This window comes from Aureimonas phyllosphaerae (assembly GCF_900113065.1).
GTDB lineage: Bacteria > Pseudomonadota > Alphaproteobacteria > Rhizobiales > Rhizobiaceae > Aureimonas > Aureimonas phyllosphaerae.
In genome coordinates this window covers 1-52,353 of the sequence record NZ_FOOA01000023.1, presented here as the reverse complement: position 1 = coordinate 52,353, position 52,353 = coordinate 1, and the positions used below count along the sequence as shown (strand labels likewise).

Below are 52,353 nucleotides of genomic sequence, written 5' to 3'. Positions count from 1 at the left end.
GCTCGGCATAGGTGAAGCGCACGCCCCAGCGCTCGCCCGAACCCAGCAGCGCCTCGAAGCGCGGCAGGTCGTGCGGCGTCGAGATGATCAGGATGTCGCGGATGCCCGCCAGCAGGAGCGTCGACAGCGGATAGTAGATCATCGGCTTGTCGTAGACGGGCAGGAGCTGCTTGGAGGCCGTCAGCGTCATCGGGTGCAGCCGCGTGCCGCTGCCCCCTGCCAGGATGATACCCTTCATCGCTCTCCGCCTTCCTCGATACGCCACGCCCCAGGTCGTGCCGTTCTCTATCGCGCGGGGGCAGAACTTGCCAGATCGTTCTTGGCGCCGGGCGGGCCTCCCTTGCGGGCGGCCCGGCGATGACGCAAAAGCGTGGCCATCTCATCGATGCCGCAAGGGTGGCCCATGCTCGACGTCCGAAAGCTGGACATTCCGGAGATCCTGGAGATCGTGCCGCGCCGGTTCGGCGACGACCGGGGCTTCTTCTCCGAGACCTTCAACCGGGCGCGGCTCGGCGAGAACGGCATCGAGATCGACTGGATGCAGGACAACCAGTCCTACTCGGCCGAGGCCTTCACGCTGCGCGGCCTGCACTACCAGGAGCCGCCGTTCGCGCAGGACAAGCTCGTTCGCGTGCTGCGCGGGCGCATCCTCGACGTCGCCGTCGACATTCGCGAGGGGTCGCCGACCTTTGCCCGATGGGTCGCGCTGGAGCTGTCGGCGGACGCCTTCAACCAGATCCTGGTCCCGGCGGGCTTTGCCCACGGCTTCCTGACGCTCGAGCCCGACACCGAGGTCTTCTACAAGGTGTCGGCGCCCTACAGCGGCGCGCACGACCGCTCGATCCGCTTCGACGACCCGGACATCGCGATCAGCTGGCCGCTCAGTGGCCGGCACCCGGTCCTCTCCGCCAAGGACGAGGCCGCACCGCGCCTTGCCGACATCAAGACGCCCTTCCGCTTCGGGGAGAATGCCAAGTGAAGATCCTCGTCACCGGCGGCGCCGGCTTCATCGGCTCGGCGGTCTGCCGCCACCTGATCCGCGACACCGACCACAGCGTCGTCAACCTCGACAAGCTGACCTACGCCGCGAGCCTGTCGTCGCTGGCCGAGATCGAGAACGACCGGCGCTACCGCTTCGTGAAGGGCGACATCGGCGACCGCGCCTTCGTCGCCGATCTCCTTGCTGAGGAGCAGGTCGACGCGATCATGCATCTGGCGGCCGAAAGCCATGTCGACCGCTCGATCGACGGGCCGGGCGACTTCATCCAGACCAACATCGTCGGCACCTACGAGCTTCTGGAAGCCGCGCGCGCTTACTGGATGCAGCTGCCGGCCGACCGGCGGGAAGCCTTCCGCTTTCACCACGTCTCGACCGACGAGGTCTACGGCGACCTGCCGCTCGACGACAGCCTCTTCACCGAGGACACCCCTTACGCGCCGTCCTCGCCCTACTCGGCCTCGAAGGCGGCGTCCGACCACCTGGCGATGGCCTGGTTCCACACCTACCACATGCCCGTGGTGCTCTCGAACTGCTCGAACAACTACGGTCCCTACCACTTCCCCGAGAAGCTGATCCCGCTCGTCATCCTGAACGGGCTGGAGGGCCAGCGCCTGCCGGTCTACGGCCGGGGCGAGAACGTGCGCGACTGGCTCTATGTCGACGACCACGCCCGCGCGCTGGCGCTCGTCGTCACCCGGGGCGAGCCCGGCCGGTCCTACAACATCGGCGGGCGCAACGAGCGCTCCAACCTCGCCGTCGTCGAGACGATCTGCGACACGCTCGACCGCCTGTCGCCACTCCCCAATGGCGAGCCGCGGCGCGAATTGATCGACTTCGTCACCGACCGTCCGGGACACGACCTTCGCTATGCGATCGACGCCAGCCGGATCGAGAACGAACTCGGCTGGCGCGCCGAGGAAACCTTCGAGACCGGCCTCGAGAAGACCATCCGCTGGTATCTCGACCATCCCGACTGGTGGCGCCCGATCCGCCAGAAGCGATACGCCGGCCAGCGCCTCGGGACGGCCAAGGCTTGATCGCGTTTCGTCCCATGACCGGTCGGCCGGCGACGCCGCGATGACCGGCGTTCCGATCGTCTTCGTCCATGTGCATCATCCCGATGTTTGGGAGGAGATGGCACGCGATCTCGCTGCGGCCATCCAGCGCCCCTTCGGGCTGGTGCTGACATGTCGCGACGCGGGAATGACGCTGGCGGCGGTCGACAGCCCGCATGTCCTCTTCACGCGCCAGGTCGTCGTCGAGAATCGCGGGCGCGACGTCCTACCCTTCATGAAGGCGCTGCGGGCCGAGGGCGACGGGTTCGACATCGGTCTGAAGCTTCACACCAAGAAGTCTGTCCATCGCGACGACGGTGACGACTGGCGGCGCTTCCTGACGCGCTCACTGCTGGCGGGCCGCGACGGCGTGCCCGCGCCGCTGGCGGCGATGGAAGCGGTGCCTTCGCTCGGGCTGGTGGTCCCGGAGGCGCACCTTCTCGGCCTTCGCGGCCGGATCGTTCTCAACGGCCGCATCACGCGCCGGATGATCGCGGCCCTCGGCCTCGACCTGACGCTTCGTGAACTCGAAGAGGGGCGCTTTGCCGCGGGATCGATGTTCTGGTTCCGGCGGGAGGCCCTGTCGCCGCTGGCCGATCCGGCGCTCGACAGCCTGTTTGCGACTGAACGCGGACAACTCGACGGCACGGCCGCGCACGCCGCCGAGCGACTGTTCGCGGCGCTGACGCATCGTCGGGATTACCTCGCGGCCGGAACCGAGGCTTTGCCGGGCCTCCTCGATGCGGCCGAAAGGGGGGCGCCGAGAGCGGAGATGGACGAGATCGTGGAGCAGTCCGCACGGGATGCGCAGAACCCGTTCGTCCTGCCGATGTCGAAGTTCTGGCAGCGGCATCCGTGGATGCTGATCGCCGCCCATCACGTCTATACACGCTCGCCGCAACCCATCTGGCGCGTCGCGCGCACCCTGTTCCGCCGTTTCACACTGGATCGGTGACGGCGAAGCGGTCGAGGATGCGCAGGACCTCGATCGATTGCCGCATCGGCATAACCGGACTGTCGATCGCGCCGCTCGCCAGGAGGTCGGCGAAGTGATCCGCCTGATACTGAAGCCCGGAGCCTTCATAGAGCGTCGGTATCGGCCGTTCCCGAAGCGGGCGCAGCATTGCCTTCACGGCCGGCAGCGCGCCCTTCCATCCGCGTCGTGTGGGGCCGAGCGGCTGATCATCCGTGCCTGACGGGCCGGGCGCTGCACCCGTTCGTTTCAGTGACAGGGCTGGGGGACACAAGAAGGGCGCCCCGAGGCGCAGGCGTCCCGACGTGCCCGTCACGGTCGCACCGTTCGTTCCCTCACCGAGGAAGCCGAAGCCGAGCGTCGCCACCGCGCCGGAATAGGCGAGGATGAGTCCCCCGGCCATCGGCACGCCGTTGGGAGCGCGCAAGGCGTTCACCGCGACGTCGGTGGGAAGCCCCAACAGGTGGACCGCCAGCGAAAGAGGATAGACGCCGAGGTCGAGATGCGCCCCGCCGCTGAGCCGCGGGTCGAACAATCGGTGGGCCGGATCGAACGCGTTGCGATATGACAAGGACGCTTCGAGGGCGACAGGCTCGCCGATCCGCCCCTCGTCGACAAGTCGTTTTGCCGTCAGCACACCCGGCGTGAAGCGCATCCACATCGCTTCCATGCACAGGACCCCGGCGAGCCGGGCGGCTTCGGCAATCTCCTCCGCTTCCGACGCCGAGGACGCCAGCGGCTTTTCGACCAGCACAGCCTTGCCGGCCTGGATGGCAGCCAGCGCGTGGGCGCGGTGCTCCGACGTTGGGCTTGCGACATAGACGGCCTGGATCGAAGGGTCGGCGAGGACGGCGTCCAACGTGTCGCCTTTCGCGCCCGGGCCAATCGCCCGAGCCAGCCCGCGAGCCCGTTCGGCCTCCCGCGAGGCGATCGCGACGACGCGTCCGGACTTGGCGTAGCGCATGTCGGCCGAGAAGCGGCGGGCGATCGCACCCGTCCCGACCACGGCCCAGTTGACGATCGAGGTCATCCGCGAGCAACCAGCCCGTGTCAGGTCGGATTGCGGAGGGTGCGGCGCCGGGCACTGCGTTCGGCGCGCCGGTCGCGCCCGAGGTAGCGCCCGCCGATCACCGTGGCGACTGCGGTCACGCCGAGGACGGCGGCGAGGATCAGGAGGCCGTCGGTGGCGGACATGTGGGTCACGCCCTGCGCGCCCTTCATGCCGAGCCAGCCGGGCGCGAACATCGCGGGGGCCCAGACCACGGCCGACAGGACGTTGGCGATCTGGAAGCGCTTCTGATCCATGGCCATCATCCCGGCGACGAGCGGCACGGTGGAGCGGATCGGCCCGAGGAAGCGCCCGAGGAACACTGCCCAGAACCCGTAGCGACGGAAGAACAGGCGCGTCTTGGCCACGGCATGCCGGTAGCGTCGCAGCGGAGGCCGGTGCACCACGCCCGGCCCCAGCCAGCGGCCAAGAAAATAGGAGATGATGTCGCCGACGATGGCGCCGATGGCCGCCGCGATCAAGGTCGCTACCGGATCGATGACGCCGGTTCCCATCAGCCCGCCGATCAAGAGCATCACGGCGGTCGCGGGGATCACGAGACCGACCAGCACGAGCGACTCGCCGAGACAGATGACGGCAACGATCAGGGCCGCCCAGCCTGGGTTCGCCTGGATCAGTCCGCCGAGTTCGGAGAGAAAAGCCTCCATCGCATGCCTGCCATTCGCGAGTGCCGGGTGGGTGCTGCCGGACCATGCGGGCGCGGCGTGTACGGAAGATGACGAGGCGCGACCCTACGACGGATCGCGCCTCGAATTCGTAAATGTTTTACAGGAACCGGCTGGCGGCTCAGATTTCTTCGTCGAAACCGCCGCCGTCGTCAAAGTAGCCGCCCTCGTCGGCCGTCTGTTCGACCTGCGGTTCGTCCACGGGGGCCGCCTCGGCAGCCTGAGCCTCGTTGCCGTCGAACATGCCGGCAATGGCGTTGCCCAGCAGCACGCCGCCGGCCACACCCATCGCGGTCTGCGCTGCGCCGGCAAGGAAGCCGCCACCGCCGCGGCCGCCCATCATGCCCGGCTGCATGCCCGGTTGGCCCATCATGCCCGGCTGGCCCTGCGGCGCGCCGTAGCGGCTCTGGCCGCCCCAGGGGCCGGCGGCCGCGCCCGGCGCACCCATCGGGGCGGCTGCCGGCTGGCGGGACTGGTCGCCGCCGCCGAACATGCGCGACAGAAAGCCGCCGCCGCTGCTGCCGGTGCCCTGCGGGCTGGCGTAGCGCGTGTCCGCCGCCTGCGAGCGCATCGCCTCGAGTTCGCGCTGCTGGTTCTCCAGCGCCATCTGCTGCATCACGATGGTCTGGGCCATGTAGTAGGGCGAGCCCGGATTGCGCCCGACCTGATCGTTGATGAAGCGCTCGGCCTCGGGATCGCGCTGCGGAATGTCGCGCTCGAGCGTGCCGAGCTTCTGGAAGAGGCCTTCGATGGCCTGACGGTCGTTGGTGTCCATGAATTGACCTCGTGTCTGAAGGGGAGGGAAGTCGGCGGCTGTGCCGGACTACTCGCGCTCGCCCGTGAAGTTCAGAAGGAGCTGGAAGATGTTGATGAAGTTCAGGAACAGCGACAGCGCACCGAACACGGCCATCTTCTGGAGCGACTCCGAACCGTGGTTCTCGGCATATTGTTCCTTGATCGTCTGCGTGTCCCAGGCGGTCAGACCGACGAATACGATGATGCCGATCACCGAGATGGCGAACTGAAGCGCCGACGAGCCGACGAAGATGTTGACGATGCTCGCGATCACGACGCCGATGAGGCCCATGATGAGCAGCGAGCCGAACTGGGTCAGGTCACGCTTCGTCGTGTAGCCGTAGAGGCTCGTCGCGCCGAACATGGCGGCGGCGATGAAGAAGGTGTTGGCGATGCTGGCGCCAGTGAAGACCAGGAAGATCGACGACAGCGACAGGCCCATCGTGGCGCAGAAGGCCCAGAACAGCGCCTGCGCCGTGGCCGCCGAGATGGCGTGGATTCGGAACGAGAAGAAGAGGACGAAGGCGAGCGGCGCCAGCATCACCACCCATTTGAGCGGCGACTGGAAGATCGGCACATACAGAGCCGGCGTGTTGCCGACCACGAAGGCCACGAGGCCCGTGACGACGAGGCCGAGGCCCATGTAGTTGAAGACGCGCAGCATGTGCCGGCGCAGGCCTTCGTCGAAGAGAGCCTGGGATTGGTAGGCGCCGGTATCGCGGACGCCGAACCCCCGGAAGGGCGTGTTCATCGGATCGTACTCCTGAGGATGGAAGGGGTCAGTAGAGGGTGCGCGACAGCTCGCCGGCCCACTGGCCGAGGCGATCGCGGTCGACACCCGACGAGACGAGCGCGTAGGCGACCTCGCCGATCTGCCAATAGGCCGTGTCGGCTTCGCCGGCCGGAGCCAGCGAGGCGTCCACGACATCGAAGCCGCCCGGCCGCACGGCATAGAGCGAGACCGTCGCCTGTCCTAGCGTCTTCAGCGCCACCTCGACGCTCGGGCCGTGGGTGGACGGAAACACCTGCACGTCGCTCACCGCCCAGTCGGCCGGCAGCTTCGGCAGGCGGATCGCCGTGGCAGAGAGGATCTCCGCCGGATCGTAACGCCGGGTCTCCGGCTGGGAGGCCATGCCGGCACGCAACTGGCTGGTCCGATGCGCGCGGATCGCGTCCTCGACATAGGCCGGCGGCTGCACCGAGGCGACGCTCTCGCGGACGCCGAGCGCGCCGAACTGCGAATGCGCCGTCCAGCCGATCGCCACGAAGAGGCCGAGTGCCGCGATCCGGCCGACTCGAGGCGCCAGTCGTCGCCGGAGCCGGCTCGCCTGCAGCAGACGAGCCGCATGCGAGACGCGAAGTCCCGCGCCGCCCTCCGGCAGGGGAAGGGCGAGGCGAAGTTCGCTGTTGAGGCGCAGATCCGCCATGACCCGCGCCGCGTCGGCCGGGTGTTCCGACAGGAACGCCTCGACCGCGACCCGGCGCTCGGGCGGCAGCTGGCCGTCGACATAGGCGGCGAGGTCGGTGTCGCGGATCGGATCAGACGGATGCATCGGAGCTTCCTCCCTTCGCCCGGAACCGTACGACATTGTCGCCCTCGTCCGCGTCCAGCGCTCTCAGCTGCGCCCGCGCTCGCGAGACGCGCGACACAAGCGTGCCGACCGGGATGTCGAGCGTCGTCGCGGCGTCCTCGTAGGACAGGCCTTCGATCGCAACCAGGTGGAGCGCGGTGCGCTGTTCCTCCGGCAGGGCCAGAAAGGACCGGCGCACATCCTGTAGCCGGAGCGCGTCGTGCTGCGAGGCCGGCTGGGCGACGTCCACCGACGCGTCGCTTGGCATCTCGACGCCGGCTCGCACCGCCCGGGCCCGGCGACGGTCGATGAAGGTGTTGTGGAGGATCGAGCAGAGCCAGGAGCGGGCGTTGCGTCCCGGCCGGAACTGGCGCTCGCACTCGATCGCCTTGACCAGCGCATCGTGCACGAGGTCTTCCGCTTCGCCCCGGTCGCGCGTGAGCGAATAGGCGTAGCGTTTCAGGGGCCCCAACTGGGCGAAGAGATCGTCGGTCGTCCGCGTGTCGCGCATACCCGGATATACGGATGGGATGACCGATCCATCCGGCGGCGGCGCTCACTTCGCCATCACGAAAGAGCGAGCCGCCGGACGGAGGGGATGCTTATCGGCGCATCGCGCGGACGGCGGCAAAACCCGCTTCGAGATCGGCCTGCAGATCGGCAACGTCCTCCAGTCCGATCTGCAGCCGGATCACCGGTCCTTCGGTCGGAGCGGTCGCATGGATCCGGTCGGTGAGGTCGACTTCCAGCGCGAGGCTCTCGAACCCGCCCCAGGAATAGCCGAGGCCGAAGAGCGAGAGCGCATCGAGAAACGCCGCCGCCTCCTCGCGTCCGCCGCCTCGGAGGACGAAGCTGAAGAGGCCCGTCGAGCCGTCGAACTGGCGTTGCCAGAGATCGTGGCCGGGGAACGAGGGGAGGGCGGGATGGAGGACGCGGGCGACATCCTCGTGGCCGTCCAGCCAGCGCGCCAGCGCCAGTGTCGACTGTTCGTGCGCCCGGATGCGCAGGTCCATCGTCTTCAGGCCGCGGAACACGAGATAGGCGTCCTCGGCCGAAACATTGATGCCGAGCTGCATCTGGGCGTCCCGCAATCGGCCGAAGGTCTCACGCGTCGCCGAGACGCTGCCCATCAGAAGATCGGAATGGCCGCCGGGGTACTTCGTAAGCGCATGGATCGACAGGTCGACGCCATGCTCCAGCGGACGGAAGAGGAGCGGTGTCGCCCAGGTGTTGTCGAGCATGCTGACGGCGCCGCCGTCCCGCGCGATCCCGGCGGCCTGTGCGACGTCCATCATCTCGAACGTGTTCGAGCCCGGCGCTTCGAGGAAGACGACCTTCGTGTTCGGCCGCATGAGATCCGACAGGCCTGCGCCGATGCCGGGCGGAAAATACTCGGTCTCGACGCCCATGCGCTTCAGCATCGTGTCGCAGAAGAGGCGGGTCGGGCCGTAGACGCTGTCGACAACAAGGCAGTGATCGCCTGCCCCGAGGAAGGCGAGGAGCGGGAGCGAGACGGCCGCGAGGCCGGACGGTACAAGGATCGTGCCGTGCGAGCCCTCCAGCTCGTCGATCGCCGCTTCGAGCGCGTCCAGCGTCGGCGTTCCGCGAAGGCCGTAGGTATATTTTTGCGCCCGGCGCCGCATGGTCGAGGTGTCCGGGAAGAGAACGGTCGAACCGCGGACGATTGGCGGATTGACGAATCCCTGCGTCGTCTCGGGATCGTGCCCGACACGCATGCGGCGGGTGGCGGGCCGCAGCGTTGATGAATTTTTGGGGTCTTGAGACGTCAAAAGCCGATCATCCTGTGGAATATGTGCCCACTTCACGAGCATTTGCCACGTGGGCTTTGGAAAAAAACGCCAGTCGCTTGACCTGCCCATTCCGATGGCATGTGATCCGCGCCGAGCCTCCTCGCGTGGGTTCCGGCATCGGACGTTTCGAGAGAAGCGCCGGGTCTCCCTCATTCATATCAGCAACCGGGCGAACTTGAAGGTAATCGGATGAAACTGAAGCTACTGACCGCCGCTCTCTGCCTGTCCGCGTTCGGCGCCGTGACGACCCACGCCTCCGCCGCAACGCTCGACGATACCAAGGCGCGCGGCACGGTGCGCTGCGGCGTCAACACCGGTCTGCCGGGGTTCGGCTTCCAGAACGACCAGGGCCAGTGGGCCGGCCTCGACGTCGACTACTGCAAGGCGATCGCCGCAGCGATCTTCAACGACCCGTCCAAGGTCGTCTATTCGCCGCTTTCGGCCGTCCAGCGCTTCCCGGCGCTGCAGAACAGCGAGGTCGACATCCTCGCCCGCAACACGACCTGGACCATGAGCCGCGATACCTCGCTGGGCCTGAAGTTCGCGGGCGTGAACTACTACGACGGCCAGGGCTTCATGGTCCGCAAGGAGCTCAACGTGAACTCCGCGCTCCAGCTTTCCGGCGCGACCGTCTGCGTGCAGAGCGGCACCACCACCGAGCTGAACCTCGCCGACTACTTCGCCGCCAACAACATGCAGTACAATCCGGTCGTCATCGAGGCGCAGTCGGACGTCAACAGCGCCTATGACAGCGGCCGCTGCGACGTTCTCACCACCGACCAGTCCGGTCTCTACGCCTCGCGCCTCGAGCTCGGCACGCCGGACGACCACGTCGTCCTGCCCGAGATCATCTCGAAGGAGCCGCTCGGCCCTGCCGTCCGCCAGGGCGACGACCAGTGGTTCAACGTCGTGAAGTGGACCCACTTCGCGCTGCTCAACGCCGAGGAGCTCGGCGTGACCCAGGCGAACGTCGAGGAGATGAAGAACTCGGCCAACCCCGAGATCCGTCGCCTGCTCGGCGTCGAAGGCACGTTCGGCGCCGATGCCGGCCTGTCGAACGACTTCGTCGTGAACATCGTCAAGGCGGTGGGCAATTACGGCGAGCTCTTCGAGCGCAACGTCGGCACGGGTTCGCCGCTCGGCATCGCGCGCGGCCAGAACGCGCTCTGGACGAAGGGCGGCCTTCAGTACGCTCCGCCGATCCGCTGATTCCAGCCGACCGCTAGCCTTGAGACCCGCCGCCGCTTCGGCGGCGGGTCCGTATCCCGATCCGAAGAAGGACCTTCATGACGGTAAGCTCGGGCATGGCGCCACAGGAACACACGCGTGATTCCGTCTTCACCAATCCCAAGGTGCGCAGCATCGTCATCCAGGTGACGCTCTTGGCCGCCATTGCGGCCTTCACCTGGTGGATCGTCGGTAACACCGCGGAGAACCTGCAGCGCGCCAACATCGCCTCGGGCTTCGGCTTCCTCGACACGCGCGCGGGCTTCGACATCTCGCAGGTGCCGATCGCCTACACCAACAACGCGCCCTACGGCCGCGCGATCGTCGTAGGCATCGTCAACACGCTGATCGTCGCCGGCACGGGCATCGTCGCGGCCACGATCATCGGCTTCCTCGTCGGCATCGGTCGTCTGTCGCACAACTTCCTCGTGCGCGGGCTCTGCACCGTCTACGTCGAGACGTTCCGCAACATCCCGACGCTCCTCGTCATCCTCTTCTGGTATTTCGGCGTGCTCTCGGTGTTGCCGCTGCCGCGCAACGCGATCGAGCTGCCGTTCGATTCCTTCATCTCGAACCGCGGCCTGCAGACGCCCAAGGCGATCTTCGAGCCCGCCGCCGCCGCCACCTTCTGGGCGTTCGTGGTCGGTATCATCGCCACGATCGTGCTCTCCCGCGTCTTTGCCGCGCGCCAGCGCGCCACGGGACGCCGTCCAGGACTAATGCTGCCGGCTCTCGGCCTGATCGTCGTCCTGCCGCTCGTCGTTTTCGCGGCGACCGGCTTCCCGGCGACGCTCGACATCCCGAAGCTCGGCACGTTCAATCTTTCCGGCGGCTTCCAGATCCGGCCCGAGTTCCTGGCGATCTTTCTGGCCCTTTCGGTCTACACGGCGGCCTTCATCGCCGAGATCGTGCGCGCTGGCATCCTGTCGGTCTCCAAGGGGCAGAACGAGGCCGCTGCCGCACTCGGGCTGCGGCGCGGCCAGGCGCTGCGCCTCGTGATCGTGCCGCAGGCCTTCCGCGTCATCATCCCGCCTCTGACCTCGCAGTATCTGAACCTCATCAAGAACTCCTCGCTCGGCCTGGCGATCGGCTATCCCGATCTCGTTGCCGTCGGGTCGACGGTGCTCAACCAGTCAGGTCAGTCGATCGAGGTGGTCGTGATCTGGATGGCCGTTTACCTCGGTATCAGCGTCACGGTCTCGATCCTGATGAACTGGTTCAACCGCCGCATGAAACTTGTCGAGCGCTGAGGGCCGGACGATGGAAGAACAAGTCGCCCGTTTCGTCGCCCGCGGCCAGATCGAGCCGCTCCCGCCGCCGGCCAGCGAGACCGGAGCCTTCGGCACGGTCCGCAAGCATCTCTTCGCGACCCCGTTCGACGCCGTCCTGACGATCGTCTGCGGTCTCCTCGTCGCCTATGTCATCAACGGGCTCGTCCAGTGGGGGATCGTCAACGCGGTCTTCACGGGATCGGACCGCACGGCCTGCCTGTCGACGGAGACGCGCGAGGTCGGCGCCTGCTGGGCCTTCGTCGGGGCGAAGTTCGACCAGTTTCTCTACGGCACCTATCCGCTCGACGAGCGGTGGAGGGTGCAACTCGTGTTCTTCGCGCTGGTGGCCCTGATCGTGCCGATCGCGATCCCGAAGGTGCCGTTCAAGCGTCTGAACGCGGCGCTCCTCTTCCTCCTGTTCCCGCTTGCGGCGCTCGTTCTCCTGACGGGCGGACGCTTCGCGATGTCGGGCTCGGCGATCGGCGTCGTGTTCGCGCTGGCAGCGGCGGCGACGATCTTCCTGGCCACCGGACGAAGCACCACGGTCATGCGCACCGGCGCCATGAAGGTGGCCTTGTGGCTCGCCGTTCTCGCCTTCGTGGTCTCGTTCGCTTCGTTCTACATCAACAGCGGCCGGATCCTGTTTCTCTCCTACCGCTTCGAGATGCTGAGCCTGGTCGGCTTCGCCGCGGCCGTCGCCTCGATCGTCCTGGCGATCGTCGCGACCACCCGTACCGCCGAGACCGGGTCGAGCCTCCTCGGCCTCTATCTGCCGACGATCGCGGCGCTCGCCTTCGTGCTCATCCTGACATCGAACTTCGGTCTGGAGTTCGTGCCGACCAACCTTTGGGGCGGCCTCCTGATCACGCTGACGGTGGCGCTCACGGGCATCACCGCATCCCTGCCGCTCGGCATCCTCCTCGCGCTGGGACGCATGTCGAAGATGCCGGCGGTGCGTCTCCTGTGCGTCATCTTCATCGAGTTCTGGCGCGGCGTTCCGCTGATCACCGTCCTCTTCATGGCGAACTTCATGCTGCCGCTGCTCCTGCCGGCCGGTGTGAGCTTCAACCAGCTTCTGCGCGTCCTCGTCGGCGTCTCGCTGTTTGCCGCGGCCTACATGGCCGAGGTGATCCGCGGGGGTCTCCAGGCGATCCCCAAGGGGCAGTACGAGGGCGCCGACGCGATGGCGCTGACCTACTGGCAGAAGATGCGGATGATCATCCTGCCGCAGGCGCTGACGCTGGTGATCCCGGGTATCGTCAACACGTTCATCGGGCTCTTCAAGGACACGAGCCTCGTATACATCATCGGTCTTGCCGATCTTCTTGGCACGATCCGGCGCGGCTTCGGCGATCCGATCTGGATCACGCCGTCGACGCCGGCGACGGGCCTCGTGTTCGGCGCCTTCGCCTTCTGGCTGTTCTGTTTCTCGATGTCGCGCTACTCGATCTTCATCGAGCGGCGGCTGGCGCGAGGCCGAAAGCATTGACCGGCTCCCCGATCTTCCGGCCTGCCGAACGGCCGGCGACCCTTTCCTTCCAGCGCGTAGGATCCTGACATGAGCAACCTGTCCGCAAGCCCGACCCCGCAGTCGTCCGGCCCCGCGATCGAACTGGCCGGCGTCAACAAGTGGTACGGCGAGTTCCACGTCCTGCGCGACATCAACCTGCGCGTCCGGCGCGGCGAGAAGATCGTCGTCTGCGGCCCGTCCGGGTCCGGCAAATCGACGATGATCCGCTGCATCAACCGGCTGGAGGAGCACCAGAAGGGCCGGATCGTCGTCGACGGCGTCGAACTGACGAACGACCTGAAGAAGATCGACCTGGTACGCCAGGAGGTCGGCATGGTGTTTCAGCACTTCAACCTGTTCCCGCATCTCACCATCCTCGAGAACTGCACGCTGGCGCCGATCTGGGTGCGCAAGATGCCGAAGAAGAAGGCGGAGGAGGTGGCCATGCACTTCCTCACCCGCGTGCGCATTCCGGAGCAGGCGAACAAATATCCAGGCCAGCTCTCGGGCGGCCAGCAGCAGCGCGTGGCGATCGCCCGCGCGCTCTGCATGCGCCCGAAGGTCATGCTCTTCGACGAGCCCACCTCGGCGCTCGATCCGGAGATGGTGAAGGAGGTGCTCGACACGATGGTGTCGCTCGCCAACGACGGCATGACCATGATCTGCGTGACGCACGAGATGGGCTTCGCCCGCCAAGTGGCCGACCGCGTGATATTCATGGATGCCGGTCAGATCGTCGAGGAGAACGAGCCGAACGCGTTCTTCTCGAACCCGCAGCACGAGCGCACGAAGCTCTTCCTCAGCCAGATCCTGCACTGATCTTCCGGTTTGTCCGGCAGGCGTTTCGAGGGCCGGTCCCGTTGCCGCGGGGCCGGCCCTGACGTTTGGAGCGCGGCGGAACGTCGCGGTACGTCCGGCGTTACAACTCGAAGGCATGCCGGAAGACAGCGATGAGCGAGACGAGCGGAGAGACCCGGGAGCCGGCGATCGTGGCCCCCGCCATCGGCCTCGTGAACCGACAGACCTTTCAGGCAGGACCCCGCTGGGCGATCGTCGGCATCTTCCTGATCATGCTGTTCGGGGCGCTGTACCTCTCGTCGAGCTTCGTGCTCCCGGTGGTCTTCGCGCTTCTCTTCATGCTCGTGCTGGCGCCGGTCGTGCGCTTCGGCCAGCGCAGGCTTCATATCTGGCCGCCGCTGACCGCAGCGGCTCTCGTGTTCGGCACGTTCCTGCTGCTGATCGGCGCCTTCTCGTTCCTGACCGGTCCGCTGACGGACCTCGCCGGCAACATCCCCCGATACGTCTCCGTCGTGAACGAGGAGATCGATACCGTCCGCGAACGTCTCGGCGCGCTGCGCGGCGCTCGAATGGAGGCGTCGGAGGCCGTGGGCGCACAGGACGGAACGCAGCAGCCGCAAAGCGTGATCATCGACGGGCCGCAGCTTCTCAACAGCGCGGCGCTGATGGTCCCGCAGATCGGGGCGAGCATAGCCTTCGCGCTGATCTTCCTGTTCTTCCTCCTGTCGTCCGGCAGCCTGTTCTACCAGAAGCTCATCGAATCCCTGCCAAGGCTCTCCGACAAGAAGCTCGCGCTGACGATCGCCCACGAGATCGAGACCGAGCTGTCCCGCTACCTCTTCACGATCACCGTGATCAACGCCGGGCTCGGCTGCGTGATCGGGTGCCTCATGTGGGTGATCGGTCTGCCGATGGCGCCGGTCTTCGGCGTTCTGGCCTTCGCCCTCAACTTCATTCCCTATCTCGGCGCGATCGGCGGGATGATGTTGGTTGGGCTGGTCGGACTCGCGGAGCACCGCGACGCGACGGGCGCCCTCTTGCCGGTGCTTCTGTATTTCGCGGCGACGACGGTCGAAGGGCAGTTCCTGACGCCGATTCTGGTCGGGCGCCGGCTGGCGATGAATGCGGCCGCCATCTTTCTCGCTGTGGCGTTCTGGGGGTGGATCTGGGGCGTCGTCGGCATGTTCCTCGCCGTGCCGATCATGGTGGGCGTGCGCATCGTCGCCGGATACATCGACAGCCTTCAGCCGCTGGCGAATTTCCTGTCGGCGGAGCGCCAGCCGGTCGCGGAGGTCGAGGACGAGATGACCTGAATTGCAGTCAACGAAAAAGGCCGGAGCTTTGCAGCCCCGGCCCTTGTAGTCGATGATCCGTCAGTTGGCCTGCGACGTTTCCACCGGCTTCACCAGCGGGGTGATCCGGCGCAGCGTCACGCGGCGGTTCTCGCGATTGGCCTCCTGCGTATCGACCTTGAGGTCTTCCTCGCCGTAGCCCTGCGTCACGATGTTCTCCGCCGGGATCTCGAAGTACTCGGTCAACGCCTTCGCGACCGCTTCCGCACGCCGATCCGACAGCGCAAGGTTGGCGACGTTGCTGCCGACGGCGTCCGTATGGCCCTCGAGCAGGAAGACTTCGCCGGGGTTCTGATCCACCACGCGCTTGACCGCATCGGCCAGCGCCTGAAGGTTGTCGACCTCGCTCTGCTCGATCTCGGCCGATCCGAACGCGAAGTTGATCGTGTTCAGATCGATCCGGCGCACCTTGTCACGGATACGCTCGCTGCGGCGAACCTCGTTGATCGAATAGATTCGCTCGACGGTTTCCACCGGCGGAGCGACGAGCGTGTCGTAGTAGAGTTCCTCATTGGGCTGCGCGACATCGACGATGTAGCGGTCCTCGGGGATCTCAAGGCGCAGCGGCGGAAGGTCCGCCCCGGCGTCGTAGTAGTAGTCCGGCCGGTTGTCGTCTTCCGCGTACGGATCGTAGAAGAGAACCGTCTCGCGACCGTCGGCCGCGATGCGCGAGCGCTGGATCACGTCGCCGTATTCGTTCTCGATCGTGACGACCTGAACGCCGTTCGGGCGCGTGATGATCTGGCGCGTCAGTCCCCGCGGCAGCCGCTCGTAGTACACGTCGCGCGAGTCGACCACGAGGCGGTCGGTGTCGTCCGAGCGGATGAAGTAGGCCGCGGCCGCGCCGGCGGCAGCGCCAGCGATCCCCGCACCGACGAGCGAGAGGACGTCACGGTCGCCGACGCGTTCCACCACCTGGACATCGTTCGGGAGGACGACCTGCGGAGGCGCTTCGAGGCGCTGTCCCTGCTCGGCCGTGATCGGACGCACCTGGACCGGTGCCGCCAACTGCTGAACGCGCGCGTCGTTGGTGGCGACACCGCCTGCCGGCACCGGGGCCGTCTGGACGTCGGCAGCGACGGGACGCGGGTTCTCGACCGGCGGCGGCGCGACCGCCTGCTGGCCGGGTGCCGGGGTGCCGGGAGCCGGCAGCGCGCCGTTCGGAAGCGGCGGCGTCGGAGGCGTGCCGGGGGCCGCCGGGGCCGGCTGGCCCGGTACGGTACCTGGCGCCGGAAGAGCCCCGTTCGGAACGGGCGGCGTTGGCGGGGTCCCGGGTGCGACCGGCGCGCCGGGCGCACCACGCAGGGCGGGATCGGTCGGAGCGGTCTGCGGAGCCAGAGGCTCGGCCGGGTTGGCGCCGGCCGCCGGCGGCTGGGCGCCCGGGACCGGCGGCGTTGCAGGCTGAGCACCCGGCGCTGCGGTCGGCGGAGCGGCGGGCGTCTCTCCCGTCCCGGCCGGGCGGTTGCCCGGCGCGGCAGCGGCCGGCGGGCGGGCGGCGGGCTCGGCACCGTTGCGGGTTCCGGCTGCGCCATTCGACAGGTCGTTCTGCGTTCCCGCGTCCGTCGGAAGCTCGGCCGGGTTGCCCTGAGGCGCGTTGCGTGCGGGCCCGCTATCGGGCGCGGCATCCGCAGGGCGGGCGGGACGCTCGCCGGCCGGAGCCTCCGGTTCGCCGGGCGCGCGGGGACGATTCGGATCACGCGGTTCACCGCGGCGCGGCTGCCCCTCGGGCTCGGGCGGACGCTCGGCGTCGGCTGGTGCGCGCGGGCGCTCGGGCTCGGCCTGCCCCTCGGGCGCCGGGGCGCGGTCGCGGCGTGGCGCCGGACGCTCGGCCGGAGCCTCGGGCTCGCGGGCCTGTTCCGGTTCGGCCGCGTTGCCGCGCGCCGGTGCAGCGTCCGGCTCCGGCGCACGCTCGCGACCTCGACGCTGAGCCGGCTCTTCGGCGGGTGCATCAGGCTCGGCCTGTCGCGCACGCTGCGGTGCTTCTTCCGGGGCGGCCTCGCGCTGACGGCGAGGCGCCGGGCGCTCGGTGGGGGCATCGGCTTCCGCCTCGGGCGCGGCCTCGCGCTGGCGACGCGGAGCGGGACGCTCGGCCGGAGCTTCGGCTTCCGGAGCAGCCTCTTGCTGACGGCTTGGGGCCGGGCGTTCCGCCGGTGCCTCGGGCTCGGCGACGCGGCCGCGCGGTGCCTCCGGTGCCCCTTCCTCGATTGCAGGCGGACGCCCTTCCGCTCCCTGGGCAAGGGCGGCGAGCGGACCCGTCATGGCGGTGGAGGCGGCAAGAGCCGTCACCGTCAGCAAGCGTCCGGTGTTCTTCAGTCTGATCATCGATCGGCCTTCTGGTTACGTCCCTTGCAACTGCCGGTTGGTCCGTCGACGGCGTGCGCACGTCGGGGGAAGCCGTTGCCTGGCAAACTAGGCCGGTCGATGCATTAGGGAATGCAGACCGCGAGGCGGCTGATCAGTTCGTGGAATCATCCCCGCCGGCGCTCGCCCGCCAGTCGTAGAGCCAAGCCAGATCGCGGCGCAGGGAGGTTGGAGACCGGACCGCGAGGGCAAGATCGCGCGCGAACGAGAGCGGGCGAGGCAGGTGATAGACGCGTTTGTGGAATGCGACCCGGTCGAGAACGCTCTTAACACGCGGCGTGCGTAGCGCCTCGAAACGACGGAGACCATCCGCCGGAGAGCCGCCGCCGGAAACGCAGGACGCGAGGACGAAGGCGTCCTCGATCGCTATCGCCGCGCCCTGGGCGGCATAAGGCAGCATCGCGTGGGCGGCATCGCCGATCAGCGCGATCGGCCACCCGGTTTCCGCCCGCCAGCGCGGCTCTACCGTCAGAAGCGGCCAGGAGCCAACTGGTTCTGCCGCCGCGAGTATCGCGGCCAACGCTGGGTCCCACGTGACGACCGGTCCGACACTTGGGTCGCCGTCCGGGACGATCACGACGAGATTCTGCGTGCCGGCGGCGTCTATGCGGTAGCGCACCACATGGCGGCGATGACCGAGCCAGGCCTCGATGGCCGCCGGTCCGGAAGGTACGTTCGAACCTGCGATAAAGCGCAGCGCGGTCGCGCCGGACGCGACGGGGGCAGGAAAACCGAGAAGCCGCGCAGCGGCCGAATGCACGCCATCGGCGGCGACGAGAAGGTCGCTTCGATCCTGCGTCGTGCCTTGCCGGGTTTCGAAGGCGGTGCGGACACCCCCCTCGTCAGCGTCCAGATCGACGAGTGTGTCGCCGAGGTAAAGGTCGACCCCCGAGGTGCCCGACACGGTCTCCAGCAGCACGCGCTGGAGATCCGCACGGTGGAGGACGCGGTAGCCGCGGCCGTCCGAACTCGACACAGGAACCGTGGCGATCCGCCGCCCGCTTGGACCATCGCGAAGCACGACGCTGTCGGCCGCGATCCCGACCTGATCGATCGGCACGCCGAGGCGGTGGAGCACGTCGAGCGCGTTGGGCGAGAGCTGGATGCCGGCGCCGACCGGCTCCAGCCGGGCAGCCCGTTCCCGGACACGGACGCGCCAGCCCTTTTGCGCCAGCGCGATCGCTGTGGTCAGCCCCGCGATGCCCGCGCCGGTGACGATGGCATCCGGCATGCGCGCTGGGCTCTAGGCGGCGCGGTGGTGGTAGAAGCAGCCGGGAGGCACGCTCTCGTCGCGCTTCAGCGACGTATTGAGCTTGTAGAGGGTCGAGCAGTAGGGACAGACCTTCTCGCCCTCGTCGCCCATGTCGAGATACACATGCGGGTGATCGTATGGCGGGGTCGCGCCGACGCACATGAATTCGGCGACGCCGATCTCGATCACCCCATGGCCCCCGTCGTTCTGGAAGTGGGGGGTTCCGTAGTCGGCCATGCTGCCGTCTCCATTCGCTCGTCTCGAAGCGGGCGGAACTTATCCATCCCTCGGCGAAAAGAACAGGTGGTTCTCGCGGCCTGCTTCGCGCTATCGGAAGCGCCTTGGTTCGGCGAGAGCGGAGTGACGTGTCCGATGCCCGAGTTTCACAACGACGGTCTGCGTCTGGAATATATCGACGAGGGCGATCGCACGGCGCCCGCCATCGTCCTCGTTCACGGCTTCGCCTCGAACATGCGCGTCAACTGGATCGATCCGGGCTGGGTGGAGACGCTGACGAAGGCCGGCTGGCGCGTCGTCGCCTTCGACCATCGTGGGCACGGCCGGAGCGACAAGCCGCACGATCCGGCGGCCTACACGCCGGAGGCGATGGTCGGCGATCTCGTCGAGCTCGTCGATCACCTCTCGATCCGGCGCGCGGCCCTGTTCGGCTATTCCATGGGCGCGCGCGTCTCGGCCTTCGCGGGGCGGATGCATCCGGATCGCTTCCCGCTTCTCGTCTTCGGCGGGCTCGGCATCGGGCTGGTCGAGGGTGTCGGCGACTGGGACCCGATCGCCGACGCGCTGATGGCGCCCTCGCTTGAGGTCGTCACGCACGAGCGCGGCCGCATGTTCCGCGCCTTCGCCGATCGGACTGGCAGCGACCGTCATGCGCTCGCTGCCTGCATCGCGACGTCCCGCCGGGAACTGACGGAGGCCGAGGTGGGGGCGCTCCATCAGCCGACGCTGATCGGCGTCGGAACGCGCGACGACATCGCCGGATCGCCCGAGCGGCTCGGTGCACTGATGCCGAACGCCGAGGTCTTCGCCATCGTGAACCGCGATCACATGCTGGCGGTCGGCGACCGGACGTTCAAGGCTGCGGTCGTCGATTTCCTCGATCGGAACCGAGGGGAGCTCGACGCCTGAGGGCGGTCGGCATTTTCAAAATCGGTGCGTTCGGCTAGAGCCAGCGAAACGGAATGCCGCGTCGACCCGTTCATGCATGGACTGGTGCATCGTGGCAGCGCGCTTATCTTGTCTGCGACATGCGGAACGCGAGCGAGCGAAAGCAGGATGACGATGACCGTCTTGATGAAGTCTGCCGTCGACCGCGTTCAGGCGATCGATCCGATCTGGAACCGGGCGCGGGACGAAGCCTTGGCTGCGGCCGAGCGTGAGCCGGCGCTCAGCGGTTTCCTCTACGCCTCGATCCTCAATCATCGCTCGCTGGAATCGGCGATCGCCTTCCGGATCGGGCAGCGGCTCGACCATGCGGACCTTCCCGCCTGCCACATCGAGCAGGCCTTCGAGGAGATGGCCGCCGCCCGTCCCGAATGGGGCGGTGTCCTGCGCATAGACCTTCAGGCCGTCTTCGATCGCGATCCCGCCTGCGAGCGGATGATCGAGCCCTTGCTCTACTTCAAGGGCTTCCACGCGATCCAGACGCACCGTCTGGCGCATTGGCTGTGGAACGAAGGCCGCAAGGATTTCGCGCTGTATCTCCAGTCCCGCTCGTCGTCGGTGTTCCAGACCGACATCCACCCGGCCTCGCGCATGGGGCGCGGCATCTTCCTCGATCATGCCACGGGCCTCGTCGTCGGCTTCACGGCGGTGATCGGGGACAACGTCTCGATCCTGCAGGACGTGACGCTCGGCGGCACGGGCAAGGAGTTCGGCGACCGGCATCCGAAGATCGGCAACGGCGTCCTGATTGGGGCGGGCGCGAAGATCCTCGGCAACATCAAGGTCGGCGACTGCTCGAAGATCGCGTCCGGTTCGGTGGTCCTGGCGGAGGTGCCGCCGAATTCCACCGTTGCCGGCGTGCCTGCGCGGATCGTCGGAACGTCCGGCTGCGCCGAGCCTGCGCGAGCCATGGATCAGAATTTCACCCGCGCCGACTGAGCCTGCATCCTCTCGGCCGTTTCGGCCATTGCACGCTCGACGCGCAGAATGCGCCCAAGGAGACCGACCTCGTGAAGCCCGACGAAATCCGCAAGCTCGAAGCCTACCTGAACCGGACGTTCAAGACATCCGGCATTCAGGTCAAGGCGATGCCGCGCAAGAAGGACACTGCTGAGATCTATGTCGGCGAGGACTTCATCGGCACGGTGGGCAAGGACACCGACGAGGGTGAGACCTCCTACCACGTCACGATCACGGTTCTCGATATCGATCTCGACTGAGACGACGTTCCGCCCGCTCGCGAGGCCGAACTGCAGACACCAAAAAGGCCGGCTTCGAGCCGGCCTTTTTGGTGGGACGAGCGGCGGGAAGGGTCAGCGCACCGAGCCGACCAGCATGTCCCGGCCGTCCTCGATCGCCACCCACTTGGCGGAGTTCTGCTCGGACTGGCGCTTCAGGAACTTGTAGGGCGTCAGCGTCCAGTCGAGCGCGCGCTTGTCGAGATTGTCCAGAACGATGTCGCCGCGGTTCGTGCGGATGGTCAGGACCGCGTGACCCTCGCCGTTCGGTTGGCGGACGACCGTGATCAATAGGGCGGAGCGCGGAAAACCTTCGCGCTCCAGCATGTACTGCTTGAGCAGAACGAAGTCCTCGCAGTCACCCTCGATCGACGGATACGACCAGAGCTCGGCGACGCCGTGCATCTCCATGTCGGTCCGCGGGATGATGCCCTCGTTGACCGTGTTGTTCACCTCGATGATCGACTGCCACGAACGGTCGGTAATCTGGATGATGCCGGTCTCGGCGTTGGGTCCGCAGGTCTCCGGGTAGGACTTGCAGAACTCGAAATGTCCGATCGGCTGGGAGGTCGGCCCGCGCAGCGTCATCGCGGCGTCGGCCTTGCCCGTGAACAGGAGGCCGGCGACCAGAAGCATGACGAGCGAGAAGAGGCGGTTCGAGATCTGCACTTTCGGTCTCCAGCGGTGACGCACGCACAGTCGCAGACCGGATTTACTTGAAGTCCAAACGCCCAATATGAATTTTCGTAAACTGATCCTCGATTTGTTCAGATCTCTTGCTTGCCGGGATCTGAAGAATGACGCTTAAGAAGCGGTTCGCACGCAGAATGCTTCGGTAAGCATGAAGCCCCCACCTCCATGAAGATGAAGGCCGAGACGAGTTCGGGACCGGCGATCGGGGGAGGGCGGGATGGAGTGTTAACGCGCAGACGGCTGCCCGGTTAACGGGGCCGGGACGGTTGCAGACCGGAACGCAGAACACGCTTGCCACACTCCTTAAGAAAGGATGAGCAAGACCTTAACGGGCTTGGCCGCGGGGCGCCGAGGGGAGCCGAAAATGCTCCCCGTTATCCACAGCTTCGTTGCAGGAAGAGCTCGGCGGCCGCGTTCAGCCGAGGTGGTCGAGCAGGGATTCGCGCGTCTGAAGCGAGGAGAACTCAACGGCGACACCGTCTTCGAGCTGGCGGACGACGCGTCCGGTCATGGTGCCGAGCGTGATGCGCGAGCCGATCGCCGGACGGACGGCGCAGACGATCGCCGCGCCGGACAGCGACAGGTCGTTGATGCGGACTTCGTAACCGCGGCCGTCGTCCAGCACCATCCGGATGATCGGATTGCGCGGCTGAAGGCGCTCGTGGCGGCGGTCTTCGGGCAGCGACAGTTCGGAGCGGTTGGCGAGCCACATCAGCTGCGCCGCCAGCTTTTCGCGCTTGCGCTCCGTAGCGTTCAGGACCAACGCGAAGCCGCCCCTGAAGCAGCGTGCGACGTTGCCTTCCAAGCGTCCGATCTGATCGGCATAGAGGATGACCCGCTCGCCCTTGGCCGGCTCCACCGGCGTCACGATCGCCACGTCCCCCGGCGACATGTTGTCGATCCGGCAGGGATATTCGCGCTGATCCTCCAGCATGAAGCGGCCGAGAAGATCGATCGACACCCGCTTGAAGTGACGGCGGTCTTCCGAGACGGCGAGGGTCTTCGGCAAGGTGTTCAACATGGTCTCGGCCCGCTTCACTGGTTTCCAAGTGATAAGCCACGAGGCTTAACAAGGGCTTGTCGCGGTGCCGTCGAGATAAGCGATCGGGAACCATCGCGGAGTGCCGTAGGGGCAGCGGCGCGTGTCGCCGATCGTCTCGTGCGGCGTCAGGCGCATTGCCCTCCCGCCACCGGGCGATACAACGAGACAGCCATCTGGAGTCCTCACGTCTTGTCGCTCGATCCCCGCCCGTCGCCGTCCGATTTCTTCGACATCCCGCAGCCGCCGCCTCGGCAGCCTGCCTTCAACGTTCCAAGCATCGTGCTCGGCCTTCTGGGATTCCTGGCCTTCATCCACTGGGTTCGCGTCGACGTCCTCGACGACGTGCAGGGCGGTTGGGCGCTCCTGAACCTGTCGTTCCTGGCGGGCTGCTACGGGTCGAGCGACGAAATCTGTCTCCTGCGCGAGCCGTTCGCCGCCTGGACCTCGCCGATCACCCACGCCTTCCTGCACGGCGACTGGGTGCACTACGGGACCAACGCGGTGTGGATGCTCGCGTTTGGGACGCCGGTGGCGCGGCGGCTCGGCGCCGGACGGTTCCTCGTCTTCAGTGCCTTCGGGGCGGTCGCGGGCGCTGCCTTCTTCTACGTGATGAACCCGGACCTCATCCAGCCGATGATCGGTGCCTCAGGTGTCGTGTCCGCCCTGATGGGTGGTGCGGCGCGTTTCGCGCTCGGCGCCATGGGGCGCGGCGACGTCGCCTATGCGCCGCTGCTCTCGATCCCGCGGAGCCTGTCGGATCGCACCGTCCTCTTCTTCATCATCGTCTTCTTCGTCACCAACATCGCGCTCGGATCCGGCGCCGGGCTGCTCCTCGGGGAGGGCGCGGCCGTTGCCTGGGAAGCGCATGTCGGCGGCTTCCTGTTCGGCTTCCTTTGCTTCTCCGCCTTCGATCCGCGCCGGCAGCATCCGGTGGGCCTCTGACGGACCAGTTGCGGCGGCGGCGGCTTCGTCGCACGATGCGGGCGGACAACGATGGGAGGAGGCCGTCAATGACCGTACGTCGCATTCTGGAGACCAAGGGACGGGAGGTCGTGACGATCGACCTGGCCACGACGCTCGCCGAGGCCGTCAGAACGCTGGCGGAACGCCGCATCGGCGTTCTCGTGGTGATCGGCGCCGGCGGCGACCTCCAGGGCATCCTGTCGGAGCGGGACGTCGTTCGCCTCGTCGCCGGGGGCGGCATGGACGCCTTGTCGGGAACCGTCGGCGAGGTAATGACCCGCGAGGTGACGACCGCCGGCGAGGAGACGACCGTGGACGAGGCGATGGAAATCATGACCCGCCGCCGCTTCCGGCACCTGCCGGTTTGCGAGGGTGGACGTCTCGTCGGCATCGTGTCGATCGGCGACGTCGTGAAGCGCCGGATCGAGGCGGCCGAACAGGAGGCCGAGGAGATGCGAAGCTACATCCACGCCGCGGCCGGCTGATCCGAATTGTCAGAGCGCCGGCATGCACTCCTGCAGCCGGCGGATCTCGTTCATGGAACGCATCGTCTCTTCGTAGCCGAAGGCGATGCACTCCTTGGCTCGGAAAAACTCCGACAGGCCGATGTCGCGCACGCGCGGGTGCACCGACAGATCCGGCGGATCACCGGCCAGGCGCGAACGGGAAATGCGGTCCTGGATGATGTTGAAGGCATCGACGACGGATCGCGCGAAACCGATCCGATCCCGCCTGTTGTCCGCATTCGGACGCTGGCGCAACAGTGGGTCGACCGGGTTCTCGGCGATGGACCCGTCGGGATCGCTGCTTTCGGCGCGCATGCGAAGGACCGCCGCGCGCCCGAAGAGGTCGTAATGTAGATTGACCGCGATCACGAGCGGCTGCTCGTAGGCGCGGCAGACCGAAACGGGGACCGGGTTGACGAGGGCCCCGTCCGACAGGCGTCGCCCGCCGCACTCGACCGGCTGGAAGATGCCGGGAACGGCGTAGGACGCGCGCATGGCAAGGACCAGGGAGCCCTGGTCCATCCAGACCTCATGTCCGTTGCGGCCCTCGGTCGCGACGGCCACGAACGGGCGGTCGAGGTCCTCGATGCGGATGTCCTTCAACGTGTTGACGAGCCGGGCGTTGAGCCGCATGCCGCCGAGCAACCCGTCGCCGCCGAACCGGAAGTCGAGGAGCCCCATCAACCCGCGCCGCGTCAGCGAGCGCGCGAAGGCTTCGAGTTCGTCGAGCCGTCCCGCCAGATAGCAGCCGCCGACGAGGGCTCCGATCGAAGTGCCGGCGATCATCGAGACCGGAATGTCGGCTTCGTCGAGCGCGCGCAGGACACCGATATGTGCCCATCCGCGTGCGGCCCCGCCGCCGAGCGCCAGCGCCACCCCGCGACGTTTCTGTGCCCGGTTGGTGGTTCCGGTGCTGCCCGACCGCTCGATGGGGGCAGTTCGTTCGGCCTGTCTGAAAATGCGATCCAGCATCATGTCGCGTGCCTTGAGGCCGGTCCCTTCCAATAAGGATGGGCCATGATGCTTTCCGCACCATGCACGATCAGCGTAAACGCAGACACAACATGTTGTGCGCTGCGATAAAACGTGTCACCGCGCCGACAATTTTCCGCCATGCGGGCCGAGGGAAACGCTGCGGTAGAAGCAGGTTTCGCGCCCGGTGTGACAGGTGTCCTCAGGCTTCGCGACCGTGACCTTCAGCCACACCGCGTCCTGGTCGCAGTCGACGCGCATCTCCTGCACCGTCTGCAACGCGCCCGACGTCTCGCCCTTCTTCCAGAGCGACTGCCGGGAGCGGCTCCAGTAATGCGCGATGCCAGAGCGGATCGTGAGATCCAGCGCCTCGGCGTTCATGTGGGCGACCATCAGCAGGCCGCCGTCCATGTCGCTCACGACTGCCGTGACGAGGCCCGCCGCGTCGAACCGCGGCGTCAGGACGCTGCCTTCCTCGAGGTCGGCCTTGGCGCCCGGCGGCGGGAAGACGTGAGCCGAAACGCTCAACGTCCGCCGACCATGGCGAGGAACCGCGTCTGCTCCTCGCGGTCGTCACGGAACGAACCGTAGAACGAGGAGGTGACCGTGGTCGAGCCGTGGGTGCGGATGCCGCGCATCGACATGCACATGTGCTCGGCCTCAAGCAGCACCGCGACGCCCTTGGGGGTCAGCGCGCCGTCGATGACTGCTGCGATCTGCTCGGTCAGCTTCTCCTGCGTCTGGAGGCGACGCGCGAAGATTTCGACGACGCGGGGGATCTTCGACAGGCCCAGCACGCGGCCATCCGGCACGTAGGCGACATGCGCCTTGCCGATGATCGGCACCATGTGGTGCTCGCAATGCGAGGTGAAGGGAATGTCGCGCAGCAGGACCATTTCCTGGTAACCGGCGACCTCCTCGAAGGTGCGGCTGAGCACGTCGGCCGGCTGTTGGCCGTAGCCGCCGTAGAGCTCCTCATAGGCCTTGACCACGCGCCGCGGCGTATCGATCAGGCCCTCGCGCGCGGGATCCTCACCGATCCAGCGCAGGAGCGTTTCGACCGCGGCTTCGGCCTCCTCGCGGGTCGGTCGAACGACCGGTTCGGCCGTGGCGGCCGGAGCGAGCTTTCTGATGGTGGCGTCCATGATGAACCCTGAGCCGAGGCGATTGCGCCGGGGAAAGCCCGACGAAACCCGCCGTTCGATCCGTTGGCCCGTTGATGTTATAGTATACCAGTTCCGTCAAGCGGGCGGATCGGGTGCAGCGCCTGAGCGTCTACCGACGCCACGCTGCCCCACCTATATAGTCGGTCCGAGCGGTGCTTCACAGCATCATCGTTTCGCGACGCAGCGTCCACGGAACATGCCATGATCGACGATCTCTACAACGACCGAATTCTCGATCTCGCCGGCAATATTCCCCGGATCGGTCGCCTTGATGCGCCGGATGGCTCGGCTAGGGCGCATTCCAAGCTCTGCGGCTCGACCGTGACGGTCGATCTGAAACTGACCGACGGGGTCGTCTCCGATTTCGCCCACGAGGTCCGCGCCTGTGCACTGGGGCAGGCGTCCTCGTCGGTCATGGCCCGCCACATCGTCGGCGCGACGCCAGCGGAACTGCGCGAGGTGCGCGAGGCGATGCAGAACATGCTGAAGGCCGGCGGCCCTCCGCCGGAGGGGCGCTTCGACGAATTGCGTTATCTCGAGCCCGTCCGCGAGCACAAGGCGCGGCACGCGTCGACCATGCTGACCTTCGATGCGGTCGTCGAAGCGCTCGAAAAGGCCGAGGCGAAAATCGGCGTCGCGGCTTGAGCGGCGAGCGGCATCGCGGCCTTTCTCGTAATTATAAGGGGCCCTGGCGGCGGACGCCCGGCCGCCTTCTCGGCGTTGGCCTCGTTCGCCTTTATCAAGTGACGTTCTCGCCCCTCGTCGGCGGGCATTGCCGGCATATCCCGACCTGTTCCGAATACGCCTACGAGGCTGTCGCGCGCCATGGCCTGTGGCGGGGCGGCTGGCTGGCGGCTCGGCGGGTCGGCCGCTGCGGACCGTTCGGATCGGGCGGGCTCGACCCGGTGCCGGGCGACGACAAGCCTGCGGGACGCTGACCTCGTCGGTTTCCGCGCGCTTGCGCCGGTGGCGGGCGGTGATAGAAGTCGCGACTTCGCGAGGGGCCGGGCGCCCCCATCGATCCAGCTTTCCCGCAATCGTTGGCGGGGGTGAGCATCCGAGGACACTGCCATGATCGACCTGACCTTCCCCGACCAGTCCGTCCGCTCCTATGAGCCCTCCGCCACAGGCGCTGACATCGCCGCCGGCATTTCGAAGTCGCTGGCCAAGAAGGCGATCGCCTACGCGCTGGACGGCGAGGTCCGCGACCTGTCCGACCCGGTCGGACGCGCCGGCAGGCTGGAGATCCTGACGCGCGACGATCCGCGGGCGCTCGAACTCATCCGCCACGACACGGCTCACGTGCTGGCCGAGGCGGTTCAGGAAATCTGGCCGGGCACGCAGGTGACGATCGGCCCGGTGATCGAGAACGGCTTCTACTACGACTTCGCCAAGGACACGCCGTTCACGCCGGACGACCTGCCGGTGATCGAGAAGAAGATGGCGGAGATCATCCGCCGCAACGCGCCCTTCACCAAGGAAGTCTGGTCGCGCGAGGAAGCGCGCCGCGTGTTCGGCGAGAAGGGCGAGACCTACAAGGTCCAGCTGGTCGACGCGATCCCGGAAGGTCAGGACCTCAAGATCTATCGTCAGGGCGAGTGGTTCGACCTCTGCCGCGGCCCGCATATGGCCTCGACCGGCCAGATCGGCGAGGCGTTCAAGCTGATGAAGGTCGCGGGCGCCTACTGGCGCGGCGACAGTAACAACCCGATGCTGACGCGCATCTACGGCACGGCCTGGGCGACGCCCGAGCAGCTGAAATCTTATCTCCACATGCTGGAGGAAGCCGAGAAGCGCGACCATCGACGGCTCGGCCGCGAGATGGACCTCTTCCACTTTCAGGAAGAGGGGCCGGGCGTCGTGTTCTGGCACCCCAAGGGCTGGTCGCTGTTCCAGGACCTCGTCGCCTACATGCGCCGTCGCCTGAAGGGCGACTACGCCGAAGTGAATGCGCCGCAGGTGCTCGACAAGTCGCTGTGGGAGACCTCCGGCCACTGGGGCTGGTACCGCGAGAACATGTTCCAGGTGCAGTCGGCCGGCGACGAGGCGGAGGACAAGCGCGTCTTCGCGCTGAAGCCGATGAACTGCCCCGGCCATGTGATGATCTTCAAGCACGGCCTGAAGTCGTATCGCGAACTGCCGATCCGTTATGCCGAGTTCGGCACGGTGCATCGCTACGAGCCGTCGGGCGCCATGCACGGGCTGATGCGGGTGCGTGGCTTCACGCAGGACGACGCCCACATCTTCTGCACCGACGAGCAAATGGAAGCCGAGTGCCTGAAGATCAACGATCTGATCCTCTCGGTCTATCGCGACTTCGGTTTCGAGGAGATCGTGGTCAAGCTCTCGACGCGGCCGGAGAAGCGTGTCGGCACAGACGAGATGTGGGACCGCGCGGAAAGCGTCATGCGCGATGTCCTGAAGACGATCGAGGCGCAGTCCGGCGGGCGGATCAAGACTGGCATCAACGAGGGCGAGGGCGCCTTCTATGGGCCGAAGTTCGAGTACACGCTGAAGGACGCGATCGGTCGCGAATGGCAGTGCGGCACGACGCAGGTCGACTTCAACCTACCCGAGCGGTTCGGCGCGTTCTACATCGACAGCAACTCCGACAAGGTGCCGCCGGTGATGATCCACCGCGCCATCTGCGGCTCGCTGGAGCGCTTCCTCGGCATACTGATCGAGAACTTCGCGGGCCACTTCCCGCTCTGGCTCGCGCCGACGCAGGTCGTCGTCGCGACGATCACGTCGGAGGCGGACGATTACGCCCGCTCGGTCGCCGAGGAGCTGAAGGCTGCCGGGATGCGTGTCGACATCGACGTGCGCAACGAGAAGATCAACTACAAGGTCCGCGAGCATTCGCTCGCCAAGGTCCCGGTGATCCTCGTCTGCGGCAAGCGCGAGGCCGAGGAGCGCTCGGTGAACCTTCGCCGCCTCGGCTCGCGCGACCAGGAGGCGATGAGCCTTGCCGACGCGCTGACGCTCCTTCGCGACGAAGCCGTCGCGCCGGACCTTCTCCCGCGCGCGGCCGCCTGACGTCAGCCGATTCTGCCGGCGGCTGGGGGCTTCCCTAGTCGCCGGTGCCGACTTCCGGACTGTTGGGATCGACGAGGTCGCTGGTCAGGACCTCGACCTCCTCGTTCTCTCCAGGATGCACGGCGATCTGGCGCTGGAAGATGCGGTCCTTGTTGCGGGCGACGAGCACGTAATCGCCTTCCGTCAGCACCATCGACGCAAAGGCGCCGACGCTCTCGCGGATGATGTCGCCCTGGTCCGAGGTGACCGACCACGCCGTGTCGGCCAAGGCCTCGCCACCCTTCTCGCGCACCAGCTTCATCGTCACTTCGGCCGCGCGGTGATGCAGCGTCGCGTCGGTGATCTTGCCCGCCTCCACGCGGATGTCGGCGCGCGCCACGGCGTTCACCGAACCGTAGCGCGAGATCACGTGGTAATCCCCGGCGTTCAGTCGCAGGACGCTGCCGGGGCCGACGCCCGGCGCGAGGAGCCGGCGCTCGCGGCCGTCGCCCCCGCCCGAATAGACATCGAAGGTCAACTTGTCGTCCGGCAGCTTTCCGCCGTCAAGGATTTCCGCGTGCAGCCGCAGCCCGCCTGCGTCGAGCGCCACCGTTTCGTGCGTTTCCTCGCCCGAGAAATCGACGCGCTTCGTCACGCCTGCGCGCCCGAACCCGACATGCAGGAGATAGTTGCCGGCGGGCACGTCGAACACGGCCTGCGAGCCCTTTGCCATGGCGACGACCGGCAGCTTGCCATCGGGTCCCGGCACCGGGGCGAACAGCCGCCAGACGAGGTCGGACGGGATCTCCGGGCCGTTCTTCCCAAGCGTCGCCTTGAGGCGCAGGCTCTTCTTCGGACGCACGATGTCGAGCTGCGGCGGGGGCTGGGGTGCGAAGGCGGGGAGATTGGGCAGTTCAAGACTGGTGCCGAGGCCGGCATCCGGACGTTCGGGCAGGGCGATCGGCTCGAGCTTGCGCAATCCGACCGACGGCGGGACGCCGATATCGCGGCTGCGCACATCCTGCGGAATGGCGGAGGGAGAGGCATAGGCGCCGGGCTGATCGGGCCCGCCCGGACCCGGAGGGGCGTCCTGCGCGCCGGCCGGTCCCTGTGGGGCGAGGAGAGCGGCGAGGGACAAGGCGATGCCGGATGCGCGCTTGATCAACCTTCAACCTCCATAGGCCTGCCACTTGGATGCCTGTTCAAGGCCATCTCTCCGGTCATTTCAAGGCAGGTTCGCAAGACGGCGGCAAGTGGTCCGGTTGGCCGGCGTCCCGATCTCGGATAGCACCACGTCCAGGCTTCACGAGGATTCGTTCGATGATCGACGCCAAGACACTGCTGGCCACGCGCCGCTCGGTCTCCATTCCAGCGCTCCGGGAACCCGGTCCCTCCGAGGCGGAGCTCAACGAAATTCTGACCGCCGCGTCGCGCGTGCCAGACCATGGAAAGCTGGCGCCCTGGCGCTTCATTCTTTTCAGAGGGGTGGCGGCCCCGGCGCTCGGAAAGGCCTTGGCGGACCTTGCGGAGACGCGCGAAGGACCTCTGAGCGAAGCGCGGCGCGCCTACGAGGAAGCACGTTTCACGCGGGCGCCGCTCGTGATCGGCGTCGTTTCCACCGCCAAGCCTCACTTCAAGATTCCGGAATGGGAGCAGGTCCTCTCGGCCGGCGCCGCGACCATGAACCTCATCCACGCCGCGCACGCCCGCGGCTTCGCCGCGAACTGGATCACCGAATGGGTCGCCTACGACGAGGAGGCCAAACGGCTGATGGGCGTCGCGGCGGAGGAGAAGGTCGTCGGCTTCGTCTATGTCGGCACGCCGTCCGAGGTGCCGAGCGACCGTCCGAGGCCGGACCTGTCGGCTGTGGTGTCCGATGCTCCGATGCCGGTGGTCGCCTGATGTTCTACGAAACCGCCACCAACGACCACGGTCTTCCGCACGACCCGTTCAAGGCGATCGTCGCGCCGCGCCCAATCGGCTGGATCTCGACGCGCGCCCCGGACGGCACGACCAATCTTGCGCCCTACAGCTTCTTCAATGCCCTGTCCGACAAGCCGAAGCTCGTCATGTTCTCGTCGACCGGCATGAAGCATTCGGCGAGCCATGCGATCGCGACCGGCGAGTTCGTCGTCAACCTCGCCACGCGCGATCTCGCCGAACAGGTCAACCGATCGTCCGCGCCGGCCGAAGCGGGCGTCAGCGAGTTCGCCTTGACGGGTTTGACCGAGGCGCCCTGCCGGCTCGTCGCCGCGCCGCGCGTCGCCGAAGCGCCCGCCGCGCTGGAATGCCGACTGACCCAGTGGTTCCGACCGGTCGGGCTCGACGGCAACGACAGCGACGCGGTGATGGTGATCGGTCAGGTCGTCGGGATTCACATCGACGAACGCATCCTGCGGGACGGGCGGATCGCGCTCGATCTCGCCCGGCCTCTGTCGCGCCTCGGCTATCTCGACTTCGCCTCGACCGACGACGCCTTCGAGCTTCGGCGTCCGACGCGAGCGGACGCGGTCCCGCAGGGTTAAGCAACTGCGAGCGAGCGTGGTGAACGCTTTCTTAAAGCTTTGAAGGTCACCATGGCCCGCATCGAATATGATGCGAGTCTTGGGTCCATGCTGGCACAGCAATTCGTCTTCTGGTGCGAAACCGCGACGGCTGCCGAACGCTGCGCAGCCGTGGAAATGCTTGCGGACGCGGTGGTGAACCGGAAGTTCCTGCCAAACGACCTTCGCGAGGCGGAAGCGGCACTGGTGATCGCAGCGGAGGACGCGTCACCGCGTGTGCGCCGTGCCATCGCGGACGGCATCGCGGATGCCTCGACGGTGTCGCGCCAGCTCGTCCGTATGCTTTCGACCGACATCGACGACGTGGCGCTGCCGGTGGTCCTCCTGTCGCCGATGCTGACCGACGACGATCTCTGCGAACTCGTGCGGGCGGGGCGGTTGGGGCTTGGCGTCGCCATCGCGCGGCGCGCGGACGTGTCGGTCGGCGTGGCGGGCGTGATCGTCTCGGTCGGCGAGCCAGTGGCGTGCCTCGAACTTGCAAGGAACCAGGGCGCGACTCTCGACGAGGCGGCGATGACGCGTCTTGTCGACATGGCGGCCGACGTCGGTGAGCTCCGCTACGCGCTCCTCCAGCGAAGCGACCTGCCGGCTGGGCCGCGCCATGCGCTGCTGTCCCAGCTTGGCGACGCGCTCTGCTCGTCGCCGCTCGTCGCCAACGTCGTCGGGCTGTCGCGAGCGTCGCGGCTGCGCGAGGAAGTTCAGGAGCAGGCGACGGCGTCGCTGATCGATACGATCAAGGCCGACGAAATGACGGCCTTCGTCGAGCAGTTGCGCGGAACGAGCCAGCTCAACGCCGCCGTGCTCGTGCGCGCGGTCTGCATGGGGCGGATCGACCTCTTCGCTGCATCCCTCGCCCGACTGACCAATCTGCCGGAGGCGCGCGTCCGGTCGATCATCGCCGAAGCGAGAGAGCCCGCCTTTGCCGCGCTCGCTTCAGCCGCCGGACTGCCGAAGACCGTGGTGCCGCTCCTCCTGTCGGCGGTGCGTGTCTGGAAGGACATGGCGGCCGACGACCGGTTCGATTCCGCCGACGTTGCGTCCACCGTGATGGACCGCGTGACGATCGCCTTCCGCAAGACCGAGCGCGCGGGCGAAGGCGAAGAGCTCGGCCGCCTTCTGCATCGCATGTCCTGCGAGGTGCAGCAGGGCGCGGCGCGGCGTCGGGCCGAGCGCTATCTCGCGGCCTGAGATCAGTAGCGGAACTGTTCGGCGAGGATCCGCTCGTCCCACGAATGCTCGGCATCGAACAGGGTGAGGCTTCGCAGGTTCGCCGATTCGCGGATGCGGATCGACTGGACCGACTTGACCTCGCGATGATCGGCCACCGCGTTGACGGGCCGCTTCTGCGCTTCCAGCACTTCGACATCGACGACCTGATGCCGCGACAGGAGCGCTCCGCGCCACCGCCGCGGCCGAAACGCGCTGACGGGGGTCAGTGCGAGGAGCGGCGCGCTGATCGGCAGGATGGGTCCCTGAGCCGACAGATTGTAGGCGGTCGAGCCCGTGGGCGTCGCGACGAGCACGCCGTCGCAGACGAGCTCTTCGAGGCGCGTCTTGCCGTCGATACTGATCTTCAGCCGCGCCGCCTGATAGGACTGACGGAAGAGGGCCACCTCGTTGATCGCCAGCGCCGAGTGGGGGAGGCCATCACCGTCGACGGCGGTCATCTCCAAGGGATGGATCACCGTCTCGCTGGCGCGATCGAGACGTTCAGAGAGGCCGTCCTCCCGGAACTCGTTCATCAGGAAGCCGACGGTGCCCTTGTTCATCCCGTAGATCGGCTTGCCGGTATCCATGAAGCGGTGGAGCACCTGCAGCATGAAGCCGTCGCCACCGAGCGCGACGATGACCTCTGCGTCCTCCGGCTCGACGGTTCGGTAGAGTGCGGCGAGACGCTCGGCGGCCTCCGTGGCCTCGGGCGAGTCGCTGGCGAGGATCGCGATGGGGCGTGACGTGCTCTGCATGATGGTCCGTTCTGGACGGGCTCGCCGTCGACGCGTGGGAGCGAACCTAGCCGCAATGTCGACCTGCGCAAGCCCTTCGGGCGGAACGAAGGCGCGTCAGAAGGTAGAGCGGGGCCGATACGGCATCGGATAGCCCTTCGTGTCCTGCGCCACGATCGACAGCTCCGTGACGTGAAGCGCGAAGGCGTCGGCCAGCGGTGGGCGCGTGCCGCTTCGGATCGCCTGCGCCATCAGTGCGGGCCCACGCATGAAGTCCATGCGCGACGAGGTTTCCGGCACCACGGCGCCGCTGCGCGGCACGCTGAGCCGGCGCCCGAACCAGTGCTTGATCGGTCGCCCGCGTTCCAGCCGCCGCAGTACCTTGCCGAAGATGCCGGCGCGCGGCCGCCAGTGGCCGGCGGGATCGCGCAGGTAGAGGGACGAGCGCGCGTTCCAGCCGTCCGTCACCGAAAGGACGCCGCCGGTGCCGACGATGTGCATCGACCGGTCGCTTGGGGCGGCCAGGCCGCAGGTGAGCCGCGCGACGACGCCGGAGCGAAATCGAAGACAGGCAACCGAGAAGTCGTTCGCGATCTCGTCCGGCGATTGCTGCGTGCCCTTGTCGGGGAACAGCTTGGCGGAAAACGCCGTCATCTCCTCCACGGGCCCGAAGAACTCGCAAAGCCAGGTGAGATAGTAGCCGGCGTGCTCGAGTGTGCAGCCGACGGCGAACTCGTCCTCGGCCGGCCACGGCGCACCCGACAGGCTTCGCCAGGTCCGGTAGTTCTCGCGGAAGACCATCGAGTCCTCCATCTCGGCGTAGACCAGACGGACGTCGCCGACCGTGCCGTCCTCGATGGTGCGCCGGGCAGTCTGCGCGGCTTCGCCCAGCACCGAGCAGGGCGCGGAGGCGATCTGCAGACTCCTGGCTCTTGCCAGTTCGACGAGTTCCTCGGCCTCGCCGATCTCCATCGCCAAAGGTTTCTCGGAATAGACATGCCGGCCGGCTTCGAGGCAGGCTTTCGAGATCGCGAAATGGCTGGCCGGGTTCGTGAGGTTGACGACCAGCTCGATCGTCGGATCAGCCAGAAGATCTTCCAGCGTCGGGTAGATAGGCGTGCCGTGGAAGGCCGCGAACCGCTTGGCCGCCCACTCGTCGCGATCGTAGGTACCGACGAGCTTCAGGTCCGGATGATTGGGAAGCGTCGTCATGTAGTAGTCGGCGACGAACCCGCAGCCGACGATCGCGATGTTCATGGCGGCCTCCGCGCAGTCCCGTCCGACAAGCTCTGCCACCGGAGGCCATAAGGAATTGCCAACGGCGGATCAGCCGCCGGCCGCCGTCTCCTCGGCGTGCAGCGTCTTTGCGGACGGAGCCGTCTTCGGCGCCTCGTAGCGACGAAGGAGGGAAGGCACGATACCGGCGGCTGCCAGGGCTGCGGCCAGAAGCAGGGCCGACGTCAGCGGATGGCTGGGTACGAGGCCGAACATCACCGCCACCAGGGCCACCCCAAGCGACTGACCCACTAGCCTCGCGGTGGACTGGATGCCGCTCGCCCCACCGCTGCGCTCGCGCGGGGCGCTGGTGATCAGGATCTTGTTGTTGGGTGTCTGGAAGAGACCGAAGCCGAAACCCGCCAACGCCAGCCGCCAGACGAGATCGGCGTCGCCCGGTGTCGATGGAACGAGCACGAGAGCCAGGAGGCCGGCGGAGAACAGCACCAGACCGATGGCGCTCAGGCGGCCGGGATTGAAGCGATCGGCCAGACGCCCGGAGATTGCAGCGGCGATCGCCGTCGCAATGGGCCAAGGGGTCAGCAGCAGCCCGGTCTCGGCGGGAGAGCGGCCGAGCTGGTCATGCAGCAGGAAGGGTAGGGACACGAACGCGATGCCCTGTGCGCCGAAGGAACAGACCGATGTGGCGGCGGACAAGGCGAAGATGGGACGCCGAAGCAGATCCACCGGCAGGATCGGCTCGGCGATCTTCAGCTGCTTGCGCACGAACACGGTTCCGACGATCAGCCCGCCTGCGATCAGCGCGAGCGAAAGCACGAGGCCTTCGGAATGGCCGATCCCGTTCACGCCCGAGATCAGCATGCCGAAAGTCAGGGCGCTCATCACGGCACTCTTGAGATCGAAGGCCTGACCCGACTTCGGCGTGTCGGGCAGGGTTCGCGACCCCGCGAGAAGCGCCAGGAGACCGACCGGAACGTTGATCAGGAACAGGGCCGGCCAGGAGGCGACCGACAGGATCGCGCCCGCCAGCGACGGGCCGGCCGCCGAGGACACGCCGACCACGATCGCGACCCGCCCGACAGCGCGTCCCAGCCGCGAAGCCGGGAAGATGAAGCGGACTAGGGCGATGTTGACGCTCATGATGCCGGCAGCCCCGATGCCCTGGAGCACGCGAGCGGCGATCAGCATGTCCAGCGAGCGGGACAGCGCACAGACGAGCGAGGCGAGGGTGAAGATGCCGAGGCCCGTCAGGTAGACGCGTCTATACCCGAGGATCTCGCCAAGGCGCGCAAGCGGCAGGAGCAGAACGGTGACCGCCAGCTGATAGCCGTTGACCACCCAGATCGCCTCGACTGGCGAAACGCCGAGATCCTGCGTGATGGGTGGTAGCGCGACATTGGCGACCGTGCCGTCGAGCACGGCAACGAAGAGCGCCATGGCGATCGTGCCGAAGGCCAGTCGGCGGCGAAGGGGAGGCAACCCGTCCTGATGCATGGGATCGATCGAACCTGGATGCGGGGCGGCGATGGTCGGGGATGGTCCCATTGCGATCGCCGGCTAGTTTTGGGGCTTGGACCACGCCCTGCCGTTTGTTGGCAAGTCCGCGGCTGGAAGGGGACGACGGATGTGCAACCTGTATTCGATAACGACGACGCAGTCCGCCATGCGGGATTTTGCCCGGGCGACACGGGATCGGCTGGGAAATCTCGCGACGATGCCCGCGGTCTTCCCCGACCACAGCGCACCGATCGTCCGGGTGTCGGACGGTCAGCGCGAACTCGCCATGGCCCGCTGGGGCATGCCCTCGCCGCAGTTCGCATTGAAAGGCCGGTCGACCGATCCCGGCGTCACCAACATCCGCAACGCGGACAGCCCGCACTGGCGTCGCTGGCTGGCGCCTGCCCATCGCTGCCTCGTCCCGTTCAACGCGTTCTGCGAATACGAAACCTTGGACGACGGGTCGAAGGTCCCGACCTGGTTCGCCGCGTCAGAGGACCGACCGACGCTGGCTTTCGCCGGAGTCTGGACGACCTGGACCAGCACTCGCCGCAAGGCAGAGGGCGAGGTGACGGTGGACGCGTTCGGGTTCCTGACGACCACGGCCAATGCGGTCGTCAGTCCGATCCATCCGAAAGCCATGCCTGTCATCCTTACCACGCCATCCGAGATGGAGGCATGGATGGAAGCACCATGGCCCGAAGCCCGTTCGCTGCAGCGGCCCCTGCCGGACGATGCCCTGCGCATCGTCGCCAGAGGCCAGCGCCGCGATGGCTAAGGGTCAGGCCTTGAAGTCGAGTTCCTCGGGGCTTCCCGCAACGCGATCTTCGGCCTGCTGGCGCACGGCTTCGTCCTGGTCGGCGAGGCCATCCTCCGTTTCGTCGTAGCCGGTGCCCGGCATGGGCGCCGTGATCTCGCTGCGCGGCTCGGCGCGAATGTCGGCGTGCGTCGCCTCGTCATCCAGCAACGGATCGGGCGCGCGGTCCTCCGGATCGCGCATCGCTTCCGCCGTGGCGGACTCGAGAAGGGCGCGATCGGCTTCGCTGATGTCTGAGGTCTCGGCAAATTCGCTGCGCTGCCGGTCGTTCGGCATGCGCTGCTCGGGAAAATCTTTGGCCATGAACGTGTGCTCCTTCTTTTGCTTCAGGGGCGCGTGCCCTGCGAGGGCACCGTGTTGTCGGGATCCTTGTCGGCGTCGTTCGCGCCCGTGGTCTCGCGTGCAGCCTGCCAGCTCGGGCCTCGCGCGCCTTCGCCGATGTCGGTCAGTTCGGGAAACTCGCCCTGGTTCTCGAAGGCGACGGCAGGCTCCGGCTCGTCCTCGAGCGTCTCCTCGACAGGCGTCAGGGTGGACCCGAAACTGTCCTTCAGCGCGACGATCTCGCGAGCCTGAAGCCAATGCGACGCTGCGCGTCCCTCTGGCCGACCTTCCGATTCCCAGATTTCGTGCGCCTTCTGGCGAACCCGATCCTCGTCCAGCGTCGTGCTCATCTCTGATATCCCGTTCACGTCATTCGTGATGGGATTACGCGCGACCGACGCACCGGTTGCATCGCGAAGGGCGAGTTCGCCGTGACAGTCCGGGTTTTCCACGGCAACGTGGAAGCGCACGAAGGGAGGAGGCGGAGCGATGGGGAACGAAGAGGATACGGTGATCGCCCACCGCGAGGGTGGCGCGGGCGTGATACGCCTCAACCGGCCGAAGGCGCTCAACGCGCTCGATCTCGGCATGGTGCGTTCCATGCGAAGGGCGCTCGAGATGTTCCTCGACGATCCCGCCGTCGCGCTCGTCATCCTCGAGGGAGAGGGCGAGCGTGCCTTCTGCGCGGGCGGCGATATTCGCGCCGTCGTGGCAAGCGGTCGCGCTCGAGATGGGGTGGCGGAAGCCTTCTGGCGCGAGGAATACGAGTTGCTGGCGCGGCTCGCAGGCGCCAGCAAGCCTGTAGTCGCGCTCACCGATGGCATCGTCATGGGGGGGGGCGCCGGGCTGGCCATGCACCTTCGGCACCGCGTGGCCACGGAACGCGTGCGGTTTGCCATGCCCGAAGTCGGGATCGGTTTCCTCCCCGATGTCGGTGCGACCTTCGTCCTGTCCCGCCTCGAAGGGGCGTTCGGCCGCTATCTCGCCCTGACGGGAGAGCCGATCGGGGCAGGGGATGCGATCGAGGCAGGCCTTTTCGATTGCTGCATCCCGTCCAATCGACTGGCGGACTTAAGAGCCCAGCTGACGAGGCTTCAGCCGGGGATGGACCACGCCACCGTTGCCGCCTTGATCGAAGGCGAAGCCGACCAGATCGGAGCGCCGCTTCTCGATCATCATGGGACCGCGATCGCCGAGGCGTTCGGAAGGGAGGACTTGTCGGAAATCGAAACGGCGCTCGCGGACATGAAGTCCGATCCCGTGCATGGAGACTTCGCCCAACGGACGCTTGCAACGATGCAGGGCCGATCGCCGTGGTCCATGGCATTGACGCACCAGCTCCTGGCGGCCGGCGAAGCCAGCAAAACCTTGGAAGCCTGTCTCATCCGCGAGTTTCGGGCCGCCTGCTTCTGTCTCGAAGTCGACGACTTCTACGAGGGCGTGCGGGCAGCCGTGATAGACAAGGATCGCAACCCGCAATGGCCGTCGAGGCGGGAAGGCTGGCGCCAGCCGGACCTCGGCGTCGTCCTGGCCGAGCGCGACGGGCGGCCTGACCCGTCGTTCGATCGGTGATCAAGGGTTGGCGGCAGCCTTGTCGTCGAGGATGCGGGCGAGTTCGACGGCCGTCCCCGAAAAGGTCTTGCCGCGATCCGGCTCGCGGAAGCACTTCCAGAGGTTCGTCTTCTTGTCGCGCTTCCAGCCGGCTTTCGCGATCCTGGCTTCGGCTGCGGTCTCGTGCGGTGTCTTGAAGGCCATCGGTCCGGATTCCCGTCTTGGTGGACCCTTCATAGTCAAACGCGGAGCGGTCGCGAAGAGCCGTCATCCGATACGAACACGCCGTTGCCAGTCCCTAAAAGATCAATCGTTCAGGGACCGCCAGCGACTGAACCCACCACCACCATGATGAGTTCGTCGAGATCGACCGGCCCGTTCAGGATCACGCCTGTCTCGGTCTCCTCGACCATCAGACGCCCATCACCGACTTCGGCCTGACGCTGTAGCTCGCCGACGATCGCCTGGCGGATGCTTTCCTCGACGCTCATCTCCGGCGCTCCGGTTCGCTGGTGGTAACGCCGGGCGGATATTGGAGCCCGCCTGCGCTGGTTTCGTCGACATCCTCATCGCTAAGGATGGGATCGCGCGGTTCAGGCTTGCCGTCCTGCGCTTCCACTTCAACGAGATCGTTGTCGAGACCTGCGAACTGCGCTTCGATCTGACGCGCCTCCTCGGCCTCTGTATTCGCTGGCTTCGCCTTGTGTTCGTTCGGCTGCATGGAAAACCTCCGCGATCGTATCCGAGAGCAACGCACGATGTGCAAAGGCGCTCCCGATCTCGCTCGAAGCAGCGACATCGAATGCGGGTGCCCCATATGGTTCGACGATGGAAGCAAGCCGAAGGGATCGGTGCTTGGCTCAGTTCGACAAGCCTTCAAACCGCAAGCGCGGCTCGCTGTGGGCCGTGATCACTGCGGTCATCGTGGTATCAGTCCTGTTCTTCATGTTCTTCTCGAGCCGCGATGGCGAGCGTCCGACCTCGACCACTGGCGGTACGGTTTCCACAGGGGCCTCGCCGACGACCGGAAACCGCTGAAAAGGACCCGCGACAGGCGGCCGGCCGGCGTGATACAGGCAGCGCAGAACCGTTCGTAGTCCTTATCGATCAGGGCTCGGACGGCAAGCACGTGGCCACGGACCGGGGTTCGTTCACATGTCGACCATCGCTGCCTCCTCGACGTCGCTGCGCGAGAAGACGACCCTGTCCGTTCTCTTCGCGATGAGCGGATGCCACATGCTGAACGACGTGATGCAGTCGCTGCTCGCATCGTTGTATCCGCTCCTCAAAGAGAACTACGCGCTCGACTTCGTGCAGATCGGGCTGCTGACGATGACGTTCCAGATCACGGCTTCGCTGCTGCAGCCGGGCGTCGGCGTCGTCACCGATCGCTGGCCCATGTCCTACGCGCTGCCGGTCGGCATGGGGTCGACCCTGTGTGGTCTCCTGCTCCTGTCCTCGGCGGGCAGTTTCCCGATGCTGCTTCTGGCCGCCAGCCTCATCGGGTTCGGCTCCGCGGTGTTTCATCCAGAAGCTTCGCGCGTCGCGCGGGCCGCGTCCGGCGGGCGCCACGGGTTTGCGCAGTCGCTGTTCCAGCTCGGCGGCAATGCGGGAACCGCACTCGGGCCGCTGCTCGCGGCGTTCATCGTGCTGCCCTTTGGCCAGCACAGTATCGCATGGTTCGCCGGCATCGCATTCCTCGGCATCGCCATCCTGACCTGGGCGGGGAACTGGTATGCGGGTCATCGCCGCGCGCAGATCGGACGGCCGCCGGTGAGCCGCGCCCTGCCGCTGCCCCGCAACACCGTGCTGTGGGCGGTGGCGATCCTCGTTCTCCTGACGGCGACCAAGAACGTCTATATGGCGAGCTTCTCCAGCTACTACACGTTCTACGTCATCGATCGATTTGCGCTGACGGTGCGCGAGGCGCAGCTGATGCTGTTCCTGTTCCTCGGCGCGGCGGCCGCCGGAACGTTCCTCGGCGGTCCCATCGGCGACCGCTACGGTGCGCGCTTCGTGATCTGGTTCTCGATCCTCGGCGTCATCCCCTTCGCCCTGCTGCTCCCTTACGCAAATCTGCCGCTGACCGCCGTGCTGACGGTCATCATCGGCTTCGTGCTCGCCTCCGCGTTCCCAGCGATCGTCGTCTTCGCACAGGAACTCCTGCCGGGCCGTGTCGGGCTCGTGGCCGGCATGTTCTTCGGGTTCGCCTTCGGGGCCGGAGGGCTCGGCGCGGCCTTCCTCGGCGATTTCGCCGATACGGCGGGCATCGAGTTCGTGTATCGCACGGTCTCCTATCTGCCGCTCCTCGGCCTCGCCACGATTCTTCTGCCCAGGCTCCCGTCCCTGCGCTGATCGTGGCGGGCTCTCGAACAAGGGACCCGTCATGCCGCGCATCCAACTCGTGACCACCGGTGGGACGATCGCCTCGCGGGCCGAGACGGCTGCGGCCGATGCCGACGTCGTGGCGTCCGTACGCGGCGATGCGTTGCGCGCCGGCCTCCATGACAAGCTGGAGGGGATCGAGATCGCGGTCGACGACTTCTGCAGCGTCAATTCGTTCTCGATCGATCTGCCGCTGGCATTCGCCCTCGCGAGGCGGATCGACCAGCATCTCGCCGATCCGGCCTGTGACGGCGTCGTGGTCACGCATGGGACCGACACGATGGAAGAGAGCGCGTTCCTCGCCGACCTCGTCGTCGCCTCGCCCAAGCCGGTCGTCTTCACCGGGGCACAGCGGAGCGCCGACGCGCCGGATACGGACGGGCCGCGCAACATCGCCGATGCCGTGCGCCTGGCCGCATGCCCCGACGCGGTTGGACTCGGATCCATGATCCTGTTCGAGGGCGACTTTCATGCCGCCCGCGATGTCACGAAGACCCATACGGCGCGAACCGACACCTTCCGTTCGGGGGAGCACGGGAAGCTCGGCGAGGTCGACGGGACGATCGTGCGCGTCCACCGACGCCCGACGTTGCGGCGTACGTTCGCGCCGACCGACATCGAAACGCGTGTCGAACTCGTCCGCATGGCGATGGGAAGCTCGGACAGGCTCCTGCGTTTCGTCGCGGGAGACGGCGCCCGGGCCATCGTGCTGGAAGGTTTCGGGCGCGGAAACACGCCGCCGATCGTGACCAGCGCGGCCGCCGAGATCATCGCCTCCGGCATCCCGGTCATCGTGACCTCCCGTTGTCCGGAGGGGCGCGTGAAGCCGGTCTACGGAAACGGCGGCGGTCGCGATCTCCAGCGGGCCGGCGCGATCTTTGCGGGGGACCTCAGCGGTACCAAGGCGCGCATTCTGCTGGCGGTCGCGCTGGGTAGCGGGGAAGCCGACCTCGAAGCCGTGTTCGGCGCTCTCGGCGGCTGATCCGCGAGCCGGTCAGCCCGGGGAGTAGAGGAGGCCCATCCTCTCGGCAGGCGCTTGGATCAAGCGCCTATATTCCTCTTCCGGAATGCCGTAGCAGCCGGCGGCAATCGCTTCGAGACCCATACGATCGAGAATGTGGATGCGGCCGCGCCTCGCCTTGATGAGGCGGGCGCCTTCCAGCACATGAATCTCATTCGTCACGCCCGACCGTCGCACCCCCAGCATGAGCGCCAGGAACTCGTGCGTCAGCGGAAGATCGTCGGTTTCCAAGCGATCCTGGGACATGAGAAGCCAACGCGCCAGCCGCTCGTTGATGTTGTATCGCCCATTGGCAAGCGCCGAATGCGAAAGCTGGACCTCGTAGCAATGGATGTAGCGCAGCAGGAGCTGGCGCAGGGCCTCGTCCTCTGCCACCAGTACGAGCAGCGCATGCGCCGATATGCGCAGAGAGGCGCCGGCCGTCTGCATGAAGGTGCGATGCGGCGTCTGCCCGACGCCGTGAAGGAGGCAGAACCCGGTCATGCCCTCGGGGCCGATATGTCCGACTTCGATCTCTTCCTTGCCGTCCCGGCTGGTCGCGACCATGGACGCCAGACCGGCTTCCAGAAAATGCACCTCGAGAATCTCAGCTTGCGGCTCAACCAGAAGTTCACGCACCGACAGTTCGACAGGCGTCAGGTGCGGAGCGATCCTCGCATAGGTCTCGGCCCCGACGACTGAGAGCAGACGATTGCGGATGCGGGACTGCGGTATGACCGACATCGGCTTGGCGCTTCCTCCAGACAACAGCGCGTTCCGGGCGTCATGGCCGGCTTGAACGTACAGCTTGGGGATCAGGTTATGGGGGAAGGGACAGCAATGCTCCATATGTAGCGGCGTACCGTACGCTTCTGACCTAAAACGCTTTTTCCGCCTCGACAGCACGGAGGGGTGACAACTTGTCCCGTGCGCTCGTCACCTTTCTACCTGTCAACGCGCAGGGCGTGGCGTGGAAGGCTGCCTGTGCTCTTGGCGGAAGAAGAAAGGAAGATCGCACGACCCATCGGTTGCGGCAGCGCGAACGGCCGACGACCCGAACGGTTCGTCGTTGATGGCTGATTGCTGCAACCGATTGGACATTTCTTTCGCAACTCCTAGTTACATCGGGTGGGAGAAGCGTCATGAAGATCGAAGCGGGGATCGCCCCGAAACGCATCGACTACAAGGGTGCTGATCGCGAGCGCCCTCGGAATGAAATGAGACCGGCTCGAGGGCTCCTCGTCGGCTTGGTTCTCTCAGCGATCATTTGGCTGGGGCTTTTGGTTTTCTGGCTGTCGGTTTGATCATTCGTCCATTTGATCCGGTTCCGCGTTCGTTGTCCCGCAGTCGCGCGTGGCCGAGCAGTAGGAGGCGACCGAGAAACAGCCCAACGAGCGCCCCGCAGGCCTTCACGAGCGCATCGTCGAACCTTGCATGCCGTGTCGGCGAGAGTTCCTGAAGCCATTCGATGGCGATCGCACCAACAACGATGGCCAGACCGACCGCGATCGAGTGCCGAGGGTAGGCCATCACGAAGAGCGCGGTCAGGCTGCAGAACGCGAGGGCCCGATCGAAGTCGACCGGCATGACGTCGTGGGGTCTCAACCCAATCGGGGAAACGGTGACGAAGAGGATCGCCGCAAGGGCGATCCAGGCGGCAGCACGCAGGAGGGTGGTTGTCATGCAACCGTCATCTGCGCCGATTGTGGCGGTGTCGTGCGAGGGCCGAAGAGTCGGACGATATGGTTGATGTGCCTAGAGCCAGCGCGCCTGACGGAAGCGGACGTAAAGGAGGGTGCAGGCGGCAACGATCACGCCGAGGACGATGAAGTAGCCGTAGTGCGACTTCAGCTCGGGCATGTATTCGAAATTCATGCCGTAGATGCCCGCAATGGCGGTCGGCACGGCCAGGATGGCGGCCCATGCGGCCAGCTGGCGCGTGATCGCGCCGGTGCGCTGCTGCTCCAGTAGATTGCTGAACTCGAAGACGGAAATGACGATCTGGATGAGGCCGTCGACGAGCGTCTGGACGCGCCGGACGTGATCGAGCACGTCGCTGAAGTAGGGCCGAGTTTCCGGATCGATGCAGGGCAGATCCAGCCGGACGAGTTTTCCAGCGACCTCGGCCATGGGAGCCAGCACCCGCTGGAATTTGGCGAGCTGACGGCGCAGCGTGAAGATGCGGGTGATCTCGTCGCGTCCGAGAAACGTGTCGAGCGAGCGCTGCTCCATCGTCAACACGTTGTCCTCGATCGCTTCCACGATCGGCAGGTATCCGTCGACGATAAAGTCGAGAATGGCGTGCAGGACGTAGTCGACGCCGTGAATGAGAAGGGTCGGCGCGGCCTCGAGGTGCTGGCGCAGGGCCGTGTGCGAACGGGCCGAACCGTGGCGCACGCTGATGATGTGGCTGTGCCCCAGGAAGATCGCCGTTTCCCCGTATTCGATCCGGTCGCCGTCCAGCGCCGCCGTCTTGGCGACGACGAAGAGCTGATTGCCATACACGTCCACCTTTGGCAGCTGCCGCGCGTCGACGGCATCTTCCACCGCAAGGGGATGAAGATTGTACTGCTCCTTGAGGACCTGCATCTCTTCATGCGTCGGATCGCAGATGCCGATCCAGACGAACTCGGACCGATCCGACGGACAGTCCACCTTCTCGTGAATCGAGATCTCGCGGACCCGCTTGCCGTGGCGGTAGAGATAGGCGGCGACCACGGTCATGCGGGGGCCTCGCGTCCCGGAGGGGAGGGCAGGGGCCGAAGGTGCGACCCGTCTTCGCCGCTACATGTCGCACGCTTTCGTGATGAAAAGATTGTGCTGCGCGGTCAGGCGTGTTCGCGGCGAATGCCCGTCTCGTCGTCGAACACATGAAGATGCTCGGCGGGCAGGAGCACGCTCAACCGCTCGCCGGCCGACCAGTCTCCGTAGCCGGGCCGATAGGCCTTGATGGCGACCTCGCCGTAGCGCAGGTGAACGATCGTACCGACCCCGGTCGGCTCGACGAGCTCCACGGCGCAGTCCACGGCATCCACCGCATCGGATGGCGCGAAGGCGACATGCTCCGGCCGGATACCGATCGTGACCGGTCGTCCTTCGGCCAGCCCGAGGGGCGCCAGCGGAATTTGGGCGTGGCCGACGTCGAGATGCGGTCGGAGGCCGTTGCGATAGAGGCCGGACACGAAGTTCATCGCGGGCGAGCCGATGAAGCCGGCGACGAAGCGGTTGGCGGGACGCTGGTAGAGATCGAGCGGGGTGCCGATCTGCTGGATGCGACCGGCGTCGAGCGCGACGATCCGGTCCGCCAGCGTCATCGCCTCGATCTGATCGTGCGTGACGTAGATCGAGGTTGCGCCGAGGCGCTGGTGCAGCTTCTTGATCTCGGCCCGCATCTGCTCGCGCAGGCGCGCATCGAGGTTGGACAGGGGTTCGTCGAACAGGAAGGCCTGCGGCTGGCGGACGATGGCCCGACCCATCGCGACGCGCTGGCGCTGTCCGCCGGAGAGGGCCCGCGGCTTGCGGTCGACGAGCTTCGACAGGCCGAGCGTTTCGGCGGCTCCGCGCACGACCTCCGAGATACGCTCCTTCGCGGTTTTGCGAAGCCGCAGCGAATAGCTCATGTTTCCCGCGACGCTCATGTGCGGGTAGAGCGCGTAGGACTGGAACACCATCGCGATGTTGCGGTCCTTCGGCTCCATGTCGTTGACGCGGCGTCCCCCGATCAGGATGTCGCCGGCCGTCGCCTCCTCCAGACCGGCGATCATGCGCAACAGCGTCGACTTCCCGCAGCCGGACGGGCCGACGAGGACGACGAACTCGCCGCTTCGGATCGACAGGTCGACCGGCTGGAGGACGTGGATCGGACCGAAGGATTTCTCGACGGCGTTGAGGTCGATCGTGGCCATGTGTGTCTGATCCTTCAGCCTTTGACCGCGCCGGCGGTGAGCCCCTGCACCAGGAAGCGCTGGATGAGGAGGAAGAAGAGGAGCGCCGGGATGAGCGCGAGGACGCCGGCGGCCATCATCTGCCCGAAGTTGACGCCGAACTTCGAGACGAAGGACAGGAGGCCGACGGGGAAGGTGCTGGCGTCCGTCTTCGAGATCAGCATCAGCGCGAAAAGAAGCTCGCTCCAGGCGGCGGTGAACACGAAGCCGAGCGTCGCCGCCATGCCGGGAAGGGTCAGCGGTACGATGATCTCGCGGAATGCCTGGAACCGGCTGGCCCCGTCGATCATCGCGGCTTCATCGAGATCCTTCGGGATCGCGTCGAAGAACGACTGCATCAGGAACACCGCAAAGGGCACGTTGAACGCGGAATAGACGATGATGAGGCCGGTGAGGCTGTTGGTGAGGCCGATCGGCGCCAGCATCCGGAAGATCGGCGCGATCAGCATGACGAGCGGGAACATCTGCGTCACCAGCATCAACCCGATCAGCCAGAGCTTGCCGCGAAACGAAAAGCGCGACATCGCGTAACCTGCGCCAGCCGCGATCAGCGTCACCACGACGGCGGTCGTCAGCGAAACGATCAGCGAGTTGCGGAAGAACAGCGGAAAGTCGCTGTTGCGAAGCACGAACACGAAATGCTCGAAGCTCGTGCGCGACGGCCAGAGGCGCACGCCCTCGCTGTAGAGAAGCGCGTTGGGCGTAACCGACACCTTCAGGAGCCAGAACAGCGGAAACAGCGCGACCACGATGTAGAGAAGGATCGCGGTGCGATGGGCGATGGTGCCGGCAAGGCGCCGGCGCGAGACGGCGGCCATGGGTCAGGACCTGTTCAGAAGCATCTGACGCAGACTCACGAGGAGCAGCGAATAGATCATCAGGAGCACCAGGAGCACGAGAGCGATCGCCGAGGCGTATCCGAAGTCGAGGCGGCGGAAGGCGGTCGTGAAGATGTAGCTCGCGACGATCTGCGTCCGGTCCGCCGGTCCGCCGTTGGTCATTACGACGATGAGGTCGGCGAAGTTCGCGATCCAGACGGTGCGCAGGAGGATCGTGATCGCGATCGTCGGCGCGAGGAAGGGAAGGGTGATCGAGCGGAAGCGCTCGATCGCACCGGCGCCGTCGATCGCGGCGGCTTCGTAGATGTCCTTCGGGATGGACTGCAGCGCGGCCAGGAGCGTGATGGCGAAGAACGGAATGCCCCACCAGACATTGGCGATGATCGGTCCCCACATCGCATGGTCGGGATCGGCGAGGATGTTGGTGGGCGTTTCCATCAGCCCGAGCGCCGTCAGCCAGTGCGGGATAGGGCCGACGACTGGGTTGAAGAGCCACGCCCAGTCGAGCCCGGACAGGAAGCTCGGTACCGCCCAAGGGAGAAAAACCAGCGCCTGGGCGAGACCCCGGCCGGCGAACGGGCGGTTGAGGAGAAGCGCCAGGATGAGGCCGAAGACGAACTGCAGCGCCACGGAGGTCCCCGTCCAGAAGACGGTGTTGCTGAGCGCCAGCCGGAAGTTCTGGTCCGAGGCTAGTTTCACGAAGTGGCCGAAGCCGACGAAGCCGCCGCTGAACGGATTGAGCAGGCGAATGTCGCGGAACGCATAGGAGACGCCGACCACGAGCGGCACCAGCATGATCGTGACGATCAGGATCACGGCCGGAGCCGCGTAGAGGTAGGGCTGCAGGCTGTAGGTCCAGCTTCGGCGCAGGACCTGGGGGGCAGGCGGCATGCCTGTCTGGCCGATGGCGGTCATGAACTCCAAGCCGGCTTCGTGGAAGGGGATGGGAAGCGGCCGGGCCGCTCCCCTTCGCGTCGTGATGGGCTCAGTTGCCCATCTGCTTCTTCTTGGCGGCCGTCAGGTACTCGGCCCACTGCTTGGCGAGATCGTCCGGCGTGATCGAGCCGAGAAGAGCCTCCTGGCTGGTCTTGATCACCAGCGAGTCCTTGAAGAAGGCGAACTCCTCGAGGTCCGTCGGCATGACGGTCGGCACGACATTCGGGTCGGACAGTTCCTCGAACCAGCCCTTGAACTTGTCCTGCGCGTAGAAGGGATCCTGCTCGGCCGACTTGTGGACGGGCAGCGCCCCGGTCCGCTTGTTCCAGGCGAGGTTGCCCTCCGGCCCTTCGAGCGCCTCGATCAGCTTCCACGCGAGATCCTTGTTCTCGCTGGCCGCGAACATCGACCAGCCGGCATAGCCGATGGTCGGGAAGGCCTTGCCGGCCGGGCCCTTCGGCATCGGCGCGACGCCGTACTGCTCGGGCTTCAGATGCTCGTCGATCGCGATCAGCGCGTCCGGGTCCTGATCGAGCATCGCGCAGGTGCCGGAATAGAAGCCCGCCACGATCTCGTTGAAGCCCCAGTTGATCGAGTCCTTCGGCGCATAGCCGTTCTTGTACATGTCGACCACGTAGGTCAGTCCCTTGACCCAGCCCGGCTCGAAGAAGGTCGACGTCCCGTCCTCCTTGAAGAACGTATTGTCGCCATTGGCCGTCGCGCCGAACATCACCCAGCCGTTCAGTCCGCCGGGGCCGCCGCGCAGGCAATAGGCCGACTTGCCGGCGGCCTTGATCTTCTCCGCGGCAGCCGTGAACTCGTCCAGCGTCTTCGGTGGCGCCTCGACGCCCGCCGCCTTGAAGACATCCTTGTTGTAGAACATCGCCCGCAGGTAGAAGCCGTAGGGCAGCATGTAGGCGGTGTTGTCGACGGCGCGGCCGAACTGGAGGGCGCGGTCGTTGAGGCCGCCCGTGTACTGCCAGTTCTTCAGGTACGGCTCGAGGTTCTCGAGCGCGCCGTTCTTGGCGTAGAGCGCGAGCCAGGTGTCGGGCATCTCGACGACATCCGGCGTCTCACCGGCCGACACGGTGGTCGCGAACTTCTCGAACGCTTCTCCCCAGGGCAGCGACGTGATCTCGACTGTGACGCCCGGATTGGCGGCCTCGAAGCCCTTGACGATCTCGCGCAGCGTCGCGGTGCGCTCGGGGCTCGTGATCACCTCGGTCAACTTCAGGGTCTGGGCCAGTCCGGGGCTGGCGCAGAGGCCGGCCAGCATGGTGGCGGTGAGAAGCGTCCTGATCATGCCATTCCTCCTTGGTTGTCGTCGGGGTTCAAAGCGTCGCGGCGTCGATGGCCGCCTCGATGTCGTTCCAGAGACGTTCCGTGCCTTCGAGCCCGACATGCAGGCGGACGGAGCGCGGATGAATGCCGAAGGCGACCGCGGAATTCGGCTGCGCGGCCTGAGCCCGAACGATCGCGCCGGGCACGACGAGGCTCTCGTGCCCGCCCCAGCTGACGCCGAGCGAGAAGGTCGAAAGCGCGTCGGCAAAGCGCGCGACGTCGATGCCTTCCCTGAAGACGAAGGAGAAGAGGCCCGACGTACCGCGCAGACCCTGGGGCAGCGCATTGGCGAGGCCGGGATGCGCCACACTCTCGACGGCCTGATGCGCCCGCAGGCGCCTTGCCACTTCGAGCCCCGACGCTTCGTGCGCCTTCATGCGGATCGGAAGAGTCCGCAATCCGCGGATCAGCAGCCATCCCTCGAACGGCGAGAGCTTGCCGCCGAGATAGGGGTGAGTCTCCGATCGGATCCGGTTGATCAATGCGGCAGGGCCGGCCACGACGCCGGCCACGACATCGCTATGTCCGCCGAGATATTTCGAGGCTGAATGGAGGACGAGATCGACGCCGAGCGCGATCGGGTTCTGGAAGACCGGCGACGCCCAGGAGTTGTCGATCACCGTCATGACACCGGCATCGCGCGCGAGCCGGGCGAGAGTACCGACGTCATGCGCCTCCATCGTCCAACTGGTCGGGCTTTCCATGTAAAAGAGCTTCGCCCCCGGCAGCGCCTTCTCGACCGCCACCTCGTCGAGCCCGTCGATATAGTCGACCTGGACCCCCATTCGCTTGGCGAAGGTCTCGAACAGGCGATAGGCGTCGGGATAGACGTTGCGGACCGCAAGAATCCGCTCGCCTAGCGATACGAAGGTCAAGACGGTGGACGAGATCGCGGCCATGCCGCTCGCAAACGAGAGAGCGTCCTCCGTCCCTTCAAGTTCCGCCACCTTCTCCTCGAAGATGCGCGTCGTCGGATTGAGCCCGCGGGAATAAGCTGGGCGTTGCTTCAGGCCGCGATAGACCGCTTCCATCTCGGCATAGGACTCGAAGGTGAAGAGCGAGGTCTGCACGATCGGCGGCACCACCGCCGCGTAGGCGTTGGGCGCATCGTGAGCCACGATGCCGGACGCATGGTCCAGCCAGTCCATCCCGTCGGTCATTGGGACATGTCCTTGATGTCTTCCTCGACGATGGCGAGGATGTTCAGGGTCTTCTCGCGCGCTTTGGCGGGATCGCGCCCGGCGATCGCGTCGAAAAGTTCGCGGTGGTACGGAAAGGATCGGCGCGCGAAGTCCGGTCGGTCGAACGGCTTCTCGAAGAACAGCTCGAACGCCTCCCGCATCTGTTCGAGAAGCTGGCCGAAAAGGGGGTTGTGCGTGGCGTCGTAGATGGAAAGATGAAAGGCCAGGTCTTCGCGGCCTGCCGTGCCCTTCTCCAGATGAACGCGCTCCATCTCCTCCAGCGTTTCCCGCATGCGCTCGATATCGGCGCGCTCCGCCCGGTTTGCTGCCAACATGCTGGCCTCTACCTCCAGCCCGCGCCGAACGTCGAGCGTCCGCAGGAGCCCGTCACGGACCGGGCCGGGATCGAAGGACAAGGGGAGATGAACCGTCGCGGCCGAAATGCTCCGGCGTAGAAATGAGCCGCTGCCTCGCCGCGTCTCGACGACGCCAAGTGCCTGGAAATGCCGCATGACCTCGCGAACGGTGGACCGACCGATGCCAAGGGCGCCCATAAACTCATGCTCGGTCGGAAGTCGATCGGACGGCTTCAGTCCGGATTTCGAGATGTGATCCGCGACGATCTGGATCGCATCTTTCGTCCGGTTCGCGGACGGCATCCGTGCCAGCCCCTCAATCGCCATATATCCCCCGACGTGACAAGGTTGTCAGACAGCAGACAGCGAATGAGACGAAGCGTCAAGGCAGAAAGGCGGCGACAAAAGTGTTTTGTGGGGGAGGGGAGAGAGGGGATACGGATACAGGTAGGACCGCAGCCGCAACCCACCGATCTCGGATCCCAAGACGCCCCGGTGACGACTGTCTGACGGTCTGGCGACGATGCAAGCTGTTGTTCGGGCTTCGGATTTGCACTTTTTCCCGAATGGTCGAATTTTTTGTATTGACCGCCGCGGCGTGTGCGCCCTATAAGCCGCTCATCGACGACGGCGGTGGCGCCGGGGCGGACGGGTTGGACGGCTGAGGCGGTCTGGTTGGTTTGCCGGGAAGTTGGGTTAGCGGTTGTGTTCTTCCGGGATATCTGGGAGGGGATGGCTGGCTGGCTCGGTTTTGCGCCTCTTGTGAGTGTCGGACGAGTTTTTTCGAGTTTGCTTCTGGCATGCTTGAAGGGTGGCTGGCCAGGTTGGTCACCCGAGCGGCGGACTTTTGTGGTTTGCCGGGTTCTTTGAGAATTGAAGAGAGAACGGAAGAAAGAGAGACGTGGACGGCGGTGTTGGTCGAGGACGGCTTGGGGCGATATCCTTTTCGCCTTGG

The 52,353-nt window shown here is 66.4% G+C and carries 57 protein-coding genes and 1 pseudogene; 24 read left to right on the top strand and 34 right to left on the bottom strand.

Going from position 1 to position 52,353, the window contains the following annotated elements:
- A partial coding sequence (locus BM175_RS19425) for a sugar phosphate nucleotidyltransferase (protein WP_175526923.1) occupies nucleotides 1–238 on the bottom strand: 238 nt, incomplete at its 3' end.
- 165 nt (nucleotides 239–403) lie between these two features.
- Here BM175_RS19425 and rfbC point away from each other — a divergent pair.
- The 3 genes from rfbC to BM175_RS19410 are packed head-to-tail and all read left to right on the top strand — an operon-like array spanning nucleotide 404 to nucleotide 3,010.
- Nucleotides 404–979, top strand: coding sequence for a dTDP-4-dehydrorhamnose 3,5-epimerase (rfbC, locus tag BM175_RS19420; protein ID WP_090966022.1), 576 nt, complete (start codon nucleotides 404–406; stop codon nucleotides 977–979).
- Nucleotides 976–2,037 (top strand): dTDP-glucose 4,6-dehydratase, encoded by a 1,062-nt coding sequence (rfbB, locus tag BM175_RS19415; RefSeq protein WP_090966019.1) that lies wholly within the window; start codon nucleotides 976–978, stop codon nucleotides 2,035–2,037. Before rfbC ends, rfbB begins: the two co-directional genes overlap by 4 nt.
- A 40-nt stretch (nucleotides 2,038–2,077) precedes the next feature.
- Nucleotides 2,078–3,010 (top strand): rhamnan synthesis F family protein, encoded by a 933-nt coding sequence (locus BM175_RS19410; RefSeq protein WP_090966017.1) that lies wholly within the window; start codon nucleotides 2,078–2,080, stop codon nucleotides 3,008–3,010.
- On the opposite strand, the gene BM175_RS19405 is transcribed toward BM175_RS19410, so the two are convergent.
- From BM175_RS19405 to metC, 7 genes are all read right to left on the bottom strand, one after another.
- The gene (locus BM175_RS19405) at nucleotides 2,994–4,058 is read right to left on the bottom strand and encodes a Gfo/Idh/MocA family protein (protein ID WP_090966015.1); all 1,065 of its coding nucleotides are present in this window, start codon (nucleotides 4,056–4,058) and stop codon (nucleotides 2,994–2,996) included. The genes BM175_RS19410 and BM175_RS19405 overlap by 17 nt on opposite strands.
- Before the next feature lie 20 nt (nucleotides 4,059–4,078).
- Nucleotides 4,079–4,744, bottom strand: coding sequence for a DedA family protein (locus tag BM175_RS19400; RefSeq protein WP_090966013.1), 666 nt, complete (start codon nucleotides 4,742–4,744; stop codon nucleotides 4,079–4,081).
- A 139-nt stretch (nucleotides 4,745–4,883) separates the two neighbouring features.
- Complete coding sequence (locus BM175_RS19395) at nucleotides 4,884–5,537, bottom strand: DUF2076 domain-containing protein (RefSeq protein ID WP_090966011.1); 654 nt, start codon at nucleotides 5,535–5,537, stop codon at nucleotides 4,884–4,886.
- A gap of 48 nt (nucleotides 5,538–5,585) precedes the next feature.
- A complete protein-coding gene (locus tag BM175_RS19390; RefSeq protein WP_090966009.1) occupies nucleotides 5,586–6,308 on the bottom strand; it encodes a Bax inhibitor-1/YccA family protein in 723 nt (240 codons plus the stop codon).
- Between the two features lie 28 nt (nucleotides 6,309–6,336).
- Nucleotides 6,337–7,110 (bottom strand): anti-sigma factor family protein, encoded by a 774-nt coding sequence (locus BM175_RS19385; protein WP_090966007.1) that lies wholly within the window; start codon nucleotides 7,108–7,110, stop codon nucleotides 6,337–6,339.
- On the bottom strand, nucleotides 7,097–7,639 hold the full coding sequence (locus BM175_RS19380) for a sigma-70 family RNA polymerase sigma factor (RefSeq protein ID WP_090966005.1): 543 nt from the start codon (nucleotides 7,637–7,639) through the stop codon (nucleotides 7,097–7,099). Before BM175_RS19380 ends, BM175_RS19385 begins: the two co-directional genes overlap by 14 nt.
- A 91-nt stretch (nucleotides 7,640–7,730) precedes the next feature.
- Nucleotides 7,731–8,864, bottom strand: a complete 1,134-nt coding sequence (gene metC, locus BM175_RS19375; protein ID WP_090966003.1) for a cystathionine beta-lyase — start codon at nucleotides 8,862–8,864, stop codon at nucleotides 7,731–7,733.
- 264 nt (nucleotides 8,865–9,128) lie between these two features.
- Here metC and BM175_RS19370 point away from each other — a divergent pair, with 264 nt between their 5' ends.
- The 5 genes from BM175_RS19370 (at nucleotide 9,129) to BM175_RS19350 (ending at nucleotide 15,058) form a co-directional block, all read left to right on the top strand.
- Entirely contained in the window at nucleotides 9,129–10,148 is a 1,020-nt protein-coding gene (locus BM175_RS19370) for an amino acid ABC transporter substrate-binding protein (protein WP_090966001.1), read from the top strand.
- Between the two features lie 77 nt (nucleotides 10,149–10,225).
- Nucleotides 10,226–11,416, top strand: coding sequence for an amino acid ABC transporter permease (locus BM175_RS19365; RefSeq protein ID WP_090965999.1), 1,191 nt, complete (start codon nucleotides 10,226–10,228; stop codon nucleotides 11,414–11,416).
- Nucleotides 11,417–11,426: 10 nt separating this feature from the next.
- Complete coding sequence (locus tag BM175_RS19360) at nucleotides 11,427–12,926, top strand: amino acid ABC transporter permease (protein ID WP_090965997.1); 1,500 nt, start codon at nucleotides 11,427–11,429, stop codon at nucleotides 12,924–12,926.
- Between the two features lie 69 nt (nucleotides 12,927–12,995).
- Entirely contained in the window at nucleotides 12,996–13,766 is a 771-nt protein-coding gene (locus BM175_RS19355) for an amino acid ABC transporter ATP-binding protein (RefSeq protein ID WP_090965995.1), read from the top strand.
- 131 nt (nucleotides 13,767–13,897) lie between these two features.
- On the top strand, nucleotides 13,898–15,058 hold the full coding sequence (locus BM175_RS19350) for an AI-2E family transporter (protein ID WP_090965993.1): 1,161 nt from the start codon (nucleotides 13,898–13,900) through the stop codon (nucleotides 15,056–15,058).
- A 60-nt stretch (nucleotides 15,059–15,118) separates the two neighbouring features.
- Here the strand turns inward: BM175_RS19350 and BM175_RS23265 are convergent, their stop codons facing one another.
- The 3 genes from BM175_RS23265 to BM175_RS19335 all read right to left on the bottom strand — a co-directional run bounded on the left by BM175_RS23265 (nucleotide 15,119) and on the right by BM175_RS19335 (nucleotide 18,947).
- Nucleotides 15,119–17,419 (bottom strand): OmpA family protein, encoded by a 2,301-nt coding sequence (locus BM175_RS23265; protein ID WP_280141129.1) that lies wholly within the window; start codon nucleotides 17,417–17,419, stop codon nucleotides 15,119–15,121.
- A gap of 133 nt (nucleotides 17,420–17,552) precedes the next feature.
- Entirely contained in the window at nucleotides 17,553–18,689 is a 1,137-nt protein-coding gene (locus BM175_RS19340) for an FAD-dependent monooxygenase (RefSeq protein ID WP_090965991.1), read from the bottom strand.
- 12 nt (nucleotides 18,690–18,701) lie between these two features.
- On the bottom strand, nucleotides 18,702–18,947 hold the full coding sequence (locus BM175_RS19335) for a zinc-finger domain-containing protein (protein WP_090965989.1): 246 nt from the start codon (nucleotides 18,945–18,947) through the stop codon (nucleotides 18,702–18,704).
- 135 nt (nucleotides 18,948–19,082) lie between these two features.
- Here BM175_RS19335 and BM175_RS19330 point away from each other — a divergent pair, with 135 nt between their 5' ends.
- From BM175_RS19330 to BM175_RS19320, 3 genes are all read left to right on the top strand, one after another.
- Nucleotides 19,083–19,856 (top strand): alpha/beta fold hydrolase, encoded by a 774-nt coding sequence (locus BM175_RS19330; RefSeq protein WP_090966037.1) that lies wholly within the window; start codon nucleotides 19,083–19,085, stop codon nucleotides 19,854–19,856.
- Between the two features lie 153 nt (nucleotides 19,857–20,009).
- Nucleotides 20,010–20,831, top strand: a complete 822-nt coding sequence (gene cysE, locus BM175_RS19325; protein WP_090966035.1) for a serine O-acetyltransferase — start codon at nucleotides 20,010–20,012, stop codon at nucleotides 20,829–20,831.
- 71 nt (nucleotides 20,832–20,902) lie between these two features.
- Nucleotides 20,903–21,112 (top strand): DUF3126 family protein, encoded by a 210-nt coding sequence (locus tag BM175_RS19320; RefSeq protein WP_055886669.1) that lies wholly within the window; start codon nucleotides 20,903–20,905, stop codon nucleotides 21,110–21,112.
- Between the two features lie 93 nt (nucleotides 21,113–21,205).
- On the opposite strand, the gene BM175_RS19315 is transcribed toward BM175_RS19320, so the two are convergent.
- Both BM175_RS19315 and BM175_RS19310 read right to left on the bottom strand, forming a co-directional pair.
- The gene (locus BM175_RS19315) at nucleotides 21,206–21,793 is read right to left on the bottom strand and encodes a transglutaminase-like cysteine peptidase (protein WP_425285296.1); all 588 of its coding nucleotides are present in this window, start codon (nucleotides 21,791–21,793) and stop codon (nucleotides 21,206–21,208) included.
- A 445-nt stretch (nucleotides 21,794–22,238) separates the two neighbouring features.
- Nucleotides 22,239–22,844 (bottom strand): PilZ domain-containing protein, encoded by a 606-nt coding sequence (locus BM175_RS19310; protein WP_090966031.1) that lies wholly within the window; start codon nucleotides 22,842–22,844, stop codon nucleotides 22,239–22,241.
- Between the two features lie 210 nt (nucleotides 22,845–23,054).
- On the opposite strand from BM175_RS19310, the gene BM175_RS19305 reads away from it, so the two are divergent.
- Both BM175_RS19305 and BM175_RS19300 read left to right on the top strand, forming a co-directional pair.
- On the top strand, nucleotides 23,055–23,807 hold the full coding sequence (locus BM175_RS19305; protein ID WP_210284015.1) for a rhomboid family intramembrane serine protease: 753 nt from the start codon (nucleotides 23,055–23,057) through the stop codon (nucleotides 23,805–23,807).
- Between the two features lie 68 nt (nucleotides 23,808–23,875).
- Complete coding sequence (locus BM175_RS19300) at nucleotides 23,876–24,313, top strand: CBS domain-containing protein (protein ID WP_090965987.1); 438 nt, start codon at nucleotides 23,876–23,878, stop codon at nucleotides 24,311–24,313.
- 9 nt (nucleotides 24,314–24,322) lie between these two features.
- Here the strand turns inward: BM175_RS19300 and BM175_RS19295 are convergent, their stop codons facing one another.
- From BM175_RS19295 to folE, 3 genes are all read right to left on the bottom strand, one after another.
- On the bottom strand, nucleotides 24,323–25,306 hold the full coding sequence (locus tag BM175_RS19295) for a patatin-like phospholipase family protein (protein ID WP_090966027.1): 984 nt from the start codon (nucleotides 25,304–25,306) through the stop codon (nucleotides 24,323–24,325).
- A gap of 117 nt (nucleotides 25,307–25,423) precedes the next feature.
- Nucleotides 25,424–25,834, bottom strand: a complete 411-nt coding sequence (hisI, locus tag BM175_RS19290) for a phosphoribosyl-AMP cyclohydrolase (RefSeq protein ID WP_090965985.1) — start codon at nucleotides 25,832–25,834, stop codon at nucleotides 25,424–25,426.
- Nucleotides 25,831–26,451 carry a GTP cyclohydrolase I FolE gene (folE, locus tag BM175_RS19285; protein WP_090965983.1) on the bottom strand — a complete coding sequence of 207 codons (621 nt, stop codon included), beginning with the start codon at nucleotides 26,449–26,451 and terminating at the stop codon, nucleotides 25,831–25,833. The genes hisI and folE overlap by 4 nt, the downstream gene beginning before the upstream one ends.
- A gap of 222 nt (nucleotides 26,452–26,673) precedes the next feature.
- Here folE and BM175_RS19280 point away from each other — a divergent pair, with 222 nt between their 5' ends.
- The 3 genes from BM175_RS19280 (at nucleotide 26,674) to thrS (ending at nucleotide 29,508) form a co-directional block, all read left to right on the top strand.
- Nucleotides 26,674–27,117 carry an iron-sulfur cluster assembly scaffold protein gene (locus BM175_RS19280; RefSeq protein ID WP_090965981.1) on the top strand — a complete coding sequence of 148 codons (444 nt, stop codon included), beginning with the start codon at nucleotides 26,674–26,676 and terminating at the stop codon, nucleotides 27,115–27,117.
- Nucleotides 27,114–27,410, top strand: coding sequence for a membrane protein insertion efficiency factor YidD (gene yidD, locus BM175_RS19275; RefSeq protein WP_090965979.1), 297 nt, complete (start codon nucleotides 27,114–27,116; stop codon nucleotides 27,408–27,410). The genes BM175_RS19280 and yidD overlap by 4 nt, the downstream gene beginning before the upstream one ends.
- Nucleotides 27,411–27,543: 133 nt before the next feature.
- On the top strand, nucleotides 27,544–29,508 hold the full coding sequence (thrS, locus tag BM175_RS19270; protein ID WP_090965977.1) for a threonine--tRNA ligase: 1,965 nt from the start codon (nucleotides 27,544–27,546) through the stop codon (nucleotides 29,506–29,508).
- A gap of 34 nt (nucleotides 29,509–29,542) precedes the next feature.
- On the opposite strand, the gene BM175_RS19265 is transcribed toward thrS, so the two are convergent.
- Nucleotides 29,543–30,652: a hypothetical protein gene (locus BM175_RS19265; RefSeq protein ID WP_090965975.1), complete on the bottom strand. Its 1,110-nt coding sequence runs from the start codon at nucleotides 30,650–30,652 to the stop codon at nucleotides 29,543–29,545.
- A 155-nt stretch (nucleotides 30,653–30,807) separates the two neighbouring features.
- Here BM175_RS19265 and BM175_RS19260 point away from each other — a divergent pair, with 155 nt between their 5' ends.
- From BM175_RS19260 to BM175_RS19250, 3 genes are read left to right on the top strand one after another with little or no spacing between them, the layout of a single operon-like run.
- The gene (locus BM175_RS19260) at nucleotides 30,808–31,389 is read left to right on the top strand and encodes a nitroreductase family protein (protein ID WP_090965973.1); all 582 of its coding nucleotides are present in this window, start codon (nucleotides 30,808–30,810) and stop codon (nucleotides 31,387–31,389) included.
- Nucleotides 31,389–32,012 carry a flavin reductase family protein gene (locus tag BM175_RS19255; protein WP_090965971.1) on the top strand — a complete coding sequence of 208 codons (624 nt, stop codon included), beginning with the start codon at nucleotides 31,389–31,391 and terminating at the stop codon, nucleotides 32,010–32,012. Before BM175_RS19260 ends, BM175_RS19255 begins: the two co-directional genes overlap by 1 nt.
- A 51-nt stretch (nucleotides 32,013–32,063) precedes the next feature.
- The gene (locus tag BM175_RS19250; protein WP_090965970.1) at nucleotides 32,064–33,239 is read left to right on the top strand and encodes a DUF2336 domain-containing protein; all 1,176 of its coding nucleotides are present in this window, start codon (nucleotides 32,064–32,066) and stop codon (nucleotides 33,237–33,239) included.
- Nucleotides 33,240–33,241: 2 nt separating this feature from the next.
- Here the strand turns inward: BM175_RS19250 and BM175_RS19245 are convergent, their stop codons facing one another.
- The 3 genes from BM175_RS19245 to BM175_RS19235 all read right to left on the bottom strand — a co-directional run bounded on the left by BM175_RS19245 (nucleotide 33,242) and on the right by BM175_RS19235 (nucleotide 36,775).
- Nucleotides 33,242–34,015 (bottom strand): NAD kinase, encoded by a 774-nt coding sequence (locus tag BM175_RS19245; RefSeq protein WP_090965969.1) that lies wholly within the window; start codon nucleotides 34,013–34,015, stop codon nucleotides 33,242–33,244.
- 96 nt (nucleotides 34,016–34,111) lie between these two features.
- Nucleotides 34,112–35,251, bottom strand: a complete 1,140-nt coding sequence (locus BM175_RS19240; RefSeq protein ID WP_090965967.1) for a Gfo/Idh/MocA family protein — start codon at nucleotides 35,249–35,251, stop codon at nucleotides 34,112–34,114.
- 69 nt (nucleotides 35,252–35,320) lie between these two features.
- Nucleotides 35,321–36,775 carry an MFS transporter gene (locus BM175_RS19235; RefSeq protein WP_425285295.1) on the bottom strand — a complete coding sequence of 485 codons (1,455 nt, stop codon included), beginning with the start codon at nucleotides 36,773–36,775 and terminating at the stop codon, nucleotides 35,321–35,323.
- 79 nt (nucleotides 36,776–36,854) lie between these two features.
- Between BM175_RS19235 and BM175_RS19230 the strand changes: the two genes are divergently transcribed.
- Complete coding sequence (locus BM175_RS19230; RefSeq protein ID WP_090965963.1) at nucleotides 36,855–37,505, top strand: SOS response-associated peptidase; 651 nt, start codon at nucleotides 36,855–36,857, stop codon at nucleotides 37,503–37,505.
- Nucleotides 37,506–37,508: 3 nt separating this feature from the next.
- On the opposite strand, the gene BM175_RS19225 is transcribed toward BM175_RS19230, so the two are convergent.
- The gene (locus tag BM175_RS19225; protein ID WP_090965961.1) at nucleotides 37,509–37,847 is read right to left on the bottom strand and encodes a hypothetical protein; all 339 of its coding nucleotides are present in this window, start codon (nucleotides 37,845–37,847) and stop codon (nucleotides 37,509–37,511) included.
- 23 nt (nucleotides 37,848–37,870) lie between these two features.
- Nucleotides 37,871–38,215, bottom strand: a complete 345-nt coding sequence (locus BM175_RS19220; protein ID WP_090965959.1) for a DUF2934 domain-containing protein — start codon at nucleotides 38,213–38,215, stop codon at nucleotides 37,871–37,873.
- Nucleotides 38,216–38,354: 139 nt separating this feature from the next.
- Here BM175_RS19220 and BM175_RS19215 point away from each other — a divergent pair, with 139 nt between their 5' ends.
- Nucleotides 38,355–39,437 (top strand): enoyl-CoA hydratase/isomerase family protein, encoded by a 1,083-nt coding sequence (locus tag BM175_RS19215; protein WP_090965957.1) that lies wholly within the window; start codon nucleotides 38,355–38,357, stop codon nucleotides 39,435–39,437.
- Here the strand turns inward: BM175_RS19215 and BM175_RS19210 are convergent, their stop codons facing one another.
- The 3 genes from BM175_RS19210 to BM175_RS19200 form a co-directional block, all read right to left on the bottom strand.
- Nucleotides 39,438–39,620: a hypothetical protein gene (locus BM175_RS19210; protein ID WP_090965955.1), complete on the bottom strand. Its 183-nt coding sequence runs from the start codon at nucleotides 39,618–39,620 to the stop codon at nucleotides 39,438–39,440.
- A 110-nt stretch (nucleotides 39,621–39,730) separates the two neighbouring features.
- A complete protein-coding gene (locus BM175_RS22825) occupies nucleotides 39,731–39,907 on the bottom strand; it encodes a hypothetical protein (protein WP_090965953.1) in 177 nt (58 codons plus the stop codon).
- The gene (locus tag BM175_RS19200; RefSeq protein ID WP_090965951.1) at nucleotides 39,904–40,137 is read right to left on the bottom strand and encodes a hypothetical protein; all 234 of its coding nucleotides are present in this window, start codon (nucleotides 40,135–40,137) and stop codon (nucleotides 39,904–39,906) included. Before BM175_RS19200 ends, BM175_RS22825 begins: the two co-directional genes overlap by 4 nt.
- A gap of 134 nt (nucleotides 40,138–40,271) precedes the next feature.
- On the opposite strand from BM175_RS19200, the gene BM175_RS19195 reads away from it, so the two are divergent.
- The 3 genes from BM175_RS19195 to BM175_RS19185 all read left to right on the top strand — a co-directional run bounded on the left by BM175_RS19195 (nucleotide 40,272) and on the right by BM175_RS19185 (nucleotide 42,783).
- On the top strand, nucleotides 40,272–40,454 hold the full coding sequence (locus BM175_RS19195) for a hypothetical protein (RefSeq protein WP_090965949.1): 183 nt from the start codon (nucleotides 40,272–40,274) through the stop codon (nucleotides 40,452–40,454).
- A 117-nt stretch (nucleotides 40,455–40,571) separates the two neighbouring features.
- The gene (locus BM175_RS19190; protein WP_090965947.1) at nucleotides 40,572–41,771 is read left to right on the top strand and encodes an MFS transporter; all 1,200 of its coding nucleotides are present in this window, start codon (nucleotides 40,572–40,574) and stop codon (nucleotides 41,769–41,771) included.
- 31 nt (nucleotides 41,772–41,802) lie between these two features.
- On the top strand, nucleotides 41,803–42,783 hold the full coding sequence (locus BM175_RS19185) for an asparaginase (protein WP_090965945.1): 981 nt from the start codon (nucleotides 41,803–41,805) through the stop codon (nucleotides 42,781–42,783).
- A 12-nt stretch (nucleotides 42,784–42,795) separates the two neighbouring features.
- Here the strand turns inward: BM175_RS19185 and BM175_RS19180 are convergent, their stop codons facing one another.
- The 9 genes and pseudogenes from BM175_RS19180 to BM175_RS19140 all read right to left on the bottom strand — a co-directional run bounded on the left by BM175_RS19180 (nucleotide 42,796) and on the right by BM175_RS19140 (nucleotide 51,701).
- On the bottom strand, nucleotides 42,796–43,707 hold the full coding sequence (locus tag BM175_RS19180) for a Crp/Fnr family transcriptional regulator (protein ID WP_342029310.1): 912 nt from the start codon (nucleotides 43,705–43,707) through the stop codon (nucleotides 42,796–42,798).
- 357 nt (nucleotides 43,708–44,064) lie between these two features.
- Nucleotides 44,065–44,484 (bottom strand): VanZ family protein, encoded by a 420-nt coding sequence (locus BM175_RS19175; protein ID WP_244546085.1) that lies wholly within the window; start codon nucleotides 44,482–44,484, stop codon nucleotides 44,065–44,067.
- A gap of 72 nt (nucleotides 44,485–44,556) precedes the next feature.
- Entirely contained in the window at nucleotides 44,557–45,525 is a 969-nt protein-coding gene (locus BM175_RS19170; protein ID WP_090965941.1) for a magnesium and cobalt transport protein CorA, read from the bottom strand.
- A 104-nt stretch (nucleotides 45,526–45,629) separates the two neighbouring features.
- Entirely contained in the window at nucleotides 45,630–46,706 is a 1,077-nt protein-coding gene (locus tag BM175_RS19165) for an ABC transporter ATP-binding protein (RefSeq protein WP_090965939.1), read from the bottom strand.
- 14 nt (nucleotides 46,707–46,720) lie between these two features.
- A complete protein-coding gene (locus tag BM175_RS19160) occupies nucleotides 46,721–47,563 on the bottom strand; it encodes a carbohydrate ABC transporter permease (RefSeq protein WP_090965938.1) in 843 nt (280 codons plus the stop codon).
- A 3-nt stretch (nucleotides 47,564–47,566) separates the two neighbouring features.
- Nucleotides 47,567–48,427: pseudogene (locus BM175_RS19155) on the bottom strand (carbohydrate ABC transporter permease); the annotation flags it as partial.
- A gap of 142 nt (nucleotides 48,428–48,569) precedes the next feature.
- Nucleotides 48,570–49,820, bottom strand: a complete 1,251-nt coding sequence (locus BM175_RS19150; protein WP_090966024.1) for an ABC transporter substrate-binding protein — start codon at nucleotides 49,818–49,820, stop codon at nucleotides 48,570–48,572.
- A gap of 31 nt (nucleotides 49,821–49,851) precedes the next feature.
- A complete protein-coding gene (locus BM175_RS19145; RefSeq protein ID WP_090965937.1) occupies nucleotides 49,852–51,021 on the bottom strand; it encodes a PLP-dependent transferase in 1,170 nt (389 codons plus the stop codon).
- Entirely contained in the window at nucleotides 51,018–51,701 is a 684-nt protein-coding gene (locus BM175_RS19140; protein ID WP_244546084.1) for a FadR/GntR family transcriptional regulator, read from the bottom strand. Before BM175_RS19140 ends, BM175_RS19145 begins: the two co-directional genes overlap by 4 nt.
- Nucleotides 51,702–52,353 lie beyond the last annotated feature (652 nt).

What these genes read in the sequence shown, in the direction of transcription:
- BM175_RS19360 (WP_090965997.1), top strand. Translation starts at nt 11,427, where the DNA reads ATGGAAGAACAAGTCGCCCGTTTCGTCGCCCGCGGCCAGATCGAGCCG.
- BM175_RS19380 (WP_090966005.1), bottom strand. Translation starts at nt 7,639, where the DNA reads ATGCGCGACACGCGGACGACCGACGATCTCTTCGCCCAGTTGGGGCCC.
- BM175_RS19190 (WP_090965947.1), top strand. Translation starts at nt 40,572, where the DNA reads ATGTCGACCATCGCTGCCTCCTCGACGTCGCTGCGCGAGAAGACGACC.
- BM175_RS19335 (WP_090965989.1), bottom strand. Translation starts at nt 18,947, where the DNA reads ATGGCCGACTACGGAACCCCCCACTTCCAGAACGACGGGGGCCATGGG.
- BM175_RS19350 (WP_090965993.1), top strand. Translation starts at nt 13,898, where the DNA reads ATGAGCGAGACGAGCGGAGAGACCCGGGAGCCGGCGATCGTGGCCCCC.
- BM175_RS19405 (WP_090966015.1), bottom strand. Translation starts at nt 4,058, where the DNA reads ATGACCTCGATCGTCAACTGGGCCGTGGTCGGGACGGGTGCGATCGCC.
- BM175_RS19230 (WP_090965963.1), top strand. Translation starts at nt 36,855, where the DNA reads ATGTGCAACCTGTATTCGATAACGACGACGCAGTCCGCCATGCGGGAT.
- BM175_RS19330 (WP_090966037.1), top strand. Translation starts at nt 19,083, where the DNA reads ATGCCCGAGTTTCACAACGACGGTCTGCGTCTGGAATATATCGACGAG.
- BM175_RS19295 (WP_090966027.1), bottom strand. Translation starts at nt 25,306, where the DNA reads ATGCTGGATCGCATTTTCAGACAGGCCGAACGAACTGCCCCCATCGAG.
- BM175_RS19200 (WP_090965951.1), bottom strand. Translation starts at nt 40,137, where the DNA reads ATGCAGCCGAACGAACACAAGGCGAAGCCAGCGAATACAGAGGCCGAG.
- BM175_RS19280 (WP_090965981.1), top strand. Translation starts at nt 26,674, where the DNA reads ATGATCGACGATCTCTACAACGACCGAATTCTCGATCTCGCCGGCAAT.
- BM175_RS19260 (WP_090965973.1), top strand. Translation starts at nt 30,808, where the DNA reads ATGATCGACGCCAAGACACTGCTGGCCACGCGCCGCTCGGTCTCCATT.
- BM175_RS19165 (WP_090965939.1), bottom strand. Translation starts at nt 46,706, where the DNA reads ATGGCCACGATCGACCTCAACGCCGTCGAGAAATCCTTCGGTCCGATC.
- rfbC (WP_090966022.1), top strand. Translation starts at nt 404, where the DNA reads ATGCTCGACGTCCGAAAGCTGGACATTCCGGAGATCCTGGAGATCGTG.
- BM175_RS19300 (WP_090965987.1), top strand. Translation starts at nt 23,876, where the DNA reads ATGACCGTACGTCGCATTCTGGAGACCAAGGGACGGGAGGTCGTGACG.
- BM175_RS19185 (WP_090965945.1), top strand. Translation starts at nt 41,803, where the DNA reads ATGCCGCGCATCCAACTCGTGACCACCGGTGGGACGATCGCCTCGCGG.
- BM175_RS19250 (WP_090965970.1), top strand. Translation starts at nt 32,064, where the DNA reads ATGGCCCGCATCGAATATGATGCGAGTCTTGGGTCCATGCTGGCACAG.
- BM175_RS19235 (WP_425285295.1), bottom strand. Translation starts at nt 36,775, where the DNA reads ATGGGACCATCCCCGACCATCGCCGCCCCGCATCCAGGTTCGATCGAT.
- BM175_RS22825 (WP_090965953.1), bottom strand. Translation starts at nt 39,907, where the DNA reads ATGAGCGTCGAGGAAAGCATCCGCCAGGCGATCGTCGGCGAGCTACAG.
- BM175_RS19340 (WP_090965991.1), bottom strand. Translation starts at nt 18,689, where the DNA reads ATGCCGGATGCCATCGTCACCGGCGCGGGCATCGCGGGGCTGACCACA.
- BM175_RS19310 (WP_090966031.1), bottom strand. Translation starts at nt 22,844, where the DNA reads ATGTTGAACACCTTGCCGAAGACCCTCGCCGTCTCGGAAGACCGCCGT.
- BM175_RS19215 (WP_090965957.1), top strand. Translation starts at nt 38,355, where the DNA reads ATGGGGAACGAAGAGGATACGGTGATCGCCCACCGCGAGGGTGGCGCG.
- cysE (WP_090966035.1), top strand. Translation starts at nt 20,010, where the DNA reads ATGACCGTCTTGATGAAGTCTGCCGTCGACCGCGTTCAGGCGATCGAT.
- BM175_RS19395 (WP_090966011.1), bottom strand. Translation starts at nt 5,537, where the DNA reads ATGGACACCAACGACCGTCAGGCCATCGAAGGCCTCTTCCAGAAGCTC.
- thrS (WP_090965977.1), top strand. Translation starts at nt 27,544, where the DNA reads ATGATCGACCTGACCTTCCCCGACCAGTCCGTCCGCTCCTATGAGCCC.
- BM175_RS19225 (WP_090965961.1), bottom strand. Translation starts at nt 37,847, where the DNA reads ATGGCCAAAGATTTTCCCGAGCAGCGCATGCCGAACGACCGGCAGCGC.
- BM175_RS19220 (WP_090965959.1), bottom strand. Translation starts at nt 38,215, where the DNA reads ATGAGCACGACGCTGGACGAGGATCGGGTTCGCCAGAAGGCGCACGAA.
- BM175_RS19255 (WP_090965971.1), top strand. Translation starts at nt 31,389, where the DNA reads ATGTTCTACGAAACCGCCACCAACGACCACGGTCTTCCGCACGACCCG.
- BM175_RS19390 (WP_090966009.1), bottom strand. Translation starts at nt 6,308, where the DNA reads ATGAACACGCCCTTCCGGGGGTTCGGCGTCCGCGATACCGGCGCCTAC.
- BM175_RS19175 (WP_244546085.1), bottom strand. Translation starts at nt 44,484, where the DNA reads ATGACAACCACCCTCCTGCGTGCTGCCGCCTGGATCGCCCTTGCGGCG.
- BM175_RS19210 (WP_090965955.1), bottom strand. Translation starts at nt 39,620, where the DNA reads ATGGCCTTCAAGACACCGCACGAGACCGCAGCCGAAGCCAGGATCGCG.
- BM175_RS23265 (WP_280141129.1), bottom strand. Translation starts at nt 17,419, where the DNA reads ATGATCAGACTGAAGAACACCGGACGCTTGCTGACGGTGACGGCTCTT.
- BM175_RS19140 (WP_244546084.1), bottom strand. Translation starts at nt 51,701, where the DNA reads ATGCCGTCCGCGAACCGGACGAAAGATGCGATCCAGATCGTCGCGGAT.
- metC (WP_090966003.1), bottom strand. Translation starts at nt 8,864, where the DNA reads ATGCGTGTCGGGCACGATCCCGAGACGACGCAGGGATTCGTCAATCCG.
- BM175_RS19145 (WP_090965937.1), bottom strand. Translation starts at nt 51,021, where the DNA reads ATGACCGACGGGATGGACTGGCTGGACCATGCGTCCGGCATCGTGGCT.
- BM175_RS19245 (WP_090965969.1), bottom strand. Translation starts at nt 34,015, where the DNA reads ATGCAGAGCACGTCACGCCCCATCGCGATCCTCGCCAGCGACTCGCCC.
- BM175_RS19240 (WP_090965967.1), bottom strand. Translation starts at nt 35,251, where the DNA reads ATGAACATCGCGATCGTCGGCTGCGGGTTCGTCGCCGACTACTACATG.
- BM175_RS19355 (WP_090965995.1), top strand. Translation starts at nt 12,996, where the DNA reads ATGAGCAACCTGTCCGCAAGCCCGACCCCGCAGTCGTCCGGCCCCGCG.
- BM175_RS19160 (WP_090965938.1), bottom strand. Translation starts at nt 47,563, where the DNA reads ATGGCCGCCGTCTCGCGCCGGCGCCTTGCCGGCACCATCGCCCATCGC.
- BM175_RS19400 (WP_090966013.1), bottom strand. Translation starts at nt 4,744, where the DNA reads ATGGAGGCTTTTCTCTCCGAACTCGGCGGACTGATCCAGGCGAACCCA.
- BM175_RS19410 (WP_090966017.1), top strand. Translation starts at nt 2,078, where the DNA reads ATGACCGGCGTTCCGATCGTCTTCGTCCATGTGCATCATCCCGATGTT.
- BM175_RS19385 (WP_090966007.1), bottom strand. Translation starts at nt 7,110, where the DNA reads ATGCATCCGTCTGATCCGATCCGCGACACCGACCTCGCCGCCTATGTC.
- BM175_RS19370 (WP_090966001.1), top strand. Translation starts at nt 9,129, where the DNA reads ATGAAACTGAAGCTACTGACCGCCGCTCTCTGCCTGTCCGCGTTCGGC.
- BM175_RS19170 (WP_090965941.1), bottom strand. Translation starts at nt 45,525, where the DNA reads ATGACCGTGGTCGCCGCCTATCTCTACCGCCACGGCAAGCGGGTCCGC.
- BM175_RS19365 (WP_090965999.1), top strand. Translation starts at nt 10,226, where the DNA reads ATGACGGTAAGCTCGGGCATGGCGCCACAGGAACACACGCGTGATTCC.
- folE (WP_090965983.1), bottom strand. Translation starts at nt 26,451, where the DNA reads ATGGACGCCACCATCAGAAAGCTCGCTCCGGCCGCCACGGCCGAACCG.